Origin of the sequence: Bacillus sp. SA1-12 (assembly GCF_000981385.1) — a bacterium.
Lineage (GTDB): Bacteria > Bacillota > Bacilli > Bacillales > Bacillaceae > Metabacillus.
Genome location: NZ_LATZ01000024.1, coordinates 1 through 57,671 on the forward strand (window position 1 = coordinate 1; position 57,671 = coordinate 57,671).

Below are 57,671 nucleotides of genomic sequence, written 5' to 3' on the forward strand. Positions count from 1 at the left end.
ACTCCATTGGGTGCGGTAGATTCGGTCTTCACAACCACTATCAAGGACTTTACTCCGTTGGGGAGCGGTAGATTTGGTCTTCACAACCACTATCAAGGACTTTACACCGTTGGGGAGCGGTAGATTTGGTCTTCACAACCACTATCAAGGATTTTACTCCGTTAGGGTGCTGGTGTAATGTTCTTCAAAAAAGCAGGTTTGGTCCTTAAAACAAAAAAAGTACACCACTATATAAGTGATGTACTTAATTCTTATAAAATTTTTGACAAGACAATCCTAGAATAATTTGTTACAGTGTATTGTCCGTTTTCTGCCTTTTATTTTATTTACTTAATTCAGCGATCAAATCATTTACTTTTTCCATTACCCCTGCTTCTAATGCCGCAAGCTCCTGTTCGCTTTGTTCCAGTGAATCACTTTTAACACCAAAATAGAACTTAGCTTTCGGCTCTGTACCTGATGGTCTTACACAGAACCATGAGTTATCCTCAAGCGTGTATTTTAATACATTAGAGCCTGGCAGCTCAATCTTTTCAGTAACGCCAGCAACAACGTTTTGACGTTCGCTTGTTTTATAATCTTCAATTGTTGTCACTTTTTTACCCGCTACTTCCAAAGGAGGATTTGTTCTGAAGGAATGAAGAATGCTTTGAATCTGTTCGGCTCCTTCTTTTCCTTTTAATGTTAACGATTTAAGCCCTTCCTTGTAATAGCCGAATTCTTTAAAAATTTCCAGAAGTCCTTGATATAAGGTTAATCCTTGCTTCTTATAGAAGGCACAGACTTCTACAGCTAACAATGCTGCTTGTACCGCATCTTTATCACGTGCAAAATCTCCGATTAAGTAGCCATAGCTTTCCTCATAGCCAAACTGGAATTCATATTGTCCAGTTCTTTCGTATTCATTAATTTTCTCACCAATAAATTTAAATCCTGTTAATGTATCAATTGTATCCAAGTTATAGGATTTTGCGATTTCACGGCCGATTTCAGATGTGACAATTGTTTTCAATACAACCCCATTGCTAGGAAGGGTTCCGTTTGCCTTTTTCTCAGAAAGCAAATAATGAAGCAGCAATGCACCAGTTTGGTTTCCAGTTAATACGACATATTGCCCCTCATTATTTTTCACGGCAACTCCAAGTCGGTCAGCATCAGGATCTGTTCCAATCAGAATATCTGCATCAATTGCTTCACCATCTCGAATCGCAAGTGTGAAAGCTTCATGCTCTTCCGGATTAGGAGATTTAACTGTAGAGAAATTAGGATCTGGAAGCTCCTGCTCCTTTACTACCGTTACATTTTTATAGCCTAATGCTTCTAACCCTCGGCGAACAGGTTTGTTTGCAGTCCCATGTAATGGTGTAAAGACAACCTTTACATCCACTTCATTTGATAAAGTTGGGTTAACAGAAATTGTTTTTAGTTTTTCTGTATAGGCTTGGTCAATTTCTTCTCCAATCATTTTGATTAGACCTTGTGCTTTTAACTCCGCCTCTTCTTTTACTTCAACAAGTAATTCGTCCTCTACTTTATTTACATAATCGATAACCGTATCAGCTGCTGCTGGAGGCAATTGGCCACCATCTTCGCCATAAACCTTATAACCATTATACTCTGGCGGATTATGACTTGCTGTTACGACAATTCCAGAAAAAGCATTTAAATAACGAACAGCAAATGAAAGCTCTGGAGTAGGGCGTAATTCTTCAAATACATATGTTTGAATGCCGTGTGAAGCTAATGTCTTAGCAGCTTCCATTGCAAATTCCGGTGATTTGTGGCGAGAATCATACGCAATCGCTACGCCGCGTTTTTTAGCTTCTTCACCAAATGAATCTATGTATGTTGCCAATCCTTCAGATGCTTTACGAACAGTGTAGATATTCATACGATTTGTACCCGGTCCAATTTCACCGCGCATACCGCCTGTACCAAATTCTAAGTCTTTGTAAAAGCAATCTTCTAATGCTTTGGCATTTCCTTCGATATTACTTAATAATGTTTGTAATTCTTGATCTAAATCCTGTTTATTTTTCCAACGTTGATAGCTTTGTTCCCAGCTCATCGTTACCTCCTGGATCTTTTATTAGTATTCTCCCCGAAATGACATTCCTATTTTAGCATATTCTTGGACCTTCCACATAATTGAATTTCTACAAAATCCAACAGATTTGGTGATATTATGAGGAAGTTTGCCGGAAGAAGTTATTTCAAAACAATGTTAGGAGGTAAGGCAAAGATGGATCAACACCATTCATTTTATTTTTTATTTTTCCAACATAATAATTAATCGACAAAAGCCGACTTTTACGAAAAAAATAGAAAAATGGTCTGTGCTTCAAAAATGAATGAAGACCAGACCCTATTAATTACTTCTTCTTATACTGAATGGAATAGATATCATGTCTGCGATCCTTTAATTGATTAACCGTTCCTGATTGACGCTTGCGCCTTAAAATTTCTAAGTCGACGTCTCCTATGGCCACCATCTCAATATTCGGATTGCATTCAACAACAATGCCATCACGGGCAAATTCAAAATCAGATGGGGCAAAAACAGCAGATTGCGCATATTGAATATCCATATTTTCAGTTTGGGGCAGGTTACCGACTGTTCCAGCAATAACTGTATAAATTTGATTTTCGACAGCACGAGCCTGCGCACAATACCGGACTCTTAAGTAGCCTTGTCGGTCTTCCGTACAGAATGGACTGAAAATAATCTTCGCTCCTTTCTCGGTTGCAATTCTTGCCAGCTCAGGAAATTCAATATCATAACAAATTTGAATCGCAATTTTTCCGCAGTCCGTATTGAATACTTTTACCTCATTGCCTCTGCTAATCCCCCACCATTTACGTTCGTTCGGAGTAATATGCAGTTTATATTGCTTTTCAATTGTCCCATCTCTTCTAAATAAATAGGCTATATTGTAAATTCGTCCTTCTTCCTCAACAACATGTGAGCCGCCAATGATGTTGACGTTGTACCGTACTGCTAACTCAGTGAATAGCTCGATATATTCCTCCGTATACTCAGTCAGCCTTTGTATCGCTTTACTTGGTACCTTTTCATCAAGGAAGGACATTAATTGAGTTGTAAAGATTTCTGGAAAAACGGCAAAATCGGAACCGGCATCTGAAGCCACATCTGTGTAATACTCTACTTGTTTCGCAAATTCCTCAAAAGAATTAATCTGCTTCATCATATATTGCACAACACAAATCCTAACAGGATGGGATGTTTTATAAAATCGTTTTGTATTTGCATGATAATCAACATTATTCCATTCCATTAATGTTGCGTATTTATAAGATGCTAAATCGTCTGGTAAATAATTAGGGTTAATTCGCATTAGGGTAAACTCGTTTAATAATTGGAAAGAAAGAACTGGATCATATATTTTATGTAAAGATACTTGCTGGACATATTGTCTTGGTGTTAACTCATCTGCATATTTATAATAATTAGGAATTCTTCCTCCAATGATAATACTTTTTAAATTCAGCCTTCTTGCAAGATCCTTTCTAGCTTCATATAAACGGTGACCGATTTTCATACGGCGGTAATTCGGATGGACCATGACTTCAATTCCGTACATATTATAGCCATCTGGATTATGGTTTGTAATATAGCCATTATCCGTTATATCATCCCATGTATGGCGATCATCGTATTCATCAAAGTTAATTAACAGACTGGAACAGGAACCAATGATTTTCCCCTCTAATTCCGCACAAAACTGACCTTCTTGAAAATGTTCAAGATGGCTTTCTAAATGTTCTCGCTTCCAAGGCGTCATTCCTGGAAAACATTTCGTTTGCAGCTTTAAAATTTCATCAATGTCACTTTCTTCAATATTGCGTATTACCATTTTCTTCTCAAATTTAGATAAATCTAGCTTTTCCGACATAGTTGCGGCTCCTCCTGATCTAATTTCAGTATATTTTACCCTTTATTGCTTATCTAAAAACGAGATTAATTCCTTTAATTCCATATGTGCCATTGATTCTAAGCTATGGTCAACTTCGCAAAACGCTAAATCCTTTGTGACAGTGTTTGGAACTGTCACGCATTTCATCCCTGCCCGCTTTGCTGCTAAAGCGCCATTTGCTGAGTCTTCAAACGCGATACACTCGTCAGGCCTTACTCCGAGGCACTTGGCAGCCTCAAGATACAGAGCTGGATCAGGCTTTACGTTTTGGACATGATCTGATGTACGGATACATTCAAACCGATCTAATAAGTTTAACCTTTTTAAATGGTTTGACACCCACTCATAATTAGAGCTCGATGCCAGGCCAACCTTGAGACCCAGAGTTTTTGCAGCATCTAAATAGTCCACAACACCAGGCCTTGCATTTTCTTGGATAATCCTTTGCAAAAACAGTTCCTTTTGGCGTTGTGACAATTCATTGTGATCAAGTTTTTTCTTTGCTTGCTCTTCAAGATATGTGTAAGGATTAAAATCAGACTTAGTTCCGATCAATTTTCCCCAGAGACTTAAAGGGAGTTCACAGCGATGCTCAGCAAAAATTTCACATAAAACTTCATATTCATGTGTTTCTGTATCTAAAATCAATCCATCAAAATCAAATATAATGGCTTTTATCATATCAATCACCTCTAATCCTATTATACAAAAATTAACATTAGTTTTCATTTTTACGGCATTCTTCATACACGGTCTCTTTTTATAAGCATGCATTGCTAAAACATGAAAAAGAGGACTGACATCGTCAGCCCCCAAGGAGATTTCAGTTTAAGTTGTTTTGTTTGGTTCAGAAATGTTTGTCAAGGCTGCACCTGCAGCTTGGTCAGACATTTGGTTCGTTGCAAGGTCACCTAGTGCAACGATACCCACTAGTTGATTGTTTTCAACAATTGGCAAGCGACGGATCTGATGCTGCGCCATGATCTTTGCTGCTTCAGCAGCAGACATTGATGTGTGTCCTGATACAAGGTTAGTGGACATAACCTGTGAAACAGGTGTATTACTATCAAGTCCTTCTGCAGTTGAACGAACCGTAATGTCACGGTCAGTCACAATTCCCTTAAGTTGACCATTATCAACTACCGGGATTGAACCAACATTATCTCTGCTCATTATTTCTGCTGCTTCTTTAATCGTTTGATTGGAAGAAATCGTGTCAACATTTGTTGTCATACATTCCTGAATTGTATTATTCAACATAATCATCTCCTTTCGTACATAGTTTTAACAGATTGTTGTACTTTATTTATAGAAAATTTTATTGGGAATATTAAAAGGACAAATCGTTTTTTGTTTAGAAGCCTTCCCTTCAGTTCACAATCTATCCATTTTACAGATCATACCGATTACGACTATAATTTAAGAAAACATTATCATTGTGAGGAGATGTCATGTCGAGTTCTAAGGAAAAGCAGGTTGAAAATTTATTAACCATTGGCTGGATTGCTTCATTTATTGCTACATTAGGCAGTCTCTATTTCTCAGAAATATTAAAATATATACCATGTGATCTTTGCTGGTACCAGCGAATATTTATGTATCCTTTAGTGATTATATTAGGAGTTGCCGTATTTAAGAAGGATGCTTCAATTGCTCTTTATTCCCTTATACTGTCAGCGATTGGCGGCTGTATTTCTATTTACCATTACAGCATTCAAAAGATTGACTTTTTGGGCGAAAAATCGGCTACTTGCGGGATTGTCCCTTGCACAGGTGAATACATCAATTGGCTTGGATTTATTACCATCCCGTTTTTGGCACTTGTAGCATTTATCATTATCTTCACCACAAGCTTACTAATTTTAAAAAAGGCAGGTCGTTAACTCTTGAAAAAAATTATTATTTTTGGTGCCGTCATTCTCATTTTATTTGGTACACTGGCCTTTATCACTACCTATCAAAATAAACAAAAAGCAGAAGGAAATGTCTATGGAAAGGATAACCTAGACCCGGCAACCATTGACCAATTAGATGACCCGAATTATCAAAACATTATTCTTCCTGAAGAGCTGGAATCAAAATTAGAAAATAAAGAGGAAACAATTGTTTACTACTTCAGTCCAACCTGTACGCACTGTCAGGCAACAACCCCTGTTCTCATGCCTGTCGCAGAAGAGCTTGGTGTTGAGATCAATCAATTTAACCTGTTAGAATTTGAGGACGGCTGGACTCAATACAGCATTAATGCCACACCTACACTTGTTCATTACAAGGATGGAAAAGAGGTTGCCCGCAGTGAAGGTTCAAATACAGAAGAATATTTCCGTAATTTGTTGACTGAATGGGAATCTTAATAAAAAAATTAAAGAGGATGTTTCAAATGGGTCAGGCCCTTTTGAAACATCCTCTTTTTTGTTAAATGATTAAGCTATTGGCCGGTTTGATAAACTGGCTAAACTCCCCTTCTTGACTTTCAGCTTCTTTGAATTGAGAAAATGACAGCGGGAAAAAGTAGCCATATTCATTTAAATTATTGCTGTTTCGATCAAACATCTCTTGATATTCTTTTTCATCCTTGCAATTGTCAATATGATCAAGCACTGCAATAACCGCCTGAAGGCTTGAAATAATATGAAAAGCATCCTTTAATGTCCCATTATACATTTGATCTGATTCCTGCGGCTTTAAGACCTTTTGTCCTTTTAGGTATCTAATTTCTTTGTCTGGGAAAAATCTCGGAAATATCTCCGTATACAATTGTTCAACAAGCTCATCGATATGACGCTCTTGTTCTTCAGTTGACGCAACAACAACTTTCATTTCAATCACCCTTTTATTCTTCCTATCAATTCTTCTTTATCTTGAGCTACTGTAAGCATACCATAGTATATTCAGGCATTTTAGAGGTAAGTGTTACCGGAACTAGATTGTACATCCAATATTGGTTCTGTATACTTTTTTAAAGAGAAGGTCCAAAAGCGGAAACGCCTTGAACAGATTAATGCAAATAAACCGAATCGGACCTAAATTCCAAATTTATCATTGCTTTCTAGCTGGGCACTTTTAGTGAAAAGCGCTGCATTAATCGCACTGATCGCATTTGCACATCCTGTGCTTCATCTGATACGTGAGCAACCAAATCTGAATTTTATATTTCTTAAAGCATAAAAAACAACAGTACATACAATAAGGTTGGTGAACTTCTTGAAACGAGTAGGTGAATGGCTTGAAATCAATATCCTGGAGAACTGGGCTAATAACACCATCTTCCATGTCTTAACAAAGGAACTTGGTGCTTCAAAAGCCCTTGTACAAAAATGGAATCAAGCGAAGTCCATTAGAAAGAATGATCAGCAAGCAGATGTTAATCACAGACTTCAGGTCAATGATTGTTTATCCTTACATTTATTTATAAAGGAGGATTATAGTGTTATTCCAGAACAGCATCCTATTGAAGTCCTGTATGAAGATGACCATATGCTGATTGTCAATAAACAAGCAGGCATCGATACACATCCTAATGCCCCTGGACAAACAGGTACATTGGCAAATGGCATTGCTTATTATTATCAATTGAACGACGAACAGCTCAAAGTAAGGCATATTCATCGACTGGATAAGGATACATCCGGAGCCATCATTTTTGCCAAGCATGACCTTTCCCATACATTATTGGATAAAGCTCTTGAGCAAAGACAAATTAAACGAACATATATCGCTGTTGCTGAAGGCAAGCTGTCTCAAGCAAAGGGAACGATTGACAAACCAATTGGAAAGGACCGTCATCATGCTACACGAAGAAGGATTTCTCCTACCGGGCAAAAGGCGATAACCCATTTTCAAGTCAAGCAATATATCCCAGATCAACAATTATCGATTGTTGAACTCCGGCTTGATACTGGAAGAACTCATCAAATTCGCGTGCATTTAAGCTCTATCGGCCATCCGATCATTGGTGATGTGTTATATGGGGCAAAAAAAAGGATTCTTAATAGACAAGCACTTCATGCGGCAAAGGTGACCCTTCCCCATCCGCTTACAGGCGAAAAGGTGGAGATTGAGGCTGATTTTCCAAAGGATATGCTTCCCTTTCTTAGAAAATGAAATCCCGGACCTGGGAGTTTCATCAAAAACACTTTTATGGCCCGTTAAGTAGGCAATGGAAACACGAAGAGCGATAGCCATTCGATGTTGACTTAGTTTATAAGGAATTTCAATATGTCGCTAGACAGGACAAATTCTAGTTTAAGAATCCAGGAAAGTCCCGTAGAAAGCTCCTATAGGACAAACAACACTTTGAGAAGCGCAGAATTGTCCTGTAGGGCAATGATTTGTCTTCAAAATTGCAGATAATTCTTCGTTATTAAAGATTTACCTAGAATCAAGGCTTATTTATCTTCAAAATCATCTTTTATATATTTTTTCGACAAATACTGGCACCACCTACTCGAAACCATTACCTATGGTTCACGTAGTATGTGGTGCTTTTTGCCTGATTTTTTGAATTAATAAAATATTAACAGTACATCAACATGAAGTTAATAATTTACTGATAGCTTGTACATAGACATGATTTTCCCCGTTGACACTTATCAACTAGATCAAGGAGGGATTTATTTAGAGCTTATAGATATGATCTTTATTAGATTAGAGAAATAAACAGTGTTATAGGTTGTTTTTACTCGTACATCCGGGTAAAGGTTATTTGCTCTAACAAAAAGAGATTCCTGTTCTTTATGCTGGAGCATTCTCACGCCTTAGGATGCCGGTTCTTTAAAAATATTCTATTTTAATTGGAGGTTTCAAGATGTTACAAAACATAGGTATACCTGGACTGATCTTAATTTTAGTTATTGCATTAATTATTTTTGGCCCTTCAAAGCTTCCGGAAATTGGACGAGCTTTCGGATCAACCTTAAAAGAGTTTAAAAAAGCCACAAATGATTTAGTAAATGGTGATAAGAAAGATACTGATAACGAAGAAGATGATAAAAAGCTTCATGCGGTTGAAAGTTCAAAAACAAAAACTGGAAGCTAACAAAAATCGATGTAGACAGGAACTAACTATTTTCTGTTTGCATCTTTTTTCTCTTATGGTGAATTTGAAATTTCTAGTTTTAGGGAAAGGAGTAATAGCATGGACTTAACAGAAAAGAATGTGATTGAACACTTGAGCGAGTTGAGGAAAAGGATTATTATTACATTGACTTTTTTCATCCTTACTCTCTTTGGCTCTTTTATTTTTGTAAAGGACATTCATAATTTTTTAGTAAAAGATCTTAATGATCAATTAGCTATCTTAGGCCCGGGAGATATTCTTTGGATTTATATGGCGATCGCAGGTTTTAGCGCGATTACCTTAACGATTCCTGTTGCGGCATTGCAGATTTGGCTTTTTGTCAAGCCTGGGTTGAAAAAGGAAGAGCAAAAGGTTACGTTAGCATTTATCCCTGGAATTTTTATTTTATTTCTTTCAGGGATATCATTTGGTTATTTTGTATTGTTTCCCATCGTTCTGTCTTTCCTGCAAAACCTTGCCGGAGATCAATTTGAAACCTTTTTTACGGTCGATAAATACTTTCGATTTATGATTAACCTTACTTTGCCTTTTGGATTTTTATTTGAGATGCCCGCAGTTGTCATGTTCTTAACTAGACTAGGTATTATTAATCCGCAAAGGCTAGCTAAAACTAGGAAGGTCTCATATTTTGTTTTAATTGTAGTCTCTGTTTTTATCACTCCGCCTGATTTTATATCAGATATTTTAGTAATAATCCCTTTATTGCTGCTTTACGAGTTCAGTATTACATTATCAAAAATTGTATACCGAAAGAAGATTGCTCTTGAACAAAGCTTGATGCAATCAAATGAAAAAACAGCCTGAGGTTTCATATTTCTTCAGGCTGTTTTTCTATTAAATATTCTTTGTCTTGGCATAGATAATGTAACGCTGCGGTGCATTGCCAACATAGCTGAACGGATAGCAGGTTGTTAAGAGAAGCTCCTCTGTTTCATTTTGTAAGGTGATAATACTTACATCATCCGCTTCTACAATTTTTGTTTTCGTTATTTCATATTCAAAGCTGCCATATGGCAAACCAATTTCGAGTGAATCTCCGATTTCTAGCTCTCCAGCTCTCCGAAACACAGTATCCCGATGTCCTGATAAAACAATTTGTCCATTCTCTCCAGGATAATAACTTCCTTTATAGTGGCCAACACCTTTTTCAAGATCATCAGGATCTGTTCCTTCCACAATCGGCAAATCTGCATTAAGCCTTGGTATATGTAAGATCCCAACCGCTTCACCAACAGGCGGTTTAAATGCCCCGTCCTTATCTTTAAACACTTCTTTTTTAGACGGAGATTTAACTATTGCATGAGCATCCTGTAATGATTTTGACGTTTGCATTTTGGTATCAACCATTTCCCAACCAGCATATCCCACAATACAAAGACCAACAACAATTAATAAATAGGATAGCTTCTTCATCATCTTTCACTCTTTCCCCTATTAATAGATACATTATATCACAGAGACGATGTCCTTTTTTTAATAGGGTCAAGTAAATGGCAGTTTCTATTGTTAAATTTTTGTAAATACTAATGTCCCCGTAAAACCGGAACCTTTGCACTATATAATTTCTATTACGCCTACAATCTCTTTTAACATTTTTTCTCTCGTTTCTTTATCAACATGAGGCACGGAAAATAAAAATTTATGTGTTATGACATTGATGCCACAGTAATCAAAAATTCCGACATCCATAGACGTTTCCATAGATGAGACAAGCTGGCTGGGCTTCATAAATTCTTCTGTTTGGCTGGCTGTTTGTAATATAATGGCACGTTTCCCTTTTAGAAGACCATCGACCTCGCTTTTTCCAAATCTAAAAGCAAATCCATTTGTAAACACCCGATCAATATACCCTTTCAATATTGCCGGCATTCCGCACCACCAGGTTGGAAAAATAAAGACCAGATTTTCTGCCCAAGCTATTTCATTTTGTTCTGCCAGAATGTCACTAGGAAGCTTTGTTTGATAAAACTCTGTATGATTATCCTCTGTTAATACAGGATCAAACTTAAGCTTATAAAGATCACGGATTTTAACCTCATAGTTCTTCTTGGTTAAATGTTCTTTTACCTCATTGCAAATCGCATGATTAAAACTATCCTCATTAGGATGTGCCAATATGATGAGCGTGTTCATACAAGCCTCCAAACGTTATTTTTTTCTAGTATGGATCTTTTCGCGGCCTGTATTCATTTAGGAATAATAAAAGCAGCTTTGATCATCATATAATGGTTGGTAAACAGGAACATTAGATAGCTTTTTACTAAAAGTTAGGGGTGAGGTCATGGGGAAGTCAAAGCATGACGGACCAATAAAACTAGATAAAAAACTAAAACCATCGTTATGGGCAGGAATATCACCATTTGGATTTGGAAATGTAAAACCCCATCATGTTAAGGATACCTTAGACATCATATGGGAAAATAAAGATAGCTTGCCCTATGCTTACCGCATCTTAACGAAGGGAGTTTGTGACGGTTGTGCATTAGGGGTATCCGGCTTACAGGATCAAACATTAATAGGCCCGCATCTTTGTTCTACTAGACTAAATGTTCTCAGGCTTAACACAATGCCTGCTATGGAAGAGCATTGGTTAAAGGATATCGATAAGCTTAAACAACTATCCAGCACAGATCTACGAAAACTAGGGAGAATTCCCTTTCCCCTTTTAAGAAAAAAAGGGGATAACTCATTTTCACGAATAACATGGGATGAAGCTCTAAATCGAATTGCAAGGAAAATGCGGAAAACGAATCCTCAGCAGCTTGCCTTTTATTTAACAGCACGCGGAATAACCAATGAAGTCTATTACACAGCTGCAAAAGTTGCTCGTTTTTTAGGTACAAACAACATCGATAATGCCTCACGAATTTGCCACTCCCCTAGTAAAACGGCCTTAAAGCGTTCATTAGGAATTGGTGCTTCAAGCTGTTCTTATAAAGATTGGATCGGCACGGATGTATTAGTGTTTTGGGGATCTGTTGCTGCTAACAATCAACCTGTCTCAACCAAGTACATGTACGCAGCAAAAAAAGCTGGCACAAAAATTATCTTGATCAATCCTTATTTTGAGCCTTCAATGAAAAAGTATTGGATACCTTCTATCCCCGAAAGTGCTATCTTCGGCACAAAAATCGCAGACGATTTTTTCCAAGTAAACATCGGCGGAGATATCGCATTTATAAATGGAGTGATGAAACATTGGTTTGAAATGGAGAAGCGAAATCCAGGAGACATATTAGATAAAAGCTTTATTAACCATCATACAAATGGTTTTTATAGATTAAGAGAACATGTTATGAATATGAAATGGAGTGACCTTGAAAAATCTTCAGGTTTAACAAAGGAACGTATGTGTGCGTTCGCAAAACTGGTCGGTCATGCTAAAACGGGTGTTTTTGTATGGAGTATGGGGTTGACCCAGCATCGATTTGGAACTGATAATGTCTCACAGGTCGCTAATTTAGCCATGTTAAAAGGTTTTATCGGCAAAGAAAAATGCGGCTTAATGCCAATAAGGGGCCACAGTGGTGTACAAGGCTCTGGTGAAATGGGCTGTGACCCTTACTCCTTACCAGGCGGTGAATTTGAAGCAGCTGCTATTGCAAGAATCGAAAAATTATGGGGCTTTTCCATTCCCAAGTGGCAAGGTGATACTGTTGGTCAATCTATTGAAAATATGAATTTGCCAAATGAGCATCCTAAGAAACTAAAAATTTTTTATTCAAGCGGCGGCAACTTCCTGGAAACAATGCCTAACCCTGTATATATTAAAGAATCGCTGGAAAAAGTAGAATTACGTGTCCATCAAGATATTATACTCAATACGTCAGCTTTGTTAGATGCCAAGGAAGAGGTCATTGTTTTACCTGCGATGACAAGATATGAGCAGCCCGGCGGAGGGACATCGACAAGCACGGAGAGAATGGTTTACTTTAGTCCAGAAATAAAGGGACCGCGAATAAAGGAAGCAAGATGTGAATGGGAAATTTATCTTGACCTCGCCTCAAGAGTGATACCAGATAAAAAAGAGTTCATCCAGTTTACCGATGTCTATGATATTCGCAAGGAAATTGCAAAAGCCAATCACCATTATGATGGCATTCAATCTTTAGCAAAGCAAGGGGATGTTTTTCAATGGGGAGGTGCCTGGCTTTGCGAAGACGGAATCTGTCCAACCCCTGATGGAAAAGGCCAGCTGCTTCCAATCAAACTTCCTGAGCACCGTAAATCAGAAGGGCATTTTCACGTAACAACTAGACGCGGTAAACAATTTAATTCAATGATTTATCATGACAAGGATCCTTTCAATGCAGCTGACCGCTATGATATCCTCATCAACCGGATTGATGCAGGAAGATTAGACATTAAAAATGGCGATATGATTGTTATTTACAATCAATATGGCAGCTTTCAAGGCCGTGCTAAACTTGAGCAAATAAAACCAGGTAATATAGCTGTTTACTGGCCAGAAGGAAATGCCATCATCCCAAAAGGTGTTTATGAAACATTTGCAAAAATTCCTGAATACAATACAACCGCGATTGTTGAAAAAGCTGAAATATTTCACGCACATAAAGATAAAAGGTATGTTGAAAAAAGAATTGAAGAATTAGATGTATAGAACCTCTCAACAGCCTTTGTGATAGATCTGTGGCTGTCTTAGACAGCCACATTTTCTCTTATTTTACATGAGGAGATTCAATTGCTTCTCGAATAGGTATTATCTTCAATTGGCAATATTATTTTCACCTTTGTACCGATATTCACCTGACTTCTAAACTCAATTGTTCCTTTATGATTTTGAATCATTTTATAGCAGATCATTAAACCTAAGCCGCTTCCCTTTTCCTTATTAGAGTAGAAGGGCTCACCGAGTTTATTCAGCCTTTCTTCTGGAATCCCAATGCCTTGATCTTTAATAAGGACATAGATAAATTCATTATTTTCCTTTCCAAGCTCAATTGAAATTGTTCCCCCGCTTGGCATCGCCTCAATCGCATTGTCTACTATATTTCTCAATACTAATTTAATCTGACTCACATCACATAGAATGGATACGGAAGGATCAGCGCCTTTTAAAGAGAATTGAATATTTAACAAGCTGGCCTGATCCTTTACATCAGTCAAAACTTCCTGGAGAATTTTATACATTTTCTTTTTCTCACGCTTCGTTTCTTGATGCGGATTAGCGAGCAGCAAAATTTCATTGATAAAATTTTCAATTTGTTTCAATTCTGTCAATAATAGTTCTTGATAAGGAAACTGTGTTTCATTTATTAACTGCATAAAGCCCTTAATACTTGTTAGCGGGTTTCTAATTTCATGAGCGATACTTGCAGCCAATTGTCCTACTGCTGCCAGCTTATCAGCTTTTCTAAAAAGATCTTCCCTCAATTTTGCATCCGTTATGTCCTCAGCAACCCCTGCAATTTGATAGATTGATCCTTCCTTATTTTTAATCGGTACAATACGATGCCTTATCCAACGCATTGTCCCATTCGTATGAAACAGGCGGCATTCAAATTCCACTCTTTCCTTACTATTTTTAATGTGATCCAGGGTGTCATCAAGATCATCTGGATGAATAGAACTTAACCATAGAGAAGGATTTTCGTTATAGTCATCAAAGGTCCTGCCTGAAATATCATGCCATGCTGCACTCATGAATAAGAGCTTTTCATCATTTAGATCATACATCCAAAAGGCTTCTTTAATATTTTTGGCAATCTGCTGAAAGCGCTCCTGGCTTTCCTTAAGCTTTTTTTCTGAAAGGATTCGTTCAATTTCATTTCCAATCCATTGGGCCATTAATTGTAAAAACTCTAAGTCTGAATAGCTTATCTTATAAGCAGCCTGTTTATCAGTTAAAAAGCAAAATGATCCAAAGAATTGATTATTAACAAAAATCGGAGCTCCGATATACTCATTGATTCTAAAACCATTAATGATATATGGATCCCCAGTCTGTTTAAGATGAATCGGCTCTAAGGCAGCTGCCACTTCGGATGAACATGTTTCTTCTAATGGAAATTGATCACCGGATTTTAGGAAGCTTGTCTCACTCTTGGCCCCTATTACCTCATACTTTCCATCATGTATCCGAGAAACAATCCCATTTGGCATTTGAAACCGTTCACATCCTAAGTCCAAAAGATTTTTTAACTTTTCCTGAAATCCCAGTTCATGATTACTTGTTACTTCATGCAGAGTCCTGATTGAGCGTTCGCTAATGGTTTTCTCCATTAAATCTGCCTTTAAATCAATTTCTGCCTTAACCCAATTACTTAAATCGATTAATGTGTTTAAATCTTCATCACTAAACGAACGGGGCTTTGTATCGATAATACATAAAGTACCTAAGATATTATTATTTTTTGTTACAATCGGTACACCAGCATAAAAGCGAATATTGTATTCTTTTACAAGTCGATTATGAATAAATCTCTCATCCATTAATGAATCCTGAACAACCATTGGGTTCTCATCAACCACAACATAATGGCAAAATGCAGCACTTCTTTCAGTTGAACGTAACTCCTTCATGTTCTCAGGTAAACCAACACAGGATTTGAACCATTGTTTATCCTCTGTTATTAACGTAATGAGAGAAATAGGAACATTAAAAAGTTTGCTTGCCAATTTTGTAATTCGATCAAAAGATTTTTCTTCTGGAGTATCAATGAGATTAAGATGATATAACTCTGCTAATCTCCTCTGTTCTTTTTCTAAAAAAGAGGAGCTATTTTCTTTAAACATACCCTCTAACTTAAAAATAGAAATCACTCCAAACATTTATTAACATGTTTCTACATAGAGATTCGTTCAGATTATGTGAAACAGTACATTTAAAACATATTTATCGTACCATATTTAAAAGATAACACTTGAGGTACAAAGGTACTAGTGAAAATAAAAACAAAAACTGAAACATATTTTCTGCTTAAGCCCAATTAAAAAAATCTATTATAATACTAAAATTCTGTAGTTATTATTTGTTAAAAAGGAATAATCATTCCTAATAGCGGGTGGCAACTTCCATGAAAGGGAATCCTTTATCCTTGTTGGATATCTGAGATGTGTTTCATTTGTACTTTATGGATTATGAAATTGATAATTATTTTGCTTTTTATAAAACAAAAAACTGCCAGAAAATCAGTTATTACTGACTTTCTGGCAGCCCCGTTACACTAGTTATTTATTTTAATTCAGCTAAAACTTCTTCTATTTTTGCAAGTTCAGATTGTAAACCGCCGCCGCTTAAATACCAAAGCGGACCATCTAGGTATACGATATGATTGTTTTTGTAAGCTGTCGTTTGTTTAATAATATCATTTTCTATGTCAGCTTCAATATTAGATTTGTTACCATTAGTTGCTGCTGTACGATCGATTACGAACAATACTTGTGGATCAAATTCTAAAATTGCTTCGAATCCGAAGTTTGAGCCGTGTGAAGAAGCTTCAATATCTTCAGTTACAGGTTTAAAACCATATAGATCATAAATGTAACCGAAACGAGAGTTTGGTGCAAAACCAGATAAGCTACCTTCGTTGTACATGGTAACTAATGACGTTTCATAATTACCAGCTAAAGCTTTAATTTCTTCAAAAGCTGCATCAAATTTAGCAAGGTATTCATCAGCTTCAGCTTCTTTACCGAACATTTTAGCTGCAGTATCTACAGAAGCTAAGAATGTGTTCCAGTAATCGTCTTGTGAAGTACCAACGAACACAACTGGAGCGATTTCTTTTAATTCTTCATAAAATGCAGATTGACGACCAGAGATGAAGATTACGTCTGGTTCAAGTGCTGCAATATCTTCAAGTAAAGGAGTTTTTAAGTTACCAATGTTTGCATATTCATCACTTGAATATTTTTCAAGGTGAGATGGTAAGCTTGAGTCTTTAGCCACCCCAACGATCCCATCAACACCAAGTGAATCTAATGTATCCAACATACCATAATCAAATACGACAATCTTTTCTGGCATCTTTTCGAATTTAACATCTTCAAAACTGATTGTACCTGCTTCTTCACTTTCAGTTGATGCAATTGTTGGAGATACAGTCATTGGATAAGCAGGACCTTCCCCCTCTTTTGCATCTTCCTTTTCTGCTGTTTGATTTTCAGCAGCAGTCGTTTCATTTTGTTCTTCTGTTGAGGCACCATCATTAGAACCACAAGCAGCAAGCATTAACAACATCGCTAAAAGTATAATAACTAAATTCCATTTTTTCATATGCCTTACACTCCTCTTATCTATTTTTTTATTTATTATTAATGATTCTCATTATCACTGATAACGATTCTCATTATAGAATCATATATTCATTACCGTCAATACCTTTTTTAATATAATTTAAAAATTTCTCTCACTTTAAAAACTCGCTTAGAAACTCCTATTTTAAGAGTCTTTTTTTAAATTATTGACATTATCGAAAAGCACACCTGGAGAAAAATTATATTAGAATATTTTCCTCCAGGTTACTTTTTATCAAACTATACTGCTGGCTCATGTATGTGAATTGAAATATACACAAATACGGCATCCATTTTGTTCTTGAATTGGAATATCCATATCATAAATTTCGCGTAGTGCATCCGAATTAATGATCTCATGAGTTAGCCCATTTTTTACAAGCTTACCGTTTTTTAATGCAACAATACGGTCTGAATAAACAGATGCGAAATTAATATCGTGCAGGACAATGATCACTGTCTTACCAAGCTCATCTACAAGCTTACGCAAAATCTTCATGATTTGAACAGAGTGCTTCATATCCAAGTTATTTAATGGCTCATCAAGCAATACATAGTCCGTATCTTGTGCAATAACCATTGCAATAAACGCACGTTGTTTTTGCCCACCTGATAATTCATCTAAAAACTTATCCTGCATCTCTGTCAGGTTCATGTATTCAATCGCTTGATCAACAAATTTTTCATCCTCAGTGGTAAGACGTCCTTTAGAATACGGATAGCGACCAAATGCAATAAGCTCTCGAACCGTCAATCGAACATTAATGAAATTTGCTTGTTTCAAAATCGAAACGCGTTTTGCAAACTCAGACGACTTCCACTTTTTCACATTATTTTGATCAAGTAATACTTCCCCTGTATCTGCTTCTAATAATCTGCTCACCATGGAAAGAAGTGTAGATTTACCGGCACCATTTGGCCCGATAAACGATGTAATCGTCCCCGGCTCAATTGTTACAGATACGTCTTCTACAACAGGTTTCTTACCAAATTGCTTCGTTAATCCTTTGATTTCAATCATCCTGCTGCCCTACTTTCCTTTAATAATAAGTAAATGAAGTAAATACCACCAATGAAGTTAATAATAACGCTTAGCGTTGTCCGTAATTCAAAAATATGCTCAACAAGGAACTGACCACCAACTAATGCAATAATACTAATTAAACTTGCACCTAATATTAAAATAGAGTGCTTATACGTAACTAAATATTGATAGGAAAGGTTCGCCACAATTAAACCCAAAAACGTAATCGGACCAACTAAAGCTGTTGAGGTCGCGATTAAGACCGATGATAAAATTAATATATTCATTACCATCCGATCATAGTTGATCCCAAGGTTAATCGCATTTTCACGGCCGAGAGACATAACATCTAGCTTATCCATAATGAGATAACCGTAAATAAACGCAATGATTAAAATGCCAATTGCAATATATAACAAATCAGCCTTTACGTTTGCAAAGCTCCCGAATAAGCGGGATTGAAGACTTAAATATTCCACAGGATCAATCAATACTTGTAAAAAAGTGACAAGACTACCTAACAGCGCACCTAAAATCATACCTATTAATAGGAGTAAATAAATAGGATGTTTATCCGCTCGGAATAAGAAACGGTATAAAAGAAGCGCAAATAATACCATAGCAATAATCGCTGCACCGAAATTTAAATATTTATTTAATACCCAAACAGACATCGACCCTGCAAAGAAATAAATTAACGTTTGTACAACTTCGTACATTGAGTCAAGGCCCATTACTGATGGTGTTAAAATACGGTTATGTGTAATGGTCTGGAACACTACTGTTGCATACGCAATCGCAATCCCTGTTACAACCATTGCCGTCACACGAATCATACGTCTTGGAAACGCGTAATCAAAACCACCTTTTATGTCATAAAATCCATATAACACAATACAAATAATGGCTAATACCGCTAAAAAAATCAGCTTCGTACTATTTTTTCGCATATGCTCTCCCCCTAAATAACATAATTAAGAAGATCGCACTACCGATTACTGCAACAGTTACATTAACTGGAATTTCATAAGGATGAATGACAATACGTCCAATAATGTCACATACTAATAGGAAGACAACCCCTAATACTGCCGTATGTGGAATTGTTTTGCGTAAATTATCACCTAAATAAAGGGACACAATATTAGGAACAATTAAGCCTAAAAACGGAATAACCCCCACAGTAAGCACGACAGTTGTAGAAATAATCGCTACAAGGATAAGACCGATATTTAACACAAGCTTATAACTTAAGCCTAAGTTTTTCGCAAAATCTTCTCCCATACCTGCGACTGTAAATTTATTTGCATAAAGATACGCTAAAATGACAGCTGGTATACTTACATATAACAGCTCATAGCGTCCAGCTATAACCAATGTGAAACTGCCCATTAACCAAGAAGAAATATTTTGAATAAGATCTGCTTCGTATGCAAAAAACGTCGTAATAGAGGACAGAATATTTCCGTACATAATCCCGATTAACGGAACGAAAATCACATCTTTAAATTTAATACGATCGAGAATTTGCATAAAAATTAAAGTACCTGCTAAAGCAAATACAAAGCAAAAAATAATTTCTTGCATATACGTTGTATTCGTAAAAAACAGCATTGATATTAAAATCCCTAATTTTGCTGCATCTAACGTTCCAGCAGTCGTTGGCGATACAAATTTATTTCGACTTAAAGACTGCATAATTAAACCGGCTATACTCATTCCCGCTCCCGCCAATATAATCGCCAATAAACGAGGCACACGGCTGATTAAGAAAAGTTGTGTTTTATCCGAATTCCAATCGAGCAAGTCACTTATCTTAATATCAATCGCACCTATAAATAGCGATACACATGACAGGATTATAGTCACAATCACTAACATCCAAAGTCTCATATGTAATCCTCATAACGTATTTATTCTCAGTATGACAATTGAAAATGATTTATCATCCCAAGTGCTGCTTTTATTAAAAAATTTATATTTGATAATCATTATCATCTATCAATAAAAAAAAGAGCTTGTTCTTATGCAATTCACTACCAATGAGATTGATTATCAACTACAGTATTTAATGTATCACAAAAAATAATTAGTGAAAAGAACTATTTTCAAAATATTGTTATAAAATGACTCTTGTTCATAAATTATTCATATTTCAATTATGGTCTAACTAAAAAAACCGATGCTCCCTTTATAAGGAATGATCGGTAGTATTATATATTTACAATTACCTAGTATGAATGCATCTTACAAATTATTTCTATTTAAGTTTATTTACATCCTTACAATGACTGTTCCGCTGCCACCTTGAACATATTTGGTATCTTCCTGGTTATTCATTGATTGTAACAAATGATTATTTTGAGCGATCAACCTATTTAAATGATCCAGCTGATTACCGAGGTTCAGGAGCATTTGGAACATATGCTGCATATCTACCGGACCGTTATAAGTTTGCATCGGAGAATACGGGAAATAAAAAGGGTCTTGAGCATTGCCTTGTCCATGATTACCAAGATCTGGCATCCCCCCTTGTTCCTGTGTCCCCGTACTTGAATTCTGCACTCTTACCTTGCCTTGACCTGCACTTTGGTGGTTCCTTCCTATATGATTCTGCTGATAATAGTGCCAATTTGGTTCATAAAAATTATGTGAAGACATTTTTCATTTACCTCCTTCCATCATACAAACAGTTTATTCAGTTTTTTATCAACCCGGTACATTCATCTAAAAGTTGGTTGATTCGCCCATTGAATGGAGAAAGCAAAAAATCCCTCCAATATAAACACTCTGTCCACATTGGAGGGATTTTTATTTATAACCTTTAAAGTTTTCTTATCATTTCCCTTATTGCTTCTGAAATATCAATGTCCTTTTCGCGACAATATTGGCTAAGCTTTCCGTATGCCTCATCATCGAGTCGTACATGGATCGAATGGTTAAACTTGTCAGAATCAAGCTTTTTCGGCCTGCCTCGAGCAATTTTTCTTCGGCCGATTTCATCCTTCCACACTGTAATGATGACATAACCATGCTTTTCAATCCAATGATCACAATCATTCTCTTTCCACATTTTATTTGCTCTTTCCTTAAATTCCTTTTTAAATGTGGCGAGCTCTTCATCTTCCAGACCTCTCATTACAGCCTTCTCCATCGCCTTATGTTCCATAAATTGCTGAAATTGAGCATATGATTTAAATGTTAATTCCTTCATTTTTCCTCTCCTGAAACAACTGATATGAAAATGATACCCCTTTCTTATTGGGTATGTAAATATTAATTCGTTCATTGGGGTTTATTTTTGATTGCTAGAAGACAAATCTTGCTCAGATTTTCTGATAAGGTTTACAGAGATTCTAATGGCGAAATACAGAATATTTATAAAATCTTCAATTAGCTTCTGCACATTGCCCATTTGCCGCTTATCAACCGTTAGTAATATTTACCTATTTTCTCCTTTACAACACAAATCTACTAGGGAGAAGTCATTAAGCAGTTACTTACTAATAAATTTCTCTTGTAGCAGGTGAATTAAATAAGTATTATTACTTAGGTAATATGGATGAATTTTTATTTCCTTATTCTATAAATGAAAATGAAACAGGTGAAATATGGAAGAATTTATTGGTTTTTTGTCCGAATTTGTATTTTGGTTTCCTTTAATTATGTCTTTACTTTGGATAGCTGGTACCAGTCTATTCTTCAGATATCGTGAAAAAGAGGAAGTTATTGATTTTCAAAATATTGATTGGCCTTTGATTAGCATTTTGGTCCCTTGCTTTAACGAGGAAGATACGATTGAAGAAACAATCAAGAATTTATCAGGAATATATTACCCGAAGAAGGAAATTATCGTTGTAAATGATGGAAGTACAGATGATACATTAAAAATCCTTCAGAAACTAGCTAAAAAGCATCAAGATCTAAAGGTCATTGATTGCCAAGAAAATAGGGGTAAAGCAAATGCTTTAATTATTGCAACTCATGCATCAAATGCTGAGTATCTTCTGTGTGTAGACTCTGATGCTTTATTGGATCCATATGCAGCACATTACCTTGTTTACCATTTTCTTCATAAAGGAGAAAGATTAGGGGCAGTAACAGGTAACCCTAGAATCCGTAATCGAGATACATTGATCAGCCGTTTACAAATCGTTGAATACGCATCAATTATAGGAGCTATAAAAAGAACCCAAAGAATACTGGGTAAAATCATGACTGTTTCAGGCGTAGTTGTCGCTTTTCGAAAAAAAGCACTTATTGATGTTGGACTTTGGGACAGAGATATGATCACTGAAGATATAATTGTTATTTCTGGATGTATTTATTCCTTCTTACAAAATATGCATTATTCTAAACCAGCCATGTTTTTTCCTGAAGAACTTAATACAAATGGATGTTTAGGACTAAATTACCATCGTATACGTGAAAACACGTTATTTAATAGAACACTAGAATTTATAACAGGTTCTGATGAATTAACAATGTAGAACGTGTATGAAGAAGACTTTAAAAAACAAATAAAGCTATTAAAACAAGAGGGTGCTACGTTTCTTAATCCTGATAAAATTAGAAAGGCTCAGGAAGCAGGCAAATTTCCTGAAAAATGTGTTTGGGTTTCTTTTGATGATGTCGATATAACGGTTTATCAAAATGCATTCCCCATTCTAAAAGAATATGATATTCCATTTACGATCTTTGTTATTGCAGGGCATGTTGGAAGTAATTTTGGAAACTTACAGCTGTCTTCATGGGAACAATTGAAGGAAATGGTAGATAGTGGATTAGTTACTGTTGGTTCACATACCTATGATATGCATAAATTAATTGGAGAAGAGCCTATATTTTTTAATAAAGACCAGAAAGAAAGTTTTAAAGAAGATCTTCTCCTAAGTAAAAAAACAATTGAAAAGAACTTAAACATACAAGTGAAAGATTTTGCCTATCCTTATGGTAATGGCAGAGAGGATTTAGCAGTCTTGGTCCATCTCAGTGGATATGAGAGTGCCTATATTCTTGCTCCCAGATCGATAACTCCAGATAATGATAGATTCTGGATGAATCGTATACTTGTGAATGATGAGGTCTTTAATGATATTGTAAAAAAATGGATTAAATAGACTTTGTATTATTATTAGTTTTCCTTACACGATGACTAAAAGGTAGATTTGAGGATGTCAACCCATTCCAAGGAACTTTTAAAGTGTACAGCTTGTCAGAAGTTGCAAAGGTACACTACATGTAAAGCTCTGGTTATACAAAAAATCTTCACGTTAATGTTTTCTGGGGGAAATCGTTTAATGAATTAAAAAGATCGATTTTCCCTGTCTCTTCTTAGGTTTCACATTTATGGCGTTCCACGCCTTTGACTATTCTCAAGAGCAACCAAGTCTATTTAAAATACATAAAAAAGCTGACCAAAACAATAAACCTCGACATATTGTGCAGGCATTCTTTTAGTCAGCCATAGATCATTATTAATTTTTTAAGATCTCATCAATAATTGCTATTTCTTCCTTAGTAAAAGAAAGATTACTAAGCGCTGCAACATTTTCTTCAATTTGACTTACCTTGCTGGCACCAATTAAAGCAGAGGTTACTCGGCCTTCTCGAAGAACCCAAGCCAATGCCATTTGGGCAAGGTTTTGGCCGCGTTCCGCCGCAATCTCATTTAGCTGTCGTATACGGTTTACGACTTGTTCTGTAACCCTGTCCTTATTTAAGAACGTATTCTCTTTTGCTGCCCTGGAATCAGCCGGAATGCCGGAAATATATTTATTTGTTAATAGGCCTTGTTCTAATGGACAAAAGGCAATGGATCCAACTCCATTTTCTGCTAATACATTTTGAAGTCCATCTTCAATCCAGCGATTGAACATAGAATAACTTGGTTGATGTATGAGTAATGGTGTGCCCAGATCGTTTAAGATTTTAACGGCTTCTGCTGTTTGCACTGCATCATAGCTTGAAATTCCAACATATAGTGCTTTCCCTTGTCGGACAATCTGAGCTAGAGCCCCCATTGTTTCCTCTAACGGTGTATTAGGGTCAGGACGGTGCGAATAAAAGATATCAACATAATCTAGACCCATCCGTTTTAAACTTTGATCAAGGCTGGCAATTAGGTATTTTTTTGATCCCCAGTCACCATAAGGGCCATCCCACATATGGTAGCCAGCTTTTGTCGAAATGACCATTTCATCTCGATATGCCGCAAAATCTGTTTTCAGCATCCTTCCAAACATTTCTTCGGCACTTCCAGGAGGCGGACCATAGTTATTTGCTAAATCCAAATGGGTAATTCCTAAATCAAACGCTTTATGCAGCATGGCCCTGCCATTTTCATAAGAATCTACTCCGCCAAAATTATGCCATAACCCTAATGAAATTGCCGGCAGTAACAAACCTGAGTTCCCAACACGGTTATACTTCATCGTTTCATACCGCTCTTTACTCGCTAAATACCCCATATGTATCCCCTTTCAAAATCACTATCTACTCTATTCTACCTCATTTCTTATAGATTTGTGTTCAAAATAAACTGAGCCAGCTCTATTTTTTAGAAACTGGCTTCATTCATATACTTCTGCCTCTTTCTTTTCTAATACTGATACTCGCAATAACAGAATTCGTTTATCTTCCATTTCTTCAACTTTAAACAAGATATTTTCAAATTCAACTTCAGGTTTTTCGTCTTCATTTGGAATATAACCTAGCTGCCCAATAACAAAGCCGCTTAATGTATCAAAATCCTCTGTTGGAAAGTGGATGTTCAACAAATCTTCAACAACATAAAGATTGGTCATTCCTGGTATAAGATAATTGTTTTCATCTAGTTCTATAATTTCTTCTTCATCGATTCCACGATCATCGTATTCATCAAAGATATTTCCAACAATCTCTTCAATTACGTCTTCAATCGTTACAACCCCATCTGTTCCGCCATATTCGTCAATCGCAATTGCCATATGAATATTATTCATTTGCATTTCCTTAAACAGTTCATCAATCCGTTTTGATTCTAAAACAAAATAGGGTTCCCTAAGTAATTCCTTCACATTAAATGCTTGTTCATGACAATTTTCGATAAACTGGATTAAATCCTTCACGTGTAAAATACCGACAATATGATCTATTTTTTCCTCGTAGACCGGGAATCTTGTGTACTTCTCAACATTTACTAACCGGACGGTTTCAGTTAACGTATAATCAAGAGGAATCCCAACAATGTTTGTTCGATGTGTCATAATATCCGATACTGTTTTGTTATCCAATTCAAATATATTATTAATCATAATTTTTTCGGTTTCTTGAATTGTTCCTCTTTCTTTCCCAACATCGACCATCATACGAATTTCCTCTTCCGTGACTTTTTCATCATCGGCATTTGGATCAACTCCAAATAAACGAACGATGAAATTCGTCGATAAGGTAAGCAATTTGACAAATGGCGCTGATATTTTCGATAAAAGTGTAAGCGGAGTGGCAGCAAATGTTGAGATCGCTTCAGCTTTTTGCAGTGCAAGCCGCTTTGGTACAAGCTCTCCTAAAACTAATGTGAAATAGGAAAGTACGATTGTAATGACAATTACTGAGATTGTCCCAAGCAATTCCTCAGAAATTGGCACACCCCATTCGTACAACAAGTTAGCTAATTGTCCTGCAAAGCTTTCTGCCGCAAATGCACTCGCCAAAAATCCCGCAAGTGTAATCCCGATTTGAATCGTTGCTAAAAAACTGCTCGGTTCAGCCAGAAGGCTATTCAACATTTTTGCCTTCTTATCCCCGCCCTCAGCTAATATCTTGATCTTGTTATCGTTTAATGAAATCAGAGCGATTTCAGAAGCAGCAAAAAATGCATTTACTATTATAAGAATGATTAGAATTACAATTTCCAATGCCAATAAGACCAACCCCCGGTGTTAAAAAAGATCATTTCTTTGCAAATCCCAAGTATAATATTTTATCATGCCCTAAATTGTTGATTTTTTTAAGGAAGATATTTCTGAATGATAAAAACAAATTACTTTAAAACGCAAAAAAACCCGTACCGGGTAAATGAGCAAGAGCTTTTTCTTTAATCTATTGCCTTTTTAATCAAACTGTCTTTAAGCAAATTTAATAAAGAGTAAAAAGATCACTCTTCCTGTCGATTCGTTAGAATTATCATCAGGATAAACAAACAAAAAAACCCTGCTCGGGTCAGTGAGCAAGGGTCTTGTCTTTAGGCATATAGCTTATTGCTATCATCTTTCCTAAAGAAACTTTTCATAGCTTGGAAAACATCTGCTTTTTGCTTGAGGATATAGTAGCGGAAATTCTCATCATTGATATTTTTATATGCGGACATTAATGTTGAATGGCGGTTATACTGATTTACCTCACCATAACCAAATATATTTGATACCTTCATAAGCTCACTTACAAGCTTTACACATCTGGCATTGTCTGATGTTAAATTATCACCGTCTGAGAAATGGAATGGATAAATATTAAACCGTGATGGATTATACTTTTCTTCGATGAGTTCAAGTGCTTTTCGATAGGCGGATGAACAGATGGTTCCACCGCTTTCACCCTTAGAAAAGAAATCTTCTTCAGAAACAACCTTTGCCTCTGTATGATGGGCGATAAATTCGATATCAACTTTTTCGTATTTTGTTCTAAGGAATCTAGTCATCCAGAAGAAAAAGCTTCTTGCCATATATTTTTCCCAGAGACCCATCGAACCGCTCGTATCCATCATGGCAATAACCACTGCTTTTGATTCTGGTTTAACAACTTCATTCCATGTTTTGTACTTTAAGTCCTCGGGAAAAATGGGATGAAATTTTCTGTTACCTGACATGGCATTTCGTTTATACGCAGAAAGCATTGTGCGTTTTTTATCAATATTCCCCATTAAACCTGTACGGCGAATATCATTAAACTCAATATTTTCGATGACAATATTGTCTCGTTCCTTTTGCTTTAAGTTAGGCAGTTCTAACTCTTTAAAGAGTGCAGCTTCCAGCTCGAGTATTGAAACTTCCGCTTCATAATAATCTTCACCGGCTTGATCTCCAGCTCCCTGACCTTTTCCTGGACCTTTGGCATCTGCTTGTGATCCGTCTCTCGCGACCACATCACCAACCTGACTCTCTCCATCTCCTTGGCCAACATGCTTATTTTTATCATAATTATATCGAATCTTATATTCGTCCAATGAACGAATCGGGATTTTCACAACATCCTTCCCATTAGACATTATAATACTTTCTTCTGTAATCAGATCCGGTAGGTTGTTGCGAATAGCCTCTTGTACTTTTTCTTGATGGCGTGTTTGATCATCATGGCCTTTACGATGGAGGGTCCAATCTTCTTGAGAAATAACAAAATTTTGTTCTTCTTTTCCTGACATCTAAACAATTCCCCCTCCAAAAATATTTTTAAAAGTGTCACATAATTTGTTTTATTAGCATACATTAACGTGGATGCATATATTTCATTCACAGACTGACTTGTAATTCTTTGGATTACTCTATCCTATGCGAAAGATTTGATTTATTGACAAATAATTTTGAAAATAAATTTGGAATCATTAAAAATAAGACAAGACCCCAAAGCCTATGAAATAAAGCTTTAATGCATGTTCAAAATAAAATGGACAGGCCATTAAACCTCCGCTTAATTTAACCATAAATCCCCAATTGTTGAGAGAAAAAACAAAGCTGACAATGGTTAATTGCCAGCCAGAATCCACAATCTCTTATCTATTTAACAAGCTGCCAACATAACGAAGCAATTCATTAGCAGAAGTTGAGTTGTACCCATGTTCATCGATGAGACGTGCAACAACCTCGTTGATTTTCTTAAGCTGCTGTTCGTCAGGTGTTTTAGAAGAAGTCGTGATTTTAACAACATCTTTTAGATCAGCAAAGAGCTTTTTCTGGATCGCTTCACGTAAACGCTCGTGAGAATTATAATCAAATCGTTTTCCTTTGCGTGCATATGCCGAGATTCGGATAAGAATTTCCTCGCGGAACGCTTTCTTAGCATTTTCCGAAATCCCGATTTGTTCCTCAATTGAACGCATTAATTTTTCATCAGGATTCATTTCTTCACCAGTTAATGGATCACGAAGCTTGTTTTTGTTGCAGTAAGCTTCAACATTATCCAAATAATTATCCATAAGTGTTTTTGCAGATTCTTCATATGAGTACACAAACGCTTTTTGAACTTCTTTTTTCGCCATATCATCATAAAGCTTGCGTGCAACGGAAATGAAGTTTAAGTATTTCTCACGATCTTCATTCGAGATGGAAGCATGTTGGTCAAGTCCTTCCTTCAGAGCCCGTAAAACATCAAGCGCATTGATGGATGGTACTTCCTTACGAATAATTGTTGAAGAGATCCGGTTAATGACATAACGAGGATCAATTCCTGACATGCCTTCATCATTGTATTCCTTTTGAAGTTCGGCAACATCAACTGAATTAAATCCTTCTACAATTTCCCCATCATACAATCTCATTTTCTTAACAAGATCAATATCGCCCCGCTTCGGCTCCTTCAAACGTGTTAAAATCGTAAACATTGCCGCAACCTTCAACGTATGTGGTGCAATATGAACATCAGAAACATCACTTTCTTTAATCATTTTTTCGTAAATCCGCTCTTCCTCTGACACTTTTAAGTTATATGGAACAGGCATAACAATAATCCGCGAGTGAAGGGCTTCATTCTTTTTATTTGAAATGAACGAACGATACTCTGTTTCATTCGTATGGGCAACAATTAATTCATCTGCCGAGATTAAAGCAAAACGACCAGCCTTGAAATTACCTTCCTGAGTTAAGGAGAGCAAGTGCCATAAAAACTTCTCATCACATTTCAGCATCTCTTGGAACTCCATCATTCCTCGGTTCGCTTTATTTAATTCCCCATCAAAACGATAGGCACGAGGATCAGACTCTGAACCATACTCAGCAATAGTTGAGAAGTCAATGCTTCCTGTTAAGTCTGCAATATCCTGGGATTTAGGATCTGATGGGCTGAATGTACCAATCCCCACACGTTTGTCTTCTGAGAGAAATACTCTCTCAATCCGTACATCTTCAATACGGCCGCCGTATTCTTCCTGAAGTCTCATTACATTTAGTGGCGAGAGATTACCTTCGATACGAATACCATATTCATCATAGAAATCATCTCTTAAATGATGTGGAATCAGGTGAAGAGGATCCTCATGCATCGGGCAGCCTTTAATCGCATATACAGCTCCTCTTTCTGAGAGGGAGTATTTCTCCAACCCTCTTTTCAGCATGGTAACAAGGGTAGATTTACCGCCACTTACAGGACCCATCAATAATAAAATCCGTTTTCTGACATCTAACCGTTTGGCAGCAGGATGGAAATACTCTTCAACCAAACGTTCGAGTGCATTCTCTAGTCCATAAAGCTGGTGATCAAAAAACTTATACGTTCTTTTACCATCAACTTCTTCAATACCAGCATCTTTAATCATATTGTAAACCCTGGAATGAGCTGATTGGGCAACCCAAGGCTTTTCCTTAACTATATCCAAATACTCTACGAAGGTTCCTTCCCACTTTAAGCGTTGCTCATCTTCCCTGTACTTTTCAATTTTCTTTAAAATATCCATAAGGACCTCCTTCATCGTTTGGTCGTAGTTGTAAAAAACTCGTGCAGATTAATACACTTTATGCGAGGATGTCCTCCAACATTCTTATTTGATGGTAAAAAAGCTTTCTAAAACCTGCGACAGAAGGGATAATTTTTACGGAAAAAATTTTGTTACACGTTCACATCACTTTTTGATTAGGTTATAATGAAATTAGCTATAAAAGGGCAGGCTATACATACCCTTACTTGGTACAATGAGTGAACGATTAGTTAGGAGGCACTGCAATGAACACTATTTTAGTTTTAGGCGTTAGTTTAGCATTCTTGGTAGCAATTTTCACTGCAGGATATGAAAGTAAACCAGGCGTAAAAAAATAACCGTGCTGATCGAATGCGAATCAAACAAAGAGGGTCAGACCCCTATAAATACAATATATAGAACTTCCCAACGTTTTAGTCCTATATATTGTATTTGTAAGGATCTGACCCTTTTATTTTGTGGTTATCTCTGGATTTAGTCTAAACCAGGATAGTTTTGTTGTCTTAGCGCTTCATAAATTAAGATCGCAGCTGTATTAGAAAGATTTAATGAACGAACATGCTCTGTCATTGGCAATCGCAGACAACGGTCCATATTTGCCTCAATCAGATCCTTTGGCAGTCCCGTTGTTTCCTTTCCAAACACAAAGAAGTAATCTTTCTCAACATCGCTATAATCAAATGTTGTATGAGGCTGCTTTCCGAATTTTGTTAAGAAGAAAAATTCAGCATCCTTATACCCCTCAAATAATTCATCTAAAGAATCATGATAAATCACATTTACAAATTCCCAATAATCCAATCCGGCACGTTTTAACATTTTATCATCTGTTGAAAACCCTAAGGGCCGAATTAAATGAAGAGTTGTATTTGTTGCCGCACAAGAACGAGCAATATTTCCTGTATTTGCAGGAATCTCTGGTTGATATAATACTACATGTAAAGCCAATTTTTTCACCTCATCTAATTTCTGTGGAAAAGGTCTGAGCGAATACATTAAGCTAGCTTCGCTGTTCCACCTTTGGAAGTTTAAAAGCAAAAGTCTGCTTTAATTACTGTTATACCATATGAAATTATAACATTGTTATTTGGAACTCGTATCATCTATAATGCGAAAAAATGTATATTTTATATTTGGGGTATAAGCGGTTGAATCCTCATAGGCCCAATAACGCATCCGGCTATTATATGTTTGCGCATTCACTAATGGCATATTTTCCTGATCCTTCGCAACAACAAAAGTTGTGTGATCATACCGACCATCCCCCTGAAAATCATAGCATATTACATCACCTGGCATTAATTGCTCAGCTGAATCAACAACCTCTGCTCTTAGCCCAACCTTGGAATGAAGAAAGAAACTCCTCATTGAATTCGCAACTGTCCAGCTGTAACTCCAGTTATTCTGCTGCATCCACCAGCCGGAGGAGCGATTTGGATAACCGCGCATCATTGCACCACCTGCATGAAGACACTGGGAAATAAAATTTGTACAATTCACATCAAAATTTTTATAAGCAGGGTTTGCGCTATTCCACCAACGTTCAGCATATTGGACAGCGGCTAGCCGGTCATACGCAAACGAATCCTTGCTTCGCTGCTCCTCAACAGAAGGTGCTGGTTCATTTCCTTTTTGCTTACAATCAAGTAGCCGGTCGTCGACAAGCTCATCACGATAAAAGCGAGCCCTGCGATGCTCAATTCGTTCTTCAAGAAAAAAATTGTCATACTGTTTATTTAACCATTTATAGTGACATGTATACAAGGTATCCTTTAAATCCTTAGATTGCTCTTCAATCTTCGAAATACTTACCATTGTACTTCCCTTCACTATTTCGGTTTTCCTTTTATCACTTGATAGAAGCCTTCTTTCTAACGCATGTAGTTCTTCATCATTTCGATCGTATTTTATCGGCTTTTTATTAATAAGCATTTGCAGCTTCATTTCATGCAACTCAAAAAGCTTTTGCTTCATGATCTCACCACCATCCTCTATTTACTAAAAGGTATGTAACTGCTGGTGAGAAATTCGTTAAAATCATCACATTTGGAGAGGATAATAAGGAACAGGCAGGTTGCCCTTATCCTTTTTTACCTTTATACTAATGTAGGAATAATACTTGAGGTGAATACATATGTTACAGGAATTTAAAAAGTTTGCACTGAAAGGAAATGTATTAGATTTAGCAATTGCAGTTGTTATCGGGGCTGCATTCGGTAAAATTGTTACTTCTCTCGTAGATGATATCATAATGCCAACCGTTGGGCTTTTAATGGGGGGGATTAATTTTAGCCATCTTTCATTAACAGTAGGGAAGGCTACTATAAAATATGGGGAATTTATTCAGACAATTGTCGACTTTCTCATCATCGCCTTTTCGATCTTTTTAGTTGTTCGTTTCTTTAACCGTTTTAAAAAGAAAGAAGATGAGGTAACTCCGGCCGTTGATAAGAAAGAAGAGCTTTTAGCTGAAATTAGAGATCTTTTAAAAGATACGAAATAGATAAAAGGTGGCTTCCTCACAGGTCAGCCACCTTTTTAATTTCTTTCAACAAAGGCCAAACCTTTCTTTATTTCTTTTTTCACATCTTCGTCATTCTCTTTTTCGTAAGCGATTTGCAATTCTTCAGCGACATCGTTCCCGCCAATTTTCCCAATGGCCCACGCTGCCGTTCCGCGAATAACTGGTCTAGGATCTTCATGCATTAATGTGATGAGCTCAGGAAGAGCAGTTGTGTCTTTAAAATGAGCAAGAGCCAGGATAGCATTGCGCTGCAGCGGTTTTTTCCCTCGCCATGAACCTGAGATATGGCCGAATTTTTCTTTGAACTCCCGGTTGCTCATTGTAAGCAGCGGTTTTAGTTTAGGCTTGGCGATTTCCGGATCCGGCTCCATTTCTTCGTGAAAATGAAAATCCTTTCCCTTATTTACAGGACAGACTGTTTGACAGGTATCGCAGCCATAAATACGATTTCCAATTTTTGTTCGGTATTCACCAGCTAAAAATCCCTTTGTTTGCGTTAAAAACGCGATACATTTTGATGAATCTAACTGGCCGCCTTGAACAAGGGCACCGGTCGGGCAAACATCCAGGCATTTTGTACAGCTGCCGCATTGATCTTCCATCGGTCTATCAGGTGGAAAAGGGAAATTTGTAATCATTTCTCCTAAATAAACATAGGAACCAAATTCAGGCGTGATAATCGAACAGTTTTTACCGCTCCAGCCGATTCCAGCCCGTTCAGCAACAGCCCGGTCTGAAAGCTCACCGGTATCAACCATTGATTTCACTTGGATTTCCGGTACTTTTTCCTTTAAGAAGCTTTCCAGCTTACTTAAGCGATCCCGCAAAATGGTGTGATAATCCTGCCCCCATGAAGCACGGCAAAAAATACCACGCCGATCCTCTCTTGTGCTTTTAGGAGCATTTTTTATTTTTGATGGGTATGCAAGAGCAATTGAAATAATCGAGCTTGCTTTTGGCAACAGCTTGACTGGGGTCACACGTTTCTCAATGTCCGGTTCTTCAAAACCAGATTGAAACCCAAGCTCCTGTTGTGTAATAAGACGCTGTTTCAGCTCTTCAAACATATTTGCACTTGTAAACCCAATTTTATCAATGCCGATTTCTTTACTGTAAGCAATCACTTCTTGTTTAAATTGTTCAATATTCATCGCTTTCCCTCCTTTCTTCTTAGTTCATGCGAACCATACGATTCCTCCCACTTACTATGGTAAAATAATGACACTACCATTGTGGAGGTTAAAATAATGGAAATTCAAATTAGTGATAAAATAAAACAAGTCATACCAGAATTTAAAATTGGGGTTGTTCACTATCACCATATTCAAGTCTCAGACTCTCCGCAAATGCTAAAGGGCAGATTGCGGTTATTTCAAGAATCCCTTTACTTTGATTATGCAGATAAAAAAGTCACCGACATTCCAGCAATAAACGAATGGCGAAAATTGTTTAAATCAGTTGGAACTGATCCAAATCGCTATCGTCCATCTAATGAAGCATTATATCGCCGTGTACAAAAACAACAATTTTTACATACGGTAAACTCAGCAGTGGATATGAATAATTTTCTTTCCTTGCAATATCAAATACCATTAGGAATTTATGATGCTGATAAACTTGAAAGTAATATTTTGATTAAAATTGGAACTGATCAGGATTCATATAGAGCCATAAATGAACGCGAGGTTTCTTTAGCAAAGAAACTTTTGTCTGCTGACAAGCAGGGTCCGTTTGGAAGTCCATATGTCGATTCAAAAAGAACCGCTGTGACCGAAAACACAAGCAATGCGCTTCATCTTATTTATTTGCAGCCATCTCTACAAAAAGATGAAGCTATCCAGCTATTACAAGCATTGTCAAGCATGTTCACACAAATACATGGCGGTGAAGCGGTTTATGAGGTTCTTGAGTAGAAGTAGTTTTTGCATTTTACTTTTTTGGTAGTAATTAATGTACACTGTACTTAGTTTTGGTGTCTAGCTACAGCGCCGAGCAAGGCGCTTCCGCTTTTCTAATTAAAAAACGCAATGCCCCGTTTATCTAAGAAACGAAACACTGCGTTGCACACGATTATTATGTATGGAGCGGGTGAAGGGAATCGAACCCTCATCATCAGCTTGGAAGGCTGAGGTTTTACCACTAAACTACACCCGCAAGGACATGATCTATTATAACAAAAATCCGAAGATGATTCAACAATCTTTTTGAAAAACATGTCAAAGCTTGTCGACGATAGTCGGAAAAGTTACTTAATTAGTATATAATCTGTTCACAAATTTATCAAGAGGTATTTTGAAATTTCTTTTACAAACTGGCGGGGTAAAGGGCAAAAGTCTTATTTCGTTTAAAAGGGTATGCTTTTCCAAGGTTTTTAGCTTAAAATAGAAAGGTAAAATTTTTAAGGAGGCCAATGATTTTGAGGACAGAACCACTTTTTTTTAATCCAATATTTAAAGATCGAATTTGGGGCGGAACACAATTAACTTCCTTTCATTATAATATCCCTTCAGATACTACAGGTGAATGCTGGGCTTTCTCTGCACATCCAAATGGACAAAGCGTAGTAAAAAACGGACAATATGAAGGGGTCTCACTAGGCGAGCTTTGGGACAAACACCGTGAATTGTTCGGCAACATTGAGGGGGATCGCTTCCCGCTATTAACGAAAATACTCGACGCTAACCAGGATTTATCTGTACAAGTACATCCAAATGACGACTATGCAAGGGTTCACGAAAATGGTGAGCTAGGAAAAACAGAATGTTGGTACATAATTGATTGTAAAGATGGCGCGGAAATCATTTATGGCCATCATGCACAAACGAAAGAAGAGTTAGTCAGCATGATTGAAAAAGGAGAATGGGATCAGCTTTTACGGAGAGTAAAAATTAAACCAGGCGATTTCTTTTTCGTACCAAGCGGGACAATCCATGCAATTGGAGCTGGCACAATCATCTTAGAAACACAGCAAAACTCTGATACGACCTATCGTGTTTTTGACTTTAACCGTAAAGACGCAGAAGGAAACCTGCGTGAGCTTCATATTGAGAAAAGCATTGAGGTAACAGAAACACCATCCTCTCATACTGAAGTTACACCAAAAACAGAACAAATTGATGATGCAGCCATCACAACATATGTCGAATGTCCATATTTTACCGTTCAAAAGTGGAGCCTTTCAGGGACAGCGGCATTAACACAGGACAAACCGTTTACTTTAGTTAGTGTCATAGACGGCGAAGGTGAATTAACTCACCAAGGGACAACCTATCCATACAAAAAAGGCGACCATTTCCTATTACCTAATGGATTTGGCGAATTCAGCCTGAAAGGCAATGCTGATTTTATAGCTTCTTATCTATAAAAGAATTAGGGACAGTCCAGCTTGGTTTTTGGTTTTTGGGGACTGTCCCTTTTATTACTTTGACATAACCGTTATCCTATATTCATTTGGCGTCAGCCCGACTATTTTTTTAAATACTTTACTGAAATATTTTTCGTTTTGATAGCCAACTTTAAATGAAATTTCATATACTTTCAAATGCGGATTTTTCAGGAGCTCCTTGGCTTTTTCGATTCGGATTGTTGTGAGATAGTTTGTAATGGTTTCATTGTATTCTGCTTTAAATCTTCTTGAAATATATTCTCGGCTTAAATAAAAGCGGTCGGCGATTTCTTGTAAGGTGATATCGCGCTCATAATTATTTCTGATATACGCTTCAATTTCTTGAATACTATTTTTCTCTTTTTGATATTTAACACGGTATAAAAAATGTATGAGTTCATGGAATTCCTTTCTCTTCGCATCCTTAAACTTCTCATAGGAAAAGGAGCCGTCCTCTCCCCAATAATCCCTGCCATTATATAAGGAAATCTCCTCGTTAATTTGGTATTCTTTTAACCAATTCTTTCTTAATAAATCAAATTGATTTTCCCATACTTGGATTTGCTCAAGGGAGATTATATGCGCGGTTTGAAGGTTCGTAAAGATATTGTTCAGCACCTGATCCATTTGTTCCATTCTCCCGCTCTGCAAAGCCCACATGATTTCCTGCGTATAATCTAAAAGATGGAGCAATGAACTTGAGTGAATCTCTCCATAAGAAACAATTCCCTTTTTCGGAGCAGTCAGCAAATCATGCTTTATCATCGTTTGTTGAGCAGTTTGATAGGATCGATGCAGCTGTTGTGACGAATTGCCTACAGCAAATGTTACCTTCATCTGGCAATAAGTTAAAAAACAGGTTTGTATTTTTTGAAGTAAATCTTTCTTATTTTTCCATAAAACGATGACTATTTCATCTTCCTTATTAACATTTCTAAAACATACCCCGCTGCGATTGGCCCAAACGATTTCATTGCAAATATTTAAAATCGTAAAAAACGCTAAATCCCGATCCCCATCAAAGTTCTTTTTTATGATCGAGTTAATGGAAAACAAGGCGATGGTAAATTGCTCCTTTGTAAAATCAATCCCGAATTCCTTTTGAACCCTTTCCTTCGCATCAGAAGGAATCGTTGGTTTATTTATCATCCCAGTAAATAAATGATCCCAATATAATGGTCTAATTTCATTCATGACCTTTGTGTTTTCTAATGTTGATTCCCTCATCAGGGCTTGCTTCTTCCAGTCCGTAATCGCCCTTTCCAAGGTTTCATTTAATATTTCCGGTTCAATCGGCTTTAAAATATAATCAAAGCTTCCATACGTTATGGCATTTCTCATATAATGAAAATCATCATAGCCGCTAACAACAATTATTTTGCTCGTCATTTGCGATTCATGCAGCCATTTTAAGAGTTCAATTCCATCTAATTTTGGCATATTCATATCGGTAAAGATGATTTCAGGTCGCTTCTCTTTAATCATCGTTTTCGCTTCTTCCCCATCCTTAGCCTCGAAAATTTCACGAATGCCAAAGCGTCTCCATTCACCCAGCAGCTTTATGCCTTCTCTAACATGTGTCTCATCATCAATAATAATTGCTTTCAATTTAGTTAACCTCCCTATCAACTGGAAGTTTAATTGTCACAAAAAGCCCTCCGCTATCAAGATTTTGCAGATGAAATTCAGCTCGCCCATCAAAATATAATTTTAGCCGAAAATAAACATTTCTTAGCCCAATACTTGTTCCTTTGTTATTCACTTTTTGTTTTTCTTGGTTAAAGGATTGATAGATTTCTTGAAGTCGGCCTTCACTTATTCCTTTTCCATTATCACGAACGGCTAAGATAAGTGTATCCTCCTCTACCCTCCCTATGATACATAATTTGCCCTTTGTATCATGGCTGCCGTCAAAGCCATGTTTAAAATAGTTTTCTATAATTGGCTGGAGTATCATCTTAGGCACCTTTATTGCAAAGGCTTCTTGTTCGACCTGTAAGGTATACTCAAACTGATCCCCAAACCTTTCCTTTTGCAATAATAAAAATGCCTTTATATAATCGATCTCTTTTGTTAAAGGAACCAAATCCTCATCCATATTCATGCCGTACCTCATGATTTTAGAAAGATGTGTAACAAGTGTGTACACCTGAGGTACATTGTTCTTTAAGGCCAATGTGCCGATTGATTGCAAAGAATTATATAAAAAATGGGGATTTAGCTGTGACTGTAATGCCTTTAATTGATTTGTCTTATTTTCAATTTCAAGTTTATATTCCCGATTAATGAGATGATTAATTTTGCCGACCATTTGAATGAATCTTTCACCTAACACGCCGATTTCATCATTACCAAGTGAGGCAAAGTGAACATTCATATTGCCCTCTTCAACCTTTTTAATGTTTTGAAGCAATACACGTATCGGAGAAGTTATTTTAAAGGAAACAAATAATGTCGCCAGAATGACAAGAATTAGCCCAATGATCCCGAACATGATATTGATTTTGGCAACACTCAGGGCGCTTTCGAACACAGACGTATACGGAATCCGCTTGACCATAATCCAGCCCCCTGTTGATTCAGAAACCCTTTCATAAATCATCAAGCCCCGAAATGAATCCTTTTGCCATTCCATTGTTCCACTTGGCTCCGGCCTATTGATTAACTGTGTAATCCATTTTTCATTTTCCGATACTTCCGAATTAGACCGAAAAATTAGCTCTCCTTCCTGACTTAAAATATAAAATTCCTCTTTGTCTTTTACATATAATTTCTCACTAATTTCCGAAATTTTATTTGGAGCGATATCCAATGAAATATAGCCAAGCAAATGGTTTGAAGGAACATCGATTAACGCACGGTGCAAGGTAAATACATCCCGTTGGCTTCTTTGATCTTTGTCAGCACGATCAGCTTGCAAAATATTCATAGGTTCTATATAAATATAATTCTGATTAGTTCTTGCCTTTTGAAAATTTTCTCTATCCCCTTCTTTTAATGAAGAAAACACGACACCAGATCGTTTCGAAACAGATACATTTTGGTTATCTTCCTCAATTGCTATATTCACTCGATTGATATTTTTTTCTGCATACAGGATGGTTAGCATCACATTTTTGACACTTTCCTTTGCCAGGTAATCATCCTCTTGACCGGGATTTCTCAGGTAATCCATAAAATCCACATTATTATAAAATGATATCGTTAAATTTTTTAATTCCTCAATATAAGCTTCTAAATTTAATTTTCCTTGATAGAGAAGGTTGACATTTTCCTTGATAAACTCGTCCTTTAATGACTCTTTCGTATATAAATAGGTGATGACAATTGAGGTTCCAAATGGAACGATTGTAATGAGTAAGAGAAGTACAATCAGCTTTTTTCGTATGCTCGTTTTTACCATGAAGAACCTCCTTATCTGTAAAAATGACTCATTATCTTTATTATAGCTAAAAAGCATGCCCGAAATAGACATGCTCTCCATCATTCCATTTATTTCATATTTTCCCAAGTTGCTTGGAATTTTTCTAAAGCTGTTTCATAATCGATTTTACCAGCAGCATATTCTTGAATCGTTGCTGCAAACTCTTTGTTTGCACCATCAGGCCATCTGAACCAAGTCCAAGGAATTGTTTTTTCCGCTTTTGAATATTCAAGGATGGATTGACCTAAATCACCTAATCCTGATGCTTCAATATTATCAAACGCTGGGATAAAGGCAAATTCTTCTGTGATATAGCTTTTCCCTGTTTCAGAAGAAACCATCCAATTTAAGAACGTTTTCGCTTCTTCTAGGTGTTCTGAGTTTTTATTAACAACCCAGTTATTAGGTACACCTACAGGTAAAACATCTGCATCCGCATCGTCATTAAGCGGAATCGGTAAGAATCCCATGTTCATTTCAGGATTGATTTCATAAATCATATTTTCTGTCCAGTTACCCTGTTGCAGCATTGCTGTTTCACCAGATGCAAATAGGGTTACTTGTGTATTATAATCAGTTGTTAATGGATTTCCGTTTGCATATTTAACTTCCATATCAATGATATCTTTGAATTGCTTAAATGGTTCATTTCCAACAAATGATGCTTTACCATCATATAATCCTTCAATAAATGCTGATGGATCATCTTGCTGTGCAAATGGGATATTTAATAAATGCTGTCCAATAACCCACCATTCGCCATATCCTGCTGAGAATGCTTTAATTCCTGCAGCGTCAAGCTTTTTCACAGCATCTTTTAAATCAGAAAGAGTTTTAGGTGTTTCAGTGATTCCTGCCTTTTTAAATAAATCTTTGTTATAAACAAAGCCATATCCTTCAAGATTAACTGGCATTCCATATAACTTGCCATCTTCATCTGTCATTGGAACTTTACCAATTGGGAGTACATGCTCAGCCCATGGCTCATTTGATAAATCAGCTAAATGCTCTTTCCAAAGATCAAGCTCTTTAAATCCGCCATTGTTAAAAATGTCAGGCTCTTCACCCGAGGCAAATTTAGCCTTTAACGCTGCACCATAATCTGCTCCACCGCCGACACTTTCAAGCTTTACTTTAATGTTTGGATGTTCTTTTTCAAATTCATCGATCATTGCTTGAAGCTGATCTGCAATTTCTACTTTAAACTGGAATAAGTTTAGCGTTACAACTTCCCCATCACCAGAACTGGAACCAGAATCTGCATTTCCGCTTGTGTTTTCCTGTGTTTTATTTGATGCACATCCTGCCATAACCCCTAATATTAACAGCATTGACATACATAATAGCAAGAACTTCTTCATTACGTATTGACCTCCTTAGTCTCTATGCTTCTTTTCTATTTTTATATAAAGGGGAACGCCTCTTTCGTTTTGAGACAGTCCCATTTTACATCCTTCTTGATGACCCCTATTTAATCGAACCTGCTGCAATCCCTTTAATAATGTGCTTTTGTAAGAACAGGAAGAAGACAATGATTGGCGCAATCCCCAGCACCAATGCTGCCAAGCCCATATCCCATTGTTTCGTATATTGGGCAAAGAACGAGCTCGTTGCTAACGGAATTGTTCTTAAACCTGCATCCTGCAGCACAAGCAGCGGAAGTAAATAGTCATTCCAAATCCATAGCGTATTTAAAATAACGACGGTAACAGTAATCGGTTTCAATAGCGGGAAGACAATTCTCCAAAATACCCCAAACTGGCTGCAGCCGTCAACTCTAGCAGACTCTTCAATTTCCTGTGGGATAGTTTTTATAAACCCGTGGAATAAGAAGAGTGATAAGGAAACGCCAAATCCAAAGTACATGATGATAATTCCTGGTATACTGTTCATTATTCCAAGCATTCCGCCAAGCTTCATGAGTGGAATCATAACTGTTTGGAATGGAATAACCATTGCTGATACGAAAAGGATAAATAAGAATTTGCTCGTTTTTCCGGGTGTTCGTACCATCTTCCAAGCGGCCATAGAACTAATCACAACAATTCCTACAATACTAAAAACGGTTATGATCAAAGAATTAAGGAACGCATCTTGGAAGCTAATAATCTCCCAAACCTTGGCATAATTACTAAACAAGATTTCTTTTGGCAAAGCTGCCGCATCAATTAAAATTTCCGAAAACCCTTTTACTGAATTGATGATCACAAAGTAAAACGGTACCAGGAAAATTAAAGCAAGAATGATGGCAAAAATCTCAAGGAGGAAGGTGCCAGCCGAATATTTCTTTTTCATTATGCTTCAACCTCCTTCTTCTTCGTAAACATAACTTGGCATGTAGTAAATACCGCTACAATGATAAAGAATAGAATTGATTTTGCTGTACCTAATCCATATCGATTGTTCATAAATGCCTCTTGATAAATATTAATCGCTACTGATTCTGTTGAATTAAATGGCCCGCCACCTGTTAAAGAAAGGTTCAGGTCAAATATTTTAAATGCCATTGAAATCGTTAAGAAGAAACAAATTGTAAATGCCGGTAAAATTAACGGAATAATGATTTTTGTTAAAACAGACCAGTTTGATGCTCCATCCATTTTTGCCGCTTCAAGCAACGAGGTGTCTACACCCTGAAGGGCAGCAATATAAATGACCATCATATAACCGCTTGTTTGCCAAGCAAACACAATCACAATTCCCCAAAATGCAGTTGCCTCATCCCCTAACCATGGCAACTTAAAGAATCCAATGTCGGTTAAATTTCCTATTGATGCAAAGCCTTTTACATAAATGAACTGCCAAATAAATCCTAGTAAAAGTCCGCCGATTACATTTGGAATAAAAAAGACTGTCCGTAAAATATTTTTCGTTTTTAACGCTGCATTTAACAATAACGCTAGCCCGAAACCAATCACATTACTTATAGCAACTGCTGCCAGCATAAACTTTGTCGTAAATAAAAACGAGTTGAAGAACTTAGGATCATCGGTAAAGATCGCCGTATAGTTTTCTAAGCCAACCCACTCAACGACCGAGCTGACACCATTCCATGAGGTAAACGAGTAATAAACCCCCATAAAAAATGGAATAATTTGAACTAAAATAAAAAATAAAAGTGCTGGTCCTACGAAAGCTGCATAAGACAAAATCTTATTTAGCTTTACCTTTCGTTTTGCTTGCATTTCTACATTTACATAACGTTCCTTTGTACCTAGTTCATTCGCATTTAATTTTGTACTCACTTCATTGACACCACCCAACAGCTAATTTGCAAGCGCTTTCCTAGATCTAATTATATGGCCCATCAGCAAATGTTTGGATCAACTATATTGACTAAAAAGGTGCACAATTTTGACCTTTGACTTTCCCTTAAACAAACAAGCAATGGAATTCAGTTATAGATTCAAGAATCGATATGCGGATTCTCGGAATTATGTTGGGTAAAACAAAAAACGCCTCTACTAAATGTAGAGGGTTCCATTAAATGACACTTTTCATCCATTTATCGAGAGCGTTGTCCTTTAGAACTGCTCTATTGGACATTTTCTTTCCGTTCATCGAAGGATTTGTCCTTTAGAACTGCTCTATTGGACACTTTTCATCCATTCATCCAGAGCGTTGTCCTTTAGAACCGCTCTATTGGACATTTTCTTTCCGTTCATCGAAGGATTTGTCCTTTAGAACTGCTCTATTGGACACTTTTCATCCATTCATCCAGAGCGTTGTCCTTTAGAACCGCTCTATTGGACATTTTCTTTCATTGCATCGAAGGGTTGTCTTTTTGAACACATACCAAATACATTTTCCCCATTATTTAGCAAATACTTATCTATCGATAATTTCCCATGATTGTATGCTATTTTTGAGAAACTCTTCACTTTGACGTGCTTTTCAACCTAATCAAAATGACAATTAATATGTGTGGCTGGTTATGAAGTTAATAACAACACCTTTAACGTAATGCAAGGAGTTTCTTATTCTATCAATCTAGTAATATCGAACAAAAATAATAATAGCCAGCAGTAAACAAAGTGTTGAAGGAATAGCCATTTTAAAAGCTTGGTGTACTCTGAAGATATGAGTATAGATTGCTCCCAGCATTAACACAATGATAATACTACATCCAATCAGCGTGTAATATCGATTCCAAAAACCAAGTGCTAATGCAAGAGAAGCTATGATCTCCATTATGCCCGTCACCGTCATAAACCACATTGGATATTGGTAAAGATTCCAATGCTCAATCTGAAATGTTGGTTTAATGATTTTGATTACTCCACCCAGCCCTATAAACACCGTTAATATAAGTTGAAGGATTTTTATTGCCATATTCCTTTTCACTCCTTGATCAAATTATACTGAGCCAGATTCCATCATGCCGCTCATCACCAACTTCACAACCTCTTCCGCTAATTTTATTGGATTACTCTTATTTTTTAATAAACACTGAAAAATCAATTGTTCAATCATCCCAAGAATGCAGACAGCTGCAATTTCCATCGACAATTCTGAACGAAATGTTCCTGAACGCTGCTCAAAGCGTAAGTTGTCAGCAACTAGTTTTATTAGCTTTTCTTTAAATATCTCTGAATCAGGGGCGAGAACTAGACCAATTCGTGTTAAATTAGGATCCTCAGCAAAAAATTCAAATAGTTTTTCTATGGAGGCAGTCATTTGCTTAATAAGTTCATCTTTTTCCATTAGCGGAGATAACCGCTGGGCTTCAATTAATTGGCATAGCTTCGTCCTAAATTCATTGACAAGTTCATTAAAAATGGCATCTTTACTAGAAAAATAGAGATAAAACGCAGGCTGTGTTAAGCTTGCCCGCTTCACAATGTTACTTATCTTTGTCTGATGAAATCCATGTTTGGCAAACTCATAAGCTGCTGCAGCTTTAATCCTTGCTTTACTCTCTTTCCCTTTTAATCCTTTTTCTTTGGACATACGAGCTCCTGCTTTCATAGTACTTACTAATAACGTTACTCATGAGTAACAAAATTTATTTTTATCATACTGGTAAATAAATACAACGTCAATGTTTTTTCCAAAACTTAACATTGTAAAAATACTTGTGGATATAAAAAAAGACCCAGCTATTCGCTAGATCATCGAATAATATTACTATTTATGCTTTTGATTGATCTCCAGCACTAAGTTGTGCTTGTTTTACCTTTTCCAAACTATCCCATATCCCTAAAATATACATAATGCCTAAAGCTCGATCATAGAGTCCGTAACCAGGTCTGGCTTGTTCACCCCAGATCATCCGGCCGTGATCGGGACGAATATAGCCAGTAAATCCGGTATCATGTAATGCTTTTAAAATCTCATAAAGGTCCAGTGAACCGTCACAGCTGCGATGAGAGCTTTCAAAAAAATCGCCATTTTCATAGATTTTTACATTGCGAACATGTGCAAATGGAATCCGTCCCATTGCTGAAAAGTGCCTCATGATTGAAGGAATGTCATTCTCTGGGTTGGCGCCAAGCGACCCTGAACATAAGGTTAACCCATTGTATGGACTATCTACTAATTTGACAATCCGTTCTAGGTTATCCCTGCATGTGACAATTCTCGGCAAGCCAAAAATAGACCATGGCGGATCATCTGGATGGATTGCCATTTTAACGTCATATTCCTCTGCAACTGGTATAATTCTTTCTAGGAAGTATCGCAGATTCTCAAATAAATCGTCCTCGGTTACATCTTTATAGAGCTCAAATGCCCGCTTAATATTTTTAATTCGCTCTGGCTCCCATCCCGGCATTGAAAAGCCTTTTGAGGAGTTTTCGATTTCCTTTATAATAACCTCAGGGTCAACCCCCTCCACCTTTGCTTTTTCATATGCGAGAACAGTAGATCCATCAGGTAACTCCTTGGCAAGCTCAGATCTTGTCCAGTCAAATACAGGCATAAAGTTATAACATATAACCTTGATACCAGCTTGTCCCAAATTTCGGATTGTTTCCTGATAATTTTTTATGTAATGGTCACGAGTAGGCAGGCCCAGCTTGATATCCTCATGGATATTAACACTTTCTATTACTTCCAAATTCAATCCTTTGTCTTCAATTTCTTTCTTTAAAGCAAGTATTTGATCAAGCGGCCAGATTTCCCCTGCAGGAATATCATGCAGACCACCAACAATCCCATCCATTCCTGGGATTTGCCTAATTTGATCAAGCATAACAGTATCATCATGTTTGCCAAACCATCGAAATGTGATTTTCACCTTAAAAGCCTCCCTTGCTTTTGATCATAGTTAGTCAGTAATGTTGAAAAGTAATTGTTGAAAAATTTTTACTAAAGACTGTGGTTCTTTAAATAAGGGGTTTTAAATTTGTCTGTTGCTTTCTGTTACAGGCGTACGCCTTCCGCTCCAATCATCAGGCAGCTAACAACAGAGAAGTGTTTGTTAACATAAGGAACCTTGCCTTCAAGTAGAATAAGGTTAATATTACTTCCTTGTGATATTCACCAACAAAGCTTGCAAAAACTGTCTTTTAAATTCAAGTGAGTGTGAACCATTTATTTTGATCATAAAAATTGAATAGGATTCTTTTCGGAAATAAAGTGAACAGGAATACTTGGGAATAAGGACTTCATTCCTTCTGCAAGATGCTTCATTCCTGGTTCCTCACTGGCGGCATGTCCAATAAGAATGGCTGCCTTCTTTCTGTTTTGTTCATGCGCATCTCGAATGTATTCAGGAGTTTCCCACTCAGGACCTTCACCATAAAGAATCAAATCAAGATTTTCTTGTTGGATTAATGGAATGGTCAGGTCCCCTCCGCCTCTGTATCCTGCTAACAATCCAATCCGAGTGCATCTTAATGACAAATCACCAATTACACGGACAAACGAAATTCCCAGCTTTTCTTTTATATACTCTGCAATTTCCTTAACGGTCATTGAAGGAATTGTCAGGATAGCAGATGTTGGATGATGCTTTTCGATCGATGCATTCCAATCTAATTCCTGAATGAGTCCCTCCATAATGCCATCAGGCTGATACTTATGAACGTAATCGTGAAACCGGTAAATCGCAACACCCGATTGCTCAATAAACCTTCTTTTTTCCATGTATACCGGATCCTCTTTCAAATGCTCTCCATTCTCTTGATGACTGTAAAAGATCCCTTCATGGCTAATAATTAAATTTGCTCCTAAATCTATTGCATGCTGAAGAACATCGTGTGATGCTACGAATGTAACGATTATTCCTTTCACTTCTGTGGAAGGATCCCCAAATAAAAGCTTATCAACGGTTGTTTCAAGCTTGTTAACAGGTTCCATTAATTTATCCAGCACATCTTGAATTTTGATGGTCATATTGATCAACTCCCTAACAGATGCACTTCTCTTTGCTAATTTTCAGAAGTTTTCTTTAAAAAGTTCATTTCTATATCCCCAAGCATTTCTTTCATATTGAGCATCATAAGGAATGCAATGATACTCGCTGTGAAGACAATGAAAAAATCTGTTGTCATAACGGTTAGAAAACCGACAATAAATAGAATCAACAAATTCCCAAACGTATTCTTAAATTTCATAAAGCTATAATAAACGGATAGCTTCCAAACATCCCTGACCCTGAATTTATAACGAGAATTAATGATAAGAACGTTTAAGCAAAGCGTCGTCCAAACGATCGTAAGGATGAAGATAACAATGGATAAGATTTGACTTGTTTCAGATGCTGACTGGCGGAGATATTGTAAATCTACTAATAAGATGAAGTAGACAATGAGTATTGGCAGCCACACAGAAAAAGTATCTTTGATGTTTTTTCTATAACCATAGAAAAAATCTCGTGTCGGTGATAACTCTTTTGTTCTTACTAGCTTTTCCATCGAATAACATAGCGCTGCTATCGCCGGTCCTGTTGGGAGTAACGCTAAAAAGTAAACGATAATATTAGAGAAAGAGGGTTTTAATGTCATAAAGAAAAAGATAAACAGACTATTCGTTAAGATGAAATAAATATTGGTTATTAGCAGCCAATATATATAGTTTGTTGCGATAAATAAGATCCCTTGACCAAATTCCTTTTTTTCTTCCATGATCATTCACCCTCTTTTTCTTAACTAGTAAAATCAGGCTGCCCCTTCCTTCTTGAAGGGACAACCTAACTTGTTTTACTATTTAGACTTTTTATACTCTTGGTACGTTTTATTCGCAACATCTAAATATTGCTGTAACCCTTGACCTTCTAATTCTTTAACAAATGCGTCAAATTCACTTAAATCACGCTCACCTAAGATGAACTTCAGTGTGTTTTGATCTGTATAATCTTTAAGCGGTGTGCTTAATAATGTAACCTGTTCTCTATCTTCTACTGTATATGGAATTGGAGGCTCTGCCGGAATCGTTGTTTTTGTTTTTGCCATATCTTCTTGGAATTTGATTTCTTCCTCACTAAACATTGAGTGTAAGAGCTCTGTTGTTCCGCCATATGCAAATACACCGCCAGAGAATCCGTAGTCAACACGTAAATCCTTCGTACCAGCCGGATTTAAACCATTATAATTGACGTCGTCTACTAATTTTCTTACACCGTCAGTTTTCATGTAGGTTGTTCCTTCAACACCCCATTTTGCAAACTCTTGGCCTTCATCACTATAATACAGCCAGTCAATAAATTGCAGAATCGCTTCGAAGTTCTCGCTTTCTTTTGCCTTTGCAGAGATCATAACGCCATTTTCTAATCTAGAACCTGACATAAGCTGACCTGCAGGGCCGCCTGGGACCGTAATTTTTGCAATCGAGTAATTTCCTTTACCTAAGTTTTTATCCATGTCCGCTCTGTGTAAAACAACTGTTTGTGAATTACCGTTAATAATAAAGGATTTACCAGTAACAAATTTTTGAATCGCTTGATCATCTTCTTGTGTGAAGCTTTCTTTATCTAATAATCCCTCTGAAACTAACTTATTAAAATAAGTTAACATTTCTTTATATTCGTTCGTCGTAGGTGCATAGACAAATTCATCTTTTGATTCATCATATTTTAAACCATTTCCAAAACCCCAGCCAGCTTTTGTACCAAATCCTGTAGCAGCAATATTCAGTGTACTAAGGAAAGTGAATCGATCGGAGAACGGTGTAACATCCGGGTACAATTCTTTTAACTTTTTCATCGCTGCATATAATTCATCCCACGTTTTTGGAATCGCAATATTATGCTTTTCAAAAATATCTGCACGGACAATCAGGGTATAATCTGGCCAAACCTCTTCATGTAAACCTGGAAGCAAATAGAATTTGCCATCATTTTGACGTAAGCCTTCTAACTCATCTTCCAGCTTCCATTTTTCCACTTTATCTTTAAAATGCGGCATCTTATCAATATAATCACTGATTGGCAAAATAGCTCCGGAAGATACAAATGCTGACTCTTCCCCAGGATATGTTTTAGGGATAATTAACGGAGCGTCACCTGAACTAATTAACAAACTTCTTTTTTGTGAATAGTCACTCAGCGGGACAATCGTAGGTTTCAGTGTAACATTTGTGGTTTCCTTGATTTTATCCCATAACAACCAATCTTTTTTATATGGATAAGTTGGCTGATCCATGTACAGAATTGGTAATTCAAATTCTTCCCCAGCTTTAAAGGTATCTCCAACTCCATATTCTTTCATTGCACTTTTGGATGGTTTGATTTCGGTGCTTTCACTTCCAGTTTCGTTACTGGAACAACCTGCAATAACCATCACAAATACAACTAGTAAAGTAAAAACAGACATCAACCTTTTAGAAGCATGTTTCATTTCTCTTCCTCCCCTTTGTATCTATTTATTTATTAGAAAAGCGTTAGCTCCATTTCAGTTTCTGCCAACGAATATCACTATACGCTTATCCTCCTGAGTATCATTACCCCTGACTTTACTTAACAGATCCCAGCATGACGCCTGAAACAAAGTACTTTTGCACAAACGGATATACTGTCAAAATTGGTAAAATCGTAAGTACCATCGTCACCGATTTTATGTTTGATGAAATTTGCGTTAAGTTATCTGCAGATGTAGCTCCTGCTGAAGTACCCCCAGTAACACCGGCAATCAAGTTTCTAAGATAGATTGTAACTGGAAATAACTCTTTTTGATCGAGATATAGGAAGGCTGGAAACCATGAATTCCAGTGTCCTACTGCATAGAAAAGGACCATTGTTGCAAGAACTGCCTTACTGAGCGGCAAGATGATTTTTAATAGAATGCCATACGTATTCAAACCATCGATTGATGCGGCTTCTTCCAGCTCCTCGGGCATATTTTCAAAGAAGGATTTCATGATGAGCATGTTATAGATGCTGATTGCACCCGGAATTACGATGGCCCACATTGTATTATCAAACCCTAAGCTATTAATCAATACATAGTTTGGGATTAATCCGCCGTTAAAGAACATGGTAAAGACAGCAAAAAGTGTTAAAAATCTGCGGCCAACCAATCGTTTTTTTGATAAGGCATAGGCAAAGATCGTTGTTAAAAACATTGAGATGACTGTTCCTACAACTGTATAAACCACTGTATTTTTATAGTTGATCCAAAACATTTCATCTTTGGCTACTGTTTTATAAGTTTCAATATTAAAGCCCTTTGGAAGCAAATTAACCTTACCGGCATTGATATAGGCTTCACTGCTAAAAGATTGGGCAATAACATTTAAAAATGGATAAAGCGTGCAAAAGACAATAACAAGCAAGATAATTGTATTGAACACCTTAAAAATCTTATATTGAGCAGATTCCTGCATGAAAGCCACCTCCTACCATAGACTTCTTTCTGTTAGCTTCCGCGAAATACCGTTTGCAGTTAAAACTAAGATCAATCCAATAATAGATTCGAATAAACCAATCGCTGTCGCATAACTGAAGTTACTTGATTCAAGACCGACACGATATAAATAAGTAGAAATAACATCTGAAGTTTCATAGGTTAATGGATTATACAAAAGCAGGATTTTCTCAAAACCTACAGCCATAAAGCTGCCGATATTTAAGATTAACAATGTCACAATGGTTGGAAGGATCCCTGGAATGGTGATATGTAGTGTTTGCTTCCAGCGATTCGCTCCATCCATTTTTGCAGCTTCATAGAGGGATTCATCAATCGTTGTTAGCGCTGCCAAATATAAAATGGCTCCCCAGCCCATTCCTTGCCATATCTCTGAGCTAATATAGATGGTTCTAAACCATTCAGCTTGCTGAATAAAGTTAATTTTCTCTCCTGTAAAGAACTCAACAATCGCATTAATCGAACCATTGATAGCCGTCAATTGAAGAATCATCCCGGCAACAATAACAATCGATAAGAAGTGCGGCAAATAGGATGCGGTTTGAACAAATTTCTTAAATTTTTTCGATTTCACTTCATTTAACAACAAAGCAAAGATAATTGGCATTGGAAAGCAAAACAATAAGGTTAGTCCGCCCATTATGAGGGTATTCGTGAATACCTTCCAGAACGTCGGGTCATTAATAAACATCTTGAAATAGTGAAAGCCGACCCATGCTTCTCCATAAATATTGCCGCCTGGAATAAATCTTCTAAAAGCAATAACATTCCCAATCATTGGACCATATTTAAAAATCACTAAGTAAATAATAGGCAAAATCAACAATGAGTAAAGCTGCCAATCCTTACGTATTACTGTCGCCATTCTGGATAGCTTACTTGTTTTCGCTTCTTTCAATACTTGCGCATTGCCAGCCTTTCCAATTTTAACTTCCTCCATATTAGCCCCCCTGACTTTAATTAATAATTAAATCTTGCACTTTTATTTCCACCCTATTAAAACGCTTACAAATTAGGGACAAAAAACAGTAAACTAAGAGATTAACACCAGTAGAAATTATAATATTAGTATGGTAGTTTTTATTTACTTTTACTCCCACATATAGTAGTTTAATAACTAACAGTTGCACATTAGATGTACTAGTATGGTAACTATGTTTATATAATAAACTAAGTTTTCTCTTTATTCAATACATTTCTTTTACTTTTTTTACAGAAATGACACAACATGGCGGAAGTTGTCGATTTTTGTTAAACAAATTGATTGAAACTTCGTATTTAAAGAGGTGATACACGCAAAGAAAAACCAATATTTTACTGTATTAATCACAATGTACTGCCCCACTAAAATCATCAGTGTCAGTCTTCATAGATTTTCAGAGCCTTTCCAAAAAAATAAGAAGAAAGCGAGTATACGAAATATGAATAAGAAAATTCTTTTTAATGATGGCTGGGAATTTGCAAAAAGCAGTTTAGAAGTAACTGATCATACAGCTTTGCCCTTTAAACCTGTGGATATTCCTCACGATTGGCTAATCTATCAAACATTAAATCTATATGAAAACAGTATTGGCTGGTATCGTAAGCGCTTTACTTTGCCTGAGGCGGCCAAGAAAATTCTGTTGTATTTTGATGGAGTGTATATGGATTCCTCCCTATTTGTAAACGGGCAATATATTGGCGAATGGAAATACGGCTATTCCTCGTTTGAACATGAAATCACAGATGCACTTGTTGAAGGGGAAAATGAAATTCTTGTAAAAGCAGTGTTTCAAAGCCCTAACAGCAGATGGTACTCGGGAGCTGGCATTTACCGGAATGTCTGGCTAAAGACGCAAGATATAAATCATATTGTGACAGATGGGATTTACATTTCAACCAGCCAACAGGACAGCTGTTGGCTGGTTGAGATCGACACAGACATAAACATCGATGAAGAAGTACAACTATTACACACCCTCATGTATAAGGACCAATTGATTGCGAGTACTTTTGAGAGGGTATTTCCAGGAGATACATCACGTTCTATTAATCAGCAAAGGCTTTTTGTAGATAACCCCTTGCTATGGAGCACTGAGGAACCTGCTCTTTATCAATTGATAACCGAATTGGTTATCGTCGATCAAGCGACAAATAAAAGAGGAAAAGAAATTGAAACGATCACACAAAATATCGGCTTTAGAAAAGTAACGCTGGATCCTACTCTAGGTTTTCTTTTAAATGATAAAAGAATGAAATTAAATGGTGTTTGCGAGCATCATGATTTAGGAGCCTTGGGAGCTGCCTTTAATAAAACAGCCTTAAAAAGAAGATTTGAAATTTTAAAAGATATGGGTGTTAACGCGATCCGGACTGCTCACAATATGCCAGCAAAGGAACTGATGGATTTAGCAGATGAGATGGGAATGCTTGTCGTTTCCGAAGCGTTCGATATGTGGGAACGATCAAAAACGCCATATGATTATGCAAGATTCTTTAAGGATTGGGCTCATATTGATGTAAAAAGCTGGGTGATGCGTGATCGAAATCATCCGAGTTTGATCATGTGGAGCATTGGAAATGAAATTTATGATACCCATGCAGATGAAAGAGGTCAAGAGGTATCAAAAATGCTAATGGAGTATGTACGACAATTTGATCCGAAAGGAAATGCAAGCGTGACCATAGGTTCGAACTATATGCCATGGGAAAATGCGCAAAAATGCGCGGATCTTGTGAAGGTTGCGGGCTATAATTATGCCGAAAAATATTATCAAAAGCATCATGAGGAGCATCCCGATTGGATTATCTATGGCAGTGAAACCTCATCTGTCGTACAAAGCAGAGGGATCTATCATTTCCCATTTGAAAAATCGATTCTTGCAGATGATGACGAGCAATGCTCTGCACTTGGGAATAGTACGACAAGCTGGGGGGCAAAGTCAGCTGAAGCATGTATTCTAGCAGAAAGAGATACCCCCTTCTCTCTTGGTCAATTTCTTTGGACCGGCTTTGACTATATCGGTGAACCGACGCCTTATCATACAAAGAACTCTTATTTTGGACAAATTGATACAGCTACTTTTAAGAAGGATTCCTATTACATTTATCAAGCAGCCTGGACAGATTACAAGACAAAGCCAATGGTTCATATTTTCCCATATTGGGATTTTAATAAAGGACAGATGATTGATGTTCGCGTATGTTCAAATGCGCCAAAGATTGAACTGCAATTTAATGGGGACACAATTGGAACCTATGATATTGACCATGAACATGGAACACAGCTTGTTGGCTGGTGGAAAATCCCGTATGAAGAAGGAGAATTAAAAGCGATTGCCTATGATGAGAATGGGAGCGTTATCGCAACTGATAGGAAGAAATCTTTCAAAGACGCAAAGAAGATTTGTTTGCAGGTAGATAAAGAACAACTTATTGCAGATGGTCAGGACTTAATTTTTGTCGAAATTTCCATGCAGGATGAAGATGGAAATCCTGTCGAAAATGCGAACAATCGAGTTCATGTTAATGTGTCAGGTTCAGGCCGTCTTATCGGACTTGATAATGGGGATAGTACTGATTATGACCCTTACAAAGGATTATCCAGACGATTATTCAGCGGCAAGTTAATGGCCATTATCGCTGGAACCTTAGAACCTGGAAAGATTCAAATTGAAGTCTCCTCTAAAGGATTTGAAAGCACAACCGCTGAATTTGAATCTCTTCCTGTAAAGGATCCTATAGTTGGGATGACGGCATATATGGAAAATCAAGATTTACCTTGTGAGATGGGAATCAAGGAAGAAATCCCGCTGCGTAAAATCGAATTGATCAGCGATACAGGACAAGTATTTAATGAAACAACAACGGAAATGTATGTAAGCGTAAAATTACATCCGGAAACGACTTCCTATCAAGATGTTGCGTGGAGTGTCGTCAATGATGCAGGTATTGAGTCAAATATCGCCAAGGTCGAAGCAATGGGCCATATAGCGAAAATATCGGCATTAGGTGATGGCGAGTTTCGACTTCGTTGTACAAGTAAAAACGGCAGCGATAAAACGAAACTCATCTCCCAATTAGAATTTCAGGCAGTTGGCCTGGGTACAGCCTACAAAGATCCATATGGGTTTATTTCTGCAGGACTGTATGATTATAGTAAAGGTGAGGTAGGAAACGGGAACGAAAGGGGCGTTGCAACGAGCAGAGATGGCGAAACACAGGTAGGCTTTCATGATATCGACTTTGGTCCATATGGATCTGATACGATCACCATTCCAATCTTCACCTTAACGAGTGAACCGTATTCTCTGCAAATCTGGGAGGGAATGCCTGATGAAGACGGAAGTGAATGTCTAGCAGATGTGATGTATCAAAAGGAATCAAAGTGGAATGTGTATCAGGAAGAAACCTATCACCTATCAAAAAGACTGAAAGGAATTACTTCGATCTGTTTCGTTCTTCAGCAAAAGGTCCATATAAAAGGTTTTTCCTTTGAAAGAAAAAATCGGGCCTTTGCGCAAAATAACGCGGCTGACTGTGACCACATCTATGGTGATACATTTAAACTGGCTGAAAGCCGTGTTGAAGGAATAGGAAATAATGTTTCATTAGAATTAGAAGAGATGGATTTTACAAACGAGGGTGCTTCAAAACTTATTATTTACGGCCGATCGCCTATAGATAAAAATACCCTTCACATCCGTTTTGCCAGCAATGAGGGGGAAACAAATCAATTAATTGAATTTGCGTATTCAGAAGAATACGCAGAGCGTGTATTTGAATTAGACAAAATAACTGGAGTCCAAAAGGTGACCTTCATCTTCCTGCCAGGAAGCAACTTTGATTTTGGCTGGTTCCGATTTGAGAAGTAAATAGAGTTACTATCCAAAAAATGCATTAGGAGGTATTCTGCCTCCTAATGCATTTTTTGATCCTTGTCTAGGGTGTCACCGAAAAGAAATATCCGCTGAAAATGAGGAAGTTGCGCTGAAAAAAGAACAGGGCGCTGAAAGATAGGCCGAACTCGCTGAAAAAATGGTCTAATCCGCTGAAAAGTTGTACAGGGTCGCCGAAAAGTTCTGTCATGCGCTGAAATAATTGCTTATCGATGATTTTCGGATTATATCTGCGAGATTCCCTCTTTTCAGCTCCTTTCCCATTTTGCCCTGCCAATAAATAAATATTGTGGCCAGAACAACAAATTTTCTTACTATAATACAATCACAACTTCTGTTCCCTCATTTAATTGACTTTCAACCGCTATTTCTCCTCCATGTGCTTCAATCACTTGTTTAGCAATTGCTAAGCCCAGGCCACTCCCTTTATGGGTTTCACCGGTATTCGTTCCTCGATAATATCGGGTAAATAAATTTTCAATCTCATTTTCAGGTATGCCTTTTCCCTTATCCTTAATATCGATTTGAACGTGGTTTTTCTCCTTCTTGACCGAAATTTTAATAAATGTATCTGGTGGATTATGAACAATGGCATTATAGATGATGTTCATAAATGCACGTTGCAACAGCAATTTATCACATTTACTAGGATAGTTTTCAATTTTAGCTGAAAATTCGAGATTGGTTTCTTCATATAAAGGATGATTCAAGATTTGGATGACTGATTCCCGTAAAATCTCGACAAGGTCCTCGACCTTTTGGGCTACAGGGAATGACGCACTATTTAATTTATAGGTAAGGTTTAAATCATCAATCAACCGTTCAATATAGCTAGACTTATCTAAAATAATCTCAGTATACTTTTTCCGTTCAAGTTTACTTAGCTCATAATCTGTATTTTGAATAAGCTCTGTATAGCCTCTGATTGATGCAAGAGGTGTTTTTATATCATGAGTAATATTCGTTACCCAGTCCTCTCTTATCTTTTCAAGCTTATTCCGTTCCGCCTCATTTGATAACAAGGTAGATGATAATTCATTTAAATTAAGAAAAACAGTTTGATAAATACCAGCAGGTTCATATTCTTTCCGATAGTCACCTTTTACTAAATGTTGAATGCCGCTAATGATCTTTACAATTGGTTTTGCTAAACGTCTGCTAAAAAAGTAGCCGAATAACAAGGCAATAAGCATGACAACTGCAACAACAACAAAGAAGACAATTACAGCATCCCACAAAAGCGTTTCTGAGCGATAATAAAGACTCGTCTTTCCAATGACTTCCTCTGGAAACCCCATAATATAGCTTAGATCCCTGCTGCCACTTCTCAGCATTCCAACAAAAATAGTTGAATCCTCAAGTGCTCCTGTAAACTTATGATAATGAATAAGTTTTGCTGGTGTATAATGATCTGGGGCATGCTCCGGCTTGAATCGGCTATACAACTCTGTCCCATTTTCATCAAGAACCTGGATCCAAACATCCCCTTGCTCCAGTTCGTTTAAATTTTCATCTGGAATCACAATTTGATTATTTTTAACCTCAATATGCTCAGCAAAGTCTACCGTATAGGTCCCTGGGTTTTGATACGGTAATATGCGTTCCCGTCCAATATTGCTATAGAGAAATAATATCGATATAGTAAAAAAGACAAAAAGCGATAACAGCAGGCTTAGGACCATAAAGACGAGAAAATGTGCTGTTACTTTCCATTTCATGACTCATTGCCTCTAACCTGCAGTTTATACCCAAGTCCTTTTACTGTTTTAATTAATACTGGATTGCTTGGATCGTCCTCTATTTTCTCCCGCAAACGTCTGATGTGAACCATAATCGTATTATCAAATCCAATATAATCCTCTCCCCATACGATCTCACATATTTTACTTTTGCTAAAGATCTGATTTGGATGCTTCGCGAATAAAATAAGCAGCTGGAGTTCTTTTGCAGTGAGTGTTAACAGTTTGCCCCCCTTCCTTACTTCACCAGTAGTCGGGTAAATCGTAACATCCGCAAACGTTAAACTCTTCTCTCCACTATTGCTTAACTGAATATATTGGTTGCGCCGCAGCTGTGCTTTGATTCGAAAGACAACCTCTTTTGTACTAAAAGGCTTTGTGACATAATCATCTCCCCCTATACCAAGGCCAAGCAATTTATCAATTTCATCTGATTTCGCCGACAAGAAAATGATCGGGGCAAACGTGATTTCCCTCATTTTCCTGCAGACATCATACCCCTCCATATCAGGAAGCATGATGTCCAAGACAATTACATCCGGCTTTTCTTTTTCACAAAGCTCAATAGCTCTTTGACCAGTCGTTGCCTTCACGATTTGCTGGAAACCATCTTTCTTTAATACAGTTTCCAATAGATTTAAAAGATCGACTTCATCATCAACCAGTAAAACTTTTTTTTCGGCTGCTCCTCCTAGTGACATGTCTACATTTCCTTCCACGATTTATTTTCATAGTATATCTTTTGTACGGAAGCGGAAAACTCCTAGCATAGACAGCAAGAAAATGCTGATCGAAATACCGATCATGATCATTCCTTTTTCCCCTATTTCGAATACAAAGTTTAACGATGAAACAATCGGATAATCCCATGGGTAAAAAATCCAATACGTTTCAGAATTTGCAACCAGCATTGCTGGAAATGCAAGTCCTCCGCCTAGAGTCATTGGAATTCCT

The 57,671-nt window shown here is 36.9% G+C and carries 49 protein-coding genes and 1 tRNA gene (1 of these 50 running past the window's edge); 12 read left to right on the forward strand and 38 right to left on the reverse strand.

All coding sequences use genetic code 11. The features are described 5' to 3' along the window. Window positions 1–322 precede the first annotated feature (322 nt). The 4 genes from WQ54_RS14020 to WQ54_RS14035 form a co-directional block, all read right to left on the reverse strand. The gene (locus tag WQ54_RS14020; RefSeq protein WP_046517543.1) at window positions 323–2,068 is read right to left on the reverse strand and encodes a phospho-sugar mutase; all 1,746 of its coding nucleotides are present in this window, start codon (window positions 2,066–2,068) and stop codon (window positions 323–325) included. A gap of 304 nt (window positions 2,069–2,372) precedes the next feature. After that, window positions 2,373–3,914, reverse strand: a complete 1,542-nt coding sequence (locus WQ54_RS14025; RefSeq protein ID WP_046517544.1) for a bifunctional GNAT family N-acetyltransferase/carbon-nitrogen hydrolase family protein — start codon at window positions 3,912–3,914, stop codon at window positions 2,373–2,375. Window positions 3,915–3,956: 42 nt separating this feature from the next. Next, window positions 3,957–4,616: an HAD family phosphatase gene (locus WQ54_RS14030; RefSeq protein WP_046517625.1), complete on the reverse strand. Its 660-nt coding sequence runs from the start codon at window positions 4,614–4,616 to the stop codon at window positions 3,957–3,959. A gap of 147 nt (window positions 4,617–4,763) precedes the next feature. Further along, window positions 4,764–5,201, reverse strand: coding sequence for a CBS domain-containing protein (locus WQ54_RS14035; RefSeq protein WP_084822052.1), 438 nt, complete (start codon window positions 5,199–5,201; stop codon window positions 4,764–4,766). 185 nt (window positions 5,202–5,386) lie between these two features. Between WQ54_RS14035 and WQ54_RS14040 the strand changes: the two genes are divergently transcribed. Together WQ54_RS14040 and WQ54_RS14045 are read left to right on the forward strand one after the other, a co-directional pair. Further along, window positions 5,387–5,818, forward strand: a complete 432-nt coding sequence (locus WQ54_RS14040; protein WP_046517546.1) for a disulfide oxidoreductase — start codon at window positions 5,387–5,389, stop codon at window positions 5,816–5,818. Between the two features lie 3 nt (window positions 5,819–5,821). After that, window positions 5,822–6,289 carry a thioredoxin family protein gene (locus WQ54_RS14045; RefSeq protein ID WP_046517548.1) on the forward strand — a complete coding sequence of 156 codons (468 nt, stop codon included), beginning with the start codon at window positions 5,822–5,824 and terminating at the stop codon, window positions 6,287–6,289. Between the two features lie 61 nt (window positions 6,290–6,350). Here the strand turns inward: WQ54_RS14045 and WQ54_RS14050 are convergent, their stop codons facing one another. Next, the gene (locus tag WQ54_RS14050; RefSeq protein ID WP_046517626.1) at window positions 6,351–6,755 is read right to left on the reverse strand and encodes a DUF5365 family protein; all 405 of its coding nucleotides are present in this window, start codon (window positions 6,753–6,755) and stop codon (window positions 6,351–6,353) included. A gap of 384 nt (window positions 6,756–7,139) precedes the next feature. On the opposite strand from WQ54_RS14050, the gene WQ54_RS14055 reads away from it, so the two are divergent. The 3 genes from WQ54_RS14055 to tatC all read left to right on the forward strand — a co-directional run bounded on the left by WQ54_RS14055 (window position 7,140) and on the right by tatC (window position 9,819). Next, window positions 7,140–8,039 (forward strand): RluA family pseudouridine synthase, encoded by a 900-nt coding sequence (locus WQ54_RS14055; RefSeq protein ID WP_046517550.1) that lies wholly within the window; start codon window positions 7,140–7,142, stop codon window positions 8,037–8,039. A gap of 703 nt (window positions 8,040–8,742) precedes the next feature. Continuing rightward, complete coding sequence (gene tatA / locus WQ54_RS14060; RefSeq protein ID WP_046517551.1) at window positions 8,743–8,973, forward strand: twin-arginine translocase TatA/TatE family subunit; 231 nt, start codon at window positions 8,743–8,745, stop codon at window positions 8,971–8,973. Window positions 8,974–9,072: 99 nt separating this feature from the next. Continuing rightward, entirely contained in the window at window positions 9,073–9,819 is a 747-nt protein-coding gene (tatC, locus tag WQ54_RS14065; protein ID WP_046517553.1) for a twin-arginine translocase subunit TatC, read from the forward strand. Window positions 9,820–9,849: 30 nt separating this feature from the next. Here tatC and WQ54_RS14070 read toward each other — a convergent pair whose 3' ends face one another. Next, a complete protein-coding gene (locus WQ54_RS14070; protein ID WP_046517555.1) occupies window positions 9,850–10,431 on the reverse strand; it encodes a class D sortase in 582 nt (193 codons plus the stop codon). A gap of 138 nt (window positions 10,432–10,569) precedes the next feature. Beyond that, on the reverse strand, window positions 10,570–11,148 hold the full coding sequence (locus WQ54_RS14075; protein WP_046517556.1) for an NAD(P)H-dependent oxidoreductase: 579 nt from the start codon (window positions 11,146–11,148) through the stop codon (window positions 10,570–10,572). Between the two features lie 148 nt (window positions 11,149–11,296). Between WQ54_RS14075 and WQ54_RS14080 the strand changes: the two genes are divergently transcribed. Then, the gene (locus WQ54_RS14080) at window positions 11,297–13,636 is read left to right on the forward strand and encodes an FdhF/YdeP family oxidoreductase (RefSeq protein ID WP_046517557.1); all 2,340 of its coding nucleotides are present in this window, start codon (window positions 11,297–11,299) and stop codon (window positions 13,634–13,636) included. A 77-nt stretch (window positions 13,637–13,713) separates the two neighbouring features. Here the strand turns inward: WQ54_RS14080 and WQ54_RS31930 are convergent, their stop codons facing one another. From WQ54_RS31930 to WQ54_RS14115, 7 genes are all read right to left on the reverse strand, one after another. Next, window positions 13,714–15,771, reverse strand: coding sequence for a GAF domain-containing protein (locus tag WQ54_RS31930; protein WP_052737792.1), 2,058 nt, complete (start codon window positions 15,769–15,771; stop codon window positions 13,714–13,716). Window positions 15,772–16,210: 439 nt separating this feature from the next. Next, window positions 16,211–17,254, reverse strand: a complete 1,044-nt coding sequence (locus WQ54_RS14090; RefSeq protein WP_046517559.1) for a siderophore ABC transporter substrate-binding protein — start codon at window positions 17,252–17,254, stop codon at window positions 16,211–16,213. 273 nt (window positions 17,255–17,527) lie between these two features. Next, window positions 17,528–18,295, reverse strand: a complete 768-nt coding sequence (locus WQ54_RS14095; protein ID WP_046517561.1) for an ABC transporter ATP-binding protein — start codon at window positions 18,293–18,295, stop codon at window positions 17,528–17,530. Further along, a complete protein-coding gene (locus tag WQ54_RS14100) occupies window positions 18,292–19,248 on the reverse strand; it encodes an iron chelate uptake ABC transporter family permease subunit (RefSeq protein WP_046517562.1) in 957 nt (318 codons plus the stop codon). The genes WQ54_RS14095 and WQ54_RS14100 overlap by 4 nt, the downstream gene beginning before the upstream one ends. Beyond that, the gene (locus WQ54_RS14105; RefSeq protein WP_046517563.1) at window positions 19,235–20,191 is read right to left on the reverse strand and encodes an ABC transporter permease; all 957 of its coding nucleotides are present in this window, start codon (window positions 20,189–20,191) and stop codon (window positions 19,235–19,237) included. Before WQ54_RS14105 ends, WQ54_RS14100 begins: the two co-directional genes overlap by 14 nt. Window positions 20,192–20,572: 381 nt before the next feature. Next, window positions 20,573–20,959 (reverse strand): hypothetical protein, encoded by a 387-nt coding sequence (locus tag WQ54_RS14110; protein ID WP_046517565.1) that lies wholly within the window; start codon window positions 20,957–20,959, stop codon window positions 20,573–20,575. 163 nt (window positions 20,960–21,122) lie between these two features. Continuing rightward, window positions 21,123–21,512 carry a ribbon-helix-helix protein, CopG family gene (locus WQ54_RS14115; RefSeq protein WP_046517566.1) on the reverse strand — a complete coding sequence of 130 codons (390 nt, stop codon included), beginning with the start codon at window positions 21,510–21,512 and terminating at the stop codon, window positions 21,123–21,125. Window positions 21,513–21,909: 397 nt separating this feature from the next. Between WQ54_RS14115 and WQ54_RS14120 the strand changes: the two genes are divergently transcribed. Then, window positions 21,910–22,788, forward strand: a complete 879-nt coding sequence (locus tag WQ54_RS14120; RefSeq protein ID WP_084822056.1) for a glycosyltransferase family 2 protein — start codon at window positions 21,910–21,912, stop codon at window positions 22,786–22,788. 3 nt (window positions 22,789–22,791) lie between these two features. Further along, window positions 22,792–23,418, forward strand: coding sequence for a polysaccharide deacetylase family protein (locus WQ54_RS14125; RefSeq protein WP_052737793.1), 627 nt, complete (start codon window positions 22,792–22,794; stop codon window positions 23,416–23,418). A 357-nt stretch (window positions 23,419–23,775) separates the two neighbouring features. Here WQ54_RS14125 and mgrA read toward each other — a convergent pair whose 3' ends face one another. The 6 genes from mgrA to WQ54_RS14155 form a co-directional block, all read right to left on the reverse strand. Further along, window positions 23,776–24,768, reverse strand: coding sequence for an L-glyceraldehyde 3-phosphate reductase (mgrA, locus tag WQ54_RS14130; RefSeq protein ID WP_046517567.1), 993 nt, complete (start codon window positions 24,766–24,768; stop codon window positions 23,776–23,778). Window positions 24,769–24,870: 102 nt separating this feature from the next. After that, window positions 24,871–26,202: a hemolysin family protein gene (locus WQ54_RS14135; RefSeq protein WP_046517569.1), complete on the reverse strand. Its 1,332-nt coding sequence runs from the start codon at window positions 26,200–26,202 to the stop codon at window positions 24,871–24,873. Window positions 26,203–26,522: 320 nt separating this feature from the next. After that, window positions 26,523–27,698 carry a sporulation protein YhbH gene (yhbH, locus tag WQ54_RS14140; protein WP_046517570.1) on the reverse strand — a complete coding sequence of 392 codons (1,176 nt, stop codon included), beginning with the start codon at window positions 27,696–27,698 and terminating at the stop codon, window positions 26,523–26,525. Between the two features lie 348 nt (window positions 27,699–28,046). Beyond that, window positions 28,047–29,942: a PrkA family serine protein kinase gene (locus tag WQ54_RS14145; RefSeq protein ID WP_046517572.1), complete on the reverse strand. Its 1,896-nt coding sequence runs from the start codon at window positions 29,940–29,942 to the stop codon at window positions 28,047–28,049. A 495-nt stretch (window positions 29,943–30,437) separates the two neighbouring features. After that, window positions 30,438–30,920 carry a tRNA (uridine(34)/cytosine(34)/5-carboxymethylaminomethyluridine(34)-2'-O)-methyltransferase TrmL gene (trmL, locus tag WQ54_RS14150; RefSeq protein WP_156177951.1) on the reverse strand — a complete coding sequence of 161 codons (483 nt, stop codon included), beginning with the start codon at window positions 30,918–30,920 and terminating at the stop codon, window positions 30,438–30,440. Between the two features lie 126 nt (window positions 30,921–31,046). Continuing rightward, a complete protein-coding gene (locus WQ54_RS14155; protein ID WP_046517573.1) occupies window positions 31,047–31,937 on the reverse strand; it encodes an amidase domain-containing protein in 891 nt (296 codons plus the stop codon). A 160-nt stretch (window positions 31,938–32,097) separates the two neighbouring features. On the opposite strand from WQ54_RS14155, the gene mscL reads away from it, so the two are divergent. Further along, window positions 32,098–32,466: a large conductance mechanosensitive channel protein MscL gene (gene mscL, locus WQ54_RS14160; RefSeq protein WP_046517575.1), complete on the forward strand. Its 369-nt coding sequence runs from the start codon at window positions 32,098–32,100 to the stop codon at window positions 32,464–32,466. Between the two features lie 35 nt (window positions 32,467–32,501). Here mscL and queG read toward each other — a convergent pair whose 3' ends face one another. Further along, window positions 32,502–33,638 carry a tRNA epoxyqueuosine(34) reductase QueG gene (gene queG, locus WQ54_RS14165; protein ID WP_046517577.1) on the reverse strand — a complete coding sequence of 379 codons (1,137 nt, stop codon included), beginning with the start codon at window positions 33,636–33,638 and terminating at the stop codon, window positions 32,502–32,504. 96 nt (window positions 33,639–33,734) lie between these two features. On the opposite strand from queG, the gene WQ54_RS14170 reads away from it, so the two are divergent. Continuing rightward, window positions 33,735–34,400 (forward strand): B3/4 domain-containing protein, encoded by a 666-nt coding sequence (locus WQ54_RS14170; RefSeq protein WP_046517578.1) that lies wholly within the window; start codon window positions 33,735–33,737, stop codon window positions 34,398–34,400. A 167-nt stretch (window positions 34,401–34,567) separates the two neighbouring features. On the opposite strand, the gene WQ54_RS14175 is transcribed toward WQ54_RS14170, so the two are convergent. Beyond that, a tRNA-Gly gene (locus tag WQ54_RS14175) sits at window positions 34,568–34,641 on the reverse strand. Between the two features lie 256 nt (window positions 34,642–34,897). Here WQ54_RS14175 and manA point away from each other — a divergent pair. After that, a complete protein-coding gene (manA, locus tag WQ54_RS14180) occupies window positions 34,898–35,851 on the forward strand; it encodes a mannose-6-phosphate isomerase, class I (RefSeq protein ID WP_046517580.1) in 954 nt (317 codons plus the stop codon). Window positions 35,852–35,905: 54 nt separating this feature from the next. Here manA and WQ54_RS14185 read toward each other — a convergent pair whose 3' ends face one another. The 13 genes from WQ54_RS14185 to WQ54_RS14245 all read right to left on the reverse strand — a co-directional run bounded on the left by WQ54_RS14185 (window position 35,906) and on the right by WQ54_RS14245 (window position 50,966). Next, window positions 35,906–37,480, reverse strand: coding sequence for a response regulator (locus WQ54_RS14185; protein WP_046517582.1), 1,575 nt, complete (start codon window positions 37,478–37,480; stop codon window positions 35,906–35,908). A gap of 1 nt (window position 37,481) precedes the next feature. Next, complete coding sequence (locus WQ54_RS14190) at window positions 37,482–39,275, reverse strand: sensor histidine kinase (RefSeq protein WP_046517583.1); 1,794 nt, start codon at window positions 39,273–39,275, stop codon at window positions 37,482–37,484. An 89-nt stretch (window positions 39,276–39,364) separates the two neighbouring features. After that, window positions 39,365–40,657, reverse strand: coding sequence for an ABC transporter substrate-binding protein (locus tag WQ54_RS14195; protein ID WP_046517585.1), 1,293 nt, complete (start codon window positions 40,655–40,657; stop codon window positions 39,365–39,367). 106 nt (window positions 40,658–40,763) lie between these two features. Next, window positions 40,764–41,591: a carbohydrate ABC transporter permease gene (locus WQ54_RS14200; protein WP_046517586.1), complete on the reverse strand. Its 828-nt coding sequence runs from the start codon at window positions 41,589–41,591 to the stop codon at window positions 40,764–40,766. Then, on the reverse strand, window positions 41,591–42,481 hold the full coding sequence (locus WQ54_RS14205; protein ID WP_046517634.1) for a carbohydrate ABC transporter permease: 891 nt from the start codon (window positions 42,479–42,481) through the stop codon (window positions 41,591–41,593). Before WQ54_RS14205 ends, WQ54_RS14200 begins: the two co-directional genes overlap by 1 nt. Before the next feature lie 805 nt (window positions 42,482–43,286). Further along, window positions 43,287–43,628 carry a DoxX family protein gene (locus WQ54_RS14210; RefSeq protein WP_046517587.1) on the reverse strand — a complete coding sequence of 114 codons (342 nt, stop codon included), beginning with the start codon at window positions 43,626–43,628 and terminating at the stop codon, window positions 43,287–43,289. 24 nt (window positions 43,629–43,652) lie between these two features. Further along, window positions 43,653–44,246: a TetR/AcrR family transcriptional regulator gene (locus WQ54_RS14215; protein ID WP_046517589.1), complete on the reverse strand. Its 594-nt coding sequence runs from the start codon at window positions 44,244–44,246 to the stop codon at window positions 43,653–43,655. A gap of 181 nt (window positions 44,247–44,427) precedes the next feature. Further along, window positions 44,428–45,534: a mannonate dehydratase gene (uxuA, locus tag WQ54_RS14220; RefSeq protein WP_046517591.1), complete on the reverse strand. Its 1,107-nt coding sequence runs from the start codon at window positions 45,532–45,534 to the stop codon at window positions 44,428–44,430. Window positions 45,535–45,839: 305 nt separating this feature from the next. After that, window positions 45,840–46,634 (reverse strand): Nif3-like dinuclear metal center hexameric protein, encoded by a 795-nt coding sequence (locus tag WQ54_RS14225; RefSeq protein WP_046517593.1) that lies wholly within the window; start codon window positions 46,632–46,634, stop codon window positions 45,840–45,842. Between the two features lie 35 nt (window positions 46,635–46,669). Then, the gene (locus tag WQ54_RS14230) at window positions 46,670–47,365 is read right to left on the reverse strand and encodes a YesL family protein (protein ID WP_046517594.1); all 696 of its coding nucleotides are present in this window, start codon (window positions 47,363–47,365) and stop codon (window positions 46,670–46,672) included. 78 nt (window positions 47,366–47,443) lie between these two features. Further along, complete coding sequence (locus WQ54_RS14235) at window positions 47,444–49,075, reverse strand: extracellular solute-binding protein (RefSeq protein ID WP_046517596.1); 1,632 nt, start codon at window positions 49,073–49,075, stop codon at window positions 47,444–47,446. Window positions 49,076–49,190: 115 nt separating this feature from the next. Beyond that, the gene (locus WQ54_RS14240; protein ID WP_046517598.1) at window positions 49,191–50,060 is read right to left on the reverse strand and encodes a carbohydrate ABC transporter permease; all 870 of its coding nucleotides are present in this window, start codon (window positions 50,058–50,060) and stop codon (window positions 49,191–49,193) included. A gap of 12 nt (window positions 50,061–50,072) precedes the next feature. Further along, window positions 50,073–50,966 carry a sugar ABC transporter permease gene (locus tag WQ54_RS14245; protein ID WP_231597533.1) on the reverse strand — a complete coding sequence of 298 codons (894 nt, stop codon included), beginning with the start codon at window positions 50,964–50,966 and terminating at the stop codon, window positions 50,073–50,075. A gap of 556 nt (window positions 50,967–51,522) precedes the next feature. On the opposite strand from WQ54_RS14245, the gene WQ54_RS14250 reads away from it, so the two are divergent. After that, a complete protein-coding gene (locus tag WQ54_RS14250) occupies window positions 51,523–54,954 on the forward strand; it encodes a glycoside hydrolase family 2 TIM barrel-domain containing protein (protein ID WP_046517600.1) in 3,432 nt (1,143 codons plus the stop codon). Window positions 54,955–55,292: 338 nt separating this feature from the next. Here the strand turns inward: WQ54_RS14250 and WQ54_RS14255 are convergent, their stop codons facing one another. The 3 genes in view from WQ54_RS14255 to WQ54_RS14265 are tightly spaced (at most 27 nt apart) and all read right to left on the reverse strand, a layout consistent with a single transcriptional unit that may run on beyond the window. Continuing rightward, the gene (locus tag WQ54_RS14255) at window positions 55,293–56,696 is read right to left on the reverse strand and encodes a sensor histidine kinase KdpD (protein ID WP_046517601.1); all 1,404 of its coding nucleotides are present in this window, start codon (window positions 56,694–56,696) and stop codon (window positions 55,293–55,295) included. Next, entirely contained in the window at window positions 56,693–57,418 is a 726-nt protein-coding gene (locus tag WQ54_RS14260) for a response regulator transcription factor (RefSeq protein ID WP_046517603.1), read from the reverse strand. Before WQ54_RS14260 ends, WQ54_RS14255 begins: the two co-directional genes overlap by 4 nt. A 27-nt stretch (window positions 57,419–57,445) precedes the next feature. After that, window positions 57,446–57,671: the 3' end of an ABC transporter permease gene (locus tag WQ54_RS14265; protein ID WP_046517605.1), read on the reverse strand. 500 nt of this gene lie beyond the right edge of the window; only the last 226 of its 726 coding nucleotides appear in the window; the start codon falls outside the window, past its right edge; the stop codon is at window positions 57,446–57,448.

Excerpts from the sequence above, each read along its gene's own strand:
- WQ54_RS14020 (WP_046517543.1), bottom strand. The coding sequence starts at position 2,068 with ATGAGCTGGGAACAAAGCTATCAACGTTGGAAAAATAAACAGGATTTA.
- WQ54_RS14025 (WP_046517544.1), bottom strand. The coding sequence starts at position 3,914 with ATGTCGGAAAAGCTAGATTTATCTAAATTTGAGAAGAAAATGGTAATA.
- WQ54_RS14030 (WP_046517625.1), bottom strand. The coding sequence starts at position 4,616 with ATGATAAAAGCCATTATATTTGATTTTGATGGATTGATTTTAGATACA.
- WQ54_RS14035 (WP_084822052.1), bottom strand. The coding sequence starts at position 5,201 with ATGATTATGTTGAATAATACAATTCAGGAATGTATGACAACAAATGTT.
- WQ54_RS14040 (WP_046517546.1), top strand. The coding sequence starts at position 5,387 with ATGTCGAGTTCTAAGGAAAAGCAGGTTGAAAATTTATTAACCATTGGC.
- WQ54_RS14050 (WP_046517626.1), bottom strand. The coding sequence starts at position 6,755 with ATGAAAGTTGTTGTTGCGTCAACTGAAGAACAAGAGCGTCATATCGAT.
- tatA (WP_046517551.1), top strand. The coding sequence starts at position 8,743 with ATGTTACAAAACATAGGTATACCTGGACTGATCTTAATTTTAGTTATT.
- tatC (WP_046517553.1), top strand. The coding sequence starts at position 9,073 with ATGGACTTAACAGAAAAGAATGTGATTGAACACTTGAGCGAGTTGAGG.
- WQ54_RS14070 (WP_046517555.1), bottom strand. The coding sequence starts at position 10,431 with ATGATGAAGAAGCTATCCTATTTATTAATTGTTGTTGGTCTTTGTATT.
- WQ54_RS14075 (WP_046517556.1), bottom strand. The coding sequence starts at position 11,148 with ATGAACACGCTCATCATATTGGCACATCCTAATGAGGATAGTTTTAAT.
- WQ54_RS14080 (WP_046517557.1), top strand. The coding sequence starts at position 11,297 with ATGGGGAAGTCAAAGCATGACGGACCAATAAAACTAGATAAAAAACTA.
- WQ54_RS31930 (WP_052737792.1), bottom strand. The coding sequence starts at position 15,771 with ATGTTTAAAGAAAATAGCTCCTCTTTTTTAGAAAAAGAACAGAGGAGA.
- WQ54_RS14090 (WP_046517559.1), bottom strand. The coding sequence starts at position 17,254 with ATGAAAAAATGGAATTTAGTTATTATACTTTTAGCGATGTTGTTAATG.
- WQ54_RS14095 (WP_046517561.1), bottom strand. The coding sequence starts at position 18,295 with ATGATTGAAATCAAAGGATTAACGAAGCAATTTGGTAAGAAACCTGTT.
- WQ54_RS14100 (WP_046517562.1), bottom strand. The coding sequence starts at position 19,248 with ATGCGAAAAAATAGTACGAAGCTGATTTTTTTAGCGGTATTAGCCATT.
- WQ54_RS14105 (WP_046517563.1), bottom strand. The coding sequence starts at position 20,191 with ATGAGACTTTGGATGTTAGTGATTGTGACTATAATCCTGTCATGTGTA.
- WQ54_RS14110 (WP_046517565.1), bottom strand. The coding sequence starts at position 20,959 with ATGTCTTCACATAATTTTTATGAACCAAATTGGCACTATTATCAGCAG.
- WQ54_RS14115 (WP_046517566.1), bottom strand. The coding sequence starts at position 21,512 with ATGAAGGAATTAACATTTAAATCATATGCTCAATTTCAGCAATTTATG.
- WQ54_RS14120 (WP_084822056.1), top strand. The coding sequence starts at position 21,910 with ATGGAAGAATTTATTGGTTTTTTGTCCGAATTTGTATTTTGGTTTCCT.
- mgrA (WP_046517567.1), bottom strand. The coding sequence starts at position 24,768 with ATGGGGTATTTAGCGAGTAAAGAGCGGTATGAAACGATGAAGTATAAC.
- yhbH (WP_046517570.1), bottom strand. The coding sequence starts at position 27,698 with ATGTCAGGAAAAGAAGAACAAAATTTTGTTATTTCTCAAGAAGATTGG.
- WQ54_RS14145 (WP_046517572.1), bottom strand. The coding sequence starts at position 29,942 with ATGGATATTTTAAAGAAAATTGAAAAGTACAGGGAAGATGAGCAACGC.
- WQ54_RS14155 (WP_046517573.1), bottom strand. The coding sequence starts at position 31,937 with ATGAAGCAAAAGCTTTTTGAGTTGCATGAAATGAAGCTGCAAATGCTT.
- mscL (WP_046517575.1), top strand. The coding sequence starts at position 32,098 with ATGTTACAGGAATTTAAAAAGTTTGCACTGAAAGGAAATGTATTAGAT.
- queG (WP_046517577.1), bottom strand. The coding sequence starts at position 33,638 with ATGAATATTGAACAATTTAAACAAGAAGTGATTGCTTACAGTAAAGAA.
- WQ54_RS14170 (WP_046517578.1), top strand. The coding sequence starts at position 33,735 with ATGGAAATTCAAATTAGTGATAAAATAAAACAAGTCATACCAGAATTT.
- manA (WP_046517580.1), top strand. The coding sequence starts at position 34,898 with ATGATTTTGAGGACAGAACCACTTTTTTTTAATCCAATATTTAAAGAT.
- WQ54_RS14190 (WP_046517583.1), bottom strand. The coding sequence starts at position 39,275 with ATGGTAAAAACGAGCATACGAAAAAAGCTGATTGTACTTCTCTTACTC.
- WQ54_RS14195 (WP_046517585.1), bottom strand. The coding sequence starts at position 40,657 with ATGAAGAAGTTCTTGCTATTATGTATGTCAATGCTGTTAATATTAGGG.
- WQ54_RS14200 (WP_046517586.1), bottom strand. The coding sequence starts at position 41,591 with ATGAAAAAGAAATATTCGGCTGGCACCTTCCTCCTTGAGATTTTTGCC.
- WQ54_RS14205 (WP_046517634.1), bottom strand. The coding sequence starts at position 42,481 with ATGCAAGCAAAACGAAAGGTAAAGCTAAATAAGATTTTGTCTTATGCA.
- WQ54_RS14210 (WP_046517587.1), bottom strand. The coding sequence starts at position 43,628 with ATGGCAATAAAAATCCTTCAACTTATATTAACGGTGTTTATAGGGCTG.
- WQ54_RS14215 (WP_046517589.1), bottom strand. The coding sequence starts at position 44,246 with ATGTCCAAAGAAAAAGGATTAAAAGGGAAAGAGAGTAAAGCAAGGATT.
- WQ54_RS14225 (WP_046517593.1), bottom strand. The coding sequence starts at position 46,634 with ATGACCATCAAAATTCAAGATGTGCTGGATAAATTAATGGAACCTGTT.
- WQ54_RS14230 (WP_046517594.1), bottom strand. The coding sequence starts at position 47,365 with ATGGAAGAAAAAAAGGAATTTGGTCAAGGGATCTTATTTATCGCAACA.
- WQ54_RS14235 (WP_046517596.1), bottom strand. The coding sequence starts at position 49,075 with ATGAAACATGCTTCTAAAAGGTTGATGTCTGTTTTTACTTTACTAGTT.
- WQ54_RS14240 (WP_046517598.1), bottom strand. The coding sequence starts at position 50,060 with ATGCAGGAATCTGCTCAATATAAGATTTTTAAGGTGTTCAATACAATT.
- WQ54_RS14245 (WP_231597533.1), bottom strand. The coding sequence starts at position 50,966 with ATGGCGACAGTAATACGTAAGGATTGGCAGCTTTACTCATTGTTGATT.
- WQ54_RS14250 (WP_046517600.1), top strand. The coding sequence starts at position 51,523 with ATGAATAAGAAAATTCTTTTTAATGATGGCTGGGAATTTGCAAAAAGC.
- WQ54_RS14255 (WP_046517601.1), bottom strand. The coding sequence starts at position 56,696 with ATGAAATGGAAAGTAACAGCACATTTTCTCGTCTTTATGGTCCTAAGC.
- WQ54_RS14260 (WP_046517603.1), bottom strand. The coding sequence starts at position 57,418 with ATGTCACTAGGAGGAGCAGCCGAAAAAAAAGTTTTACTGGTTGATGAT.